63 protein-coding genes and 1 other RNA gene are annotated in these 55532 nt (G+C 46.9%); 47 read left to right on the forward strand and 17 right to left on the reverse strand.

What is annotated here, in order from left to right:
* Positions 1-223 precede the first annotated feature (223 nt).
* Positions 224-970, reverse strand: coding sequence for a hypothetical protein (locus tag BUR09_RS01695; RefSeq protein WP_074215228.1), 747 nt, complete (start codon positions 968-970; stop codon positions 224-226).
* Positions 971-1530: 560 nt separating this feature from the next.
* Complete coding sequence (nadE, locus tag BUR09_RS01700; protein WP_074215229.1) at positions 1531-2493, reverse strand: NAD(+) synthase; 963 nt, start codon at positions 2491-2493, stop codon at positions 1531-1533.
* A gap of 821 nt (positions 2494-3314) precedes the next feature.
* Between nadE and fdhF the strand changes: the two genes are divergently transcribed.
* Genes fdhF through BUR09_RS17110 form a run of 4 tightly spaced genes read left to right on the forward strand, consistent with a single transcriptional unit; the run spans position 3315 to position 7895 of the window.
* On the forward strand, positions 3315-5414 hold the full coding sequence (gene fdhF / locus BUR09_RS01715) for a formate dehydrogenase subunit alpha (RefSeq protein ID WP_084539283.1): 2100 nt from the start codon (positions 3315-3317) through the stop codon (positions 5412-5414).
* On the forward strand, positions 5399-5989 hold the full coding sequence (locus tag BUR09_RS01720; protein ID WP_074215232.1) for a 4Fe-4S dicluster domain-containing protein: 591 nt from the start codon (positions 5399-5401) through the stop codon (positions 5987-5989). Before fdhF ends, BUR09_RS01720 begins: the two co-directional genes overlap by 16 nt.
* Positions 5989-7380, forward strand: coding sequence for a [Fe-Fe] hydrogenase large subunit C-terminal domain-containing protein (locus BUR09_RS01725; RefSeq protein WP_074215233.1), 1392 nt, complete (start codon positions 5989-5991; stop codon positions 7378-7380). Before BUR09_RS01720 ends, BUR09_RS01725 begins: the two co-directional genes overlap by 1 nt.
* A complete protein-coding gene (locus tag BUR09_RS17110) occupies positions 7380-7895 on the forward strand; it encodes a 4Fe-4S dicluster domain-containing protein (protein ID WP_074215234.1) in 516 nt (171 codons plus the stop codon). The genes BUR09_RS01725 and BUR09_RS17110 overlap by 1 nt, the downstream gene beginning before the upstream one ends.
* 417 nt (positions 7896-8312) lie before the next feature.
* On the opposite strand, the gene BUR09_RS01735 is transcribed toward BUR09_RS17110, so the two are convergent.
* Positions 8313-8774, reverse strand: coding sequence for a hypothetical protein (locus tag BUR09_RS01735; RefSeq protein WP_074215235.1), 462 nt, complete (start codon positions 8772-8774; stop codon positions 8313-8315).
* Positions 8775-9003: 229 nt separating this feature from the next.
* On the opposite strand from BUR09_RS01735, the gene BUR09_RS01740 reads away from it, so the two are divergent.
* A complete protein-coding gene (locus tag BUR09_RS01740; protein WP_074215236.1) occupies positions 9004-9615 on the forward strand; it encodes a hypothetical protein in 612 nt (203 codons plus the stop codon).
* A 27-nt stretch (positions 9616-9642) separates the two neighbouring features.
* Here BUR09_RS01740 and BUR09_RS01745 read toward each other — a convergent pair whose 3' ends face one another.
* On the reverse strand, positions 9643-10194 hold the full coding sequence (locus BUR09_RS01745; RefSeq protein WP_074215237.1) for a recombinase family protein: 552 nt from the start codon (positions 10192-10194) through the stop codon (positions 9643-9645).
* Between the two features lie 664 nt (positions 10195-10858).
* Between BUR09_RS01745 and BUR09_RS01755 the strand changes: the two genes are divergently transcribed.
* Positions 10859-11245 (forward strand): hypothetical protein, encoded by a 387-nt coding sequence (locus BUR09_RS01755; RefSeq protein WP_074215239.1) that lies wholly within the window; start codon positions 10859-10861, stop codon positions 11243-11245.
* On the opposite strand, the gene BUR09_RS01760 is transcribed toward BUR09_RS01755, so the two are convergent.
* Both BUR09_RS01760 and BUR09_RS01765 read right to left on the reverse strand, forming a co-directional pair.
* Positions 11229-11657, reverse strand: a complete 429-nt coding sequence (locus BUR09_RS01760) for a DUF6538 domain-containing protein (protein WP_074215240.1) — start codon at positions 11655-11657, stop codon at positions 11229-11231. The genes BUR09_RS01755 and BUR09_RS01760 overlap by 17 nt on opposite strands.
* Before the next feature lie 324 nt (positions 11658-11981).
* Positions 11982-12191 carry a helix-turn-helix transcriptional regulator gene (locus BUR09_RS01765; RefSeq protein WP_034603478.1) on the reverse strand — a complete coding sequence of 70 codons (210 nt, stop codon included), beginning with the start codon at positions 12189-12191 and terminating at the stop codon, positions 11982-11984.
* A 258-nt stretch (positions 12192-12449) separates the two neighbouring features.
* On the opposite strand from BUR09_RS01765, the gene BUR09_RS01770 reads away from it, so the two are divergent.
* Entirely contained in the window at positions 12450-12674 is a 225-nt protein-coding gene (locus tag BUR09_RS01770) for a hypothetical protein (RefSeq protein WP_074215241.1), read from the forward strand.
* A gap of 54 nt (positions 12675-12728) precedes the next feature.
* Here the strand turns inward: BUR09_RS01770 and BUR09_RS01775 are convergent, their stop codons facing one another.
* Positions 12729-12980, reverse strand: coding sequence for a hypothetical protein (locus BUR09_RS01775; RefSeq protein WP_245796688.1), 252 nt, complete (start codon positions 12978-12980; stop codon positions 12729-12731).
* A 177-nt stretch (positions 12981-13157) separates the two neighbouring features.
* On the opposite strand from BUR09_RS01775, the gene BUR09_RS01780 reads away from it, so the two are divergent.
* From BUR09_RS01780 to BUR09_RS01820, 9 genes are all read left to right on the forward strand, one after another.
* The gene (locus BUR09_RS01780) at positions 13158-13358 is read left to right on the forward strand and encodes a hypothetical protein (protein WP_139296717.1); all 201 of its coding nucleotides are present in this window, start codon (positions 13158-13160) and stop codon (positions 13356-13358) included.
* Between the two features lie 70 nt (positions 13359-13428).
* Complete coding sequence (locus BUR09_RS01785; protein ID WP_084539285.1) at positions 13429-13938, forward strand: phage regulatory CII family protein; 510 nt, start codon at positions 13429-13431, stop codon at positions 13936-13938.
* Positions 13938-16640, forward strand: coding sequence for a toprim domain-containing protein (locus tag BUR09_RS01790; protein WP_074215244.1), 2703 nt, complete (start codon positions 13938-13940; stop codon positions 16638-16640). Before BUR09_RS01785 ends, BUR09_RS01790 begins: the two co-directional genes overlap by 1 nt.
* Positions 16641-17296: 656 nt before the next feature.
* On the forward strand, positions 17297-17899 hold the full coding sequence (locus tag BUR09_RS01795) for a hypothetical protein (protein WP_074215245.1): 603 nt from the start codon (positions 17297-17299) through the stop codon (positions 17897-17899).
* On the forward strand, positions 17880-18656 hold the full coding sequence (locus BUR09_RS01800; protein WP_074215246.1) for a DUF3307 domain-containing protein: 777 nt from the start codon (positions 17880-17882) through the stop codon (positions 18654-18656). Before BUR09_RS01795 ends, BUR09_RS01800 begins: the two co-directional genes overlap by 20 nt.
* A 145-nt stretch (positions 18657-18801) precedes the next feature.
* Positions 18802-19143 (forward strand): hypothetical protein, encoded by a 342-nt coding sequence (locus BUR09_RS01805; protein WP_074215247.1) that lies wholly within the window; start codon positions 18802-18804, stop codon positions 19141-19143.
* A 231-nt stretch (positions 19144-19374) separates the two neighbouring features.
* On the forward strand, positions 19375-20685 hold the full coding sequence (locus BUR09_RS01810; protein WP_074215248.1) for a hypothetical protein: 1311 nt from the start codon (positions 19375-19377) through the stop codon (positions 20683-20685).
* A gap of 146 nt (positions 20686-20831) precedes the next feature.
* Positions 20832-22262: a KAP family P-loop NTPase fold protein gene (locus BUR09_RS01815; protein WP_074215249.1), complete on the forward strand. Its 1431-nt coding sequence runs from the start codon at positions 20832-20834 to the stop codon at positions 22260-22262.
* Positions 22263-22671: 409 nt separating this feature from the next.
* Positions 22672-22878, forward strand: coding sequence for a hypothetical protein (locus tag BUR09_RS01820; protein ID WP_074215250.1), 207 nt, complete (start codon positions 22672-22674; stop codon positions 22876-22878).
* 554 nt (positions 22879-23432) lie between these two features.
* Here BUR09_RS01820 and BUR09_RS01830 read toward each other — a convergent pair.
* From BUR09_RS01830 to BUR09_RS01845, 4 genes are all read right to left on the reverse strand, one after another.
* Positions 23433-24548: a hypothetical protein gene (locus BUR09_RS01830; RefSeq protein ID WP_074215252.1), complete on the reverse strand. Its 1116-nt coding sequence runs from the start codon at positions 24546-24548 to the stop codon at positions 23433-23435.
* A 14-nt stretch (positions 24549-24562) separates the two neighbouring features.
* Positions 24563-24811, reverse strand: coding sequence for an ogr/Delta-like zinc finger family protein (locus BUR09_RS01835; protein WP_074215253.1), 249 nt, complete (start codon positions 24809-24811; stop codon positions 24563-24565).
* A 29-nt stretch (positions 24812-24840) separates the two neighbouring features.
* Positions 24841-25839: a phage portal protein gene (locus tag BUR09_RS01840; protein ID WP_074215254.1), complete on the reverse strand. Its 999-nt coding sequence runs from the start codon at positions 25837-25839 to the stop codon at positions 24841-24843.
* Between the two features lie 339 nt (positions 25840-26178).
* Positions 26179-27939, reverse strand: coding sequence for a terminase large subunit domain-containing protein (locus BUR09_RS01845; protein WP_074215255.1), 1761 nt, complete (start codon positions 27937-27939; stop codon positions 26179-26181).
* A gap of 110 nt (positions 27940-28049) precedes the next feature.
* On the opposite strand from BUR09_RS01845, the gene BUR09_RS01850 reads away from it, so the two are divergent.
* The 27 genes from BUR09_RS01850 to BUR09_RS01975 all read left to right on the forward strand — a co-directional run bounded on the left by BUR09_RS01850 (position 28050) and on the right by BUR09_RS01975 (position 46666).
* Entirely contained in the window at positions 28050-28904 is an 855-nt protein-coding gene (locus BUR09_RS01850) for a GPO family capsid scaffolding protein (RefSeq protein ID WP_175565968.1), read from the forward strand.
* 9 nt (positions 28905-28913) lie between these two features.
* Positions 28914-29942 carry a phage major capsid protein, P2 family gene (locus BUR09_RS01855; protein WP_074215257.1) on the forward strand — a complete coding sequence of 343 codons (1029 nt, stop codon included), beginning with the start codon at positions 28914-28916 and terminating at the stop codon, positions 29940-29942.
* A gap of 85 nt (positions 29943-30027) precedes the next feature.
* Positions 30028-30726: a phage terminase small subunit gene (gene gpM / locus BUR09_RS01860; RefSeq protein ID WP_074215258.1), complete on the forward strand. Its 699-nt coding sequence runs from the start codon at positions 30028-30030 to the stop codon at positions 30724-30726.
* Positions 30727-30831: 105 nt separating this feature from the next.
* A complete protein-coding gene (locus BUR09_RS01865) occupies positions 30832-31308 on the forward strand; it encodes a head completion/stabilization protein (protein ID WP_074215259.1) in 477 nt (158 codons plus the stop codon).
* Positions 31308-31769 carry a phage tail protein gene (locus tag BUR09_RS01870; protein WP_074215260.1) on the forward strand — a complete coding sequence of 154 codons (462 nt, stop codon included), beginning with the start codon at positions 31308-31310 and terminating at the stop codon, positions 31767-31769. Before BUR09_RS01865 ends, BUR09_RS01870 begins: the two co-directional genes overlap by 1 nt.
* Positions 31756-32463, forward strand: a complete 708-nt coding sequence (locus tag BUR09_RS01875; RefSeq protein WP_074215261.1) for a phage virion morphogenesis protein — start codon at positions 31756-31758, stop codon at positions 32461-32463. Before BUR09_RS01870 ends, BUR09_RS01875 begins: the two co-directional genes overlap by 14 nt.
* A 9-nt stretch (positions 32464-32472) precedes the next feature.
* Entirely contained in the window at positions 32473-33585 is a 1113-nt protein-coding gene (locus BUR09_RS01880) for a DUF2586 domain-containing protein (protein ID WP_074215262.1), read from the forward strand.
* Between the two features lie 313 nt (positions 33586-33898).
* Positions 33899-34351 carry a phage protein gene (locus BUR09_RS01885; protein WP_074215263.1) on the forward strand — a complete coding sequence of 151 codons (453 nt, stop codon included), beginning with the start codon at positions 33899-33901 and terminating at the stop codon, positions 34349-34351.
* Complete coding sequence (locus BUR09_RS01890; RefSeq protein WP_074215264.1) at positions 34352-34558, forward strand: TraR/DksA C4-type zinc finger protein; 207 nt, start codon at positions 34352-34354, stop codon at positions 34556-34558. It abuts the gene before it with no gap.
* A complete protein-coding gene (locus BUR09_RS01895; protein WP_074215265.1) occupies positions 34551-34955 on the forward strand; it encodes a structural protein in 405 nt (134 codons plus the stop codon). Before BUR09_RS01890 ends, BUR09_RS01895 begins: the two co-directional genes overlap by 8 nt.
* Before the next feature lies 1 nt (position 34956).
* Positions 34957-35370 (forward strand): holin family protein, encoded by a 414-nt coding sequence (locus tag BUR09_RS01900; protein ID WP_074215266.1) that lies wholly within the window; start codon positions 34957-34959, stop codon positions 35368-35370.
* Positions 35371-35607 (forward strand): hypothetical protein, encoded by a 237-nt coding sequence (locus tag BUR09_RS01905; protein ID WP_074215267.1) that lies wholly within the window; start codon positions 35371-35373, stop codon positions 35605-35607.
* A gap of 12 nt (positions 35608-35619) precedes the next feature.
* Positions 35620-35880, forward strand: coding sequence for a putative phage tail assembly chaperone (locus BUR09_RS01910; protein WP_074215268.1), 261 nt, complete (start codon positions 35620-35622; stop codon positions 35878-35880).
* Between the two features lie 41 nt (positions 35881-35921).
* A complete protein-coding gene (locus BUR09_RS17170; protein ID WP_407645265.1) occupies positions 35922-36065 on the forward strand; it encodes a DUF6890 family protein in 144 nt (47 codons plus the stop codon).
* Between the two features lie 9 nt (positions 36066-36074).
* On the forward strand, positions 36075-37907 hold the full coding sequence (locus BUR09_RS01915; RefSeq protein WP_074215269.1) for a phage tail tape measure protein: 1833 nt from the start codon (positions 36075-36077) through the stop codon (positions 37905-37907).
* A complete protein-coding gene (locus tag BUR09_RS01920) occupies positions 37907-38233 on the forward strand; it encodes a DUF2590 family protein (protein ID WP_074215270.1) in 327 nt (108 codons plus the stop codon). Before BUR09_RS01915 ends, BUR09_RS01920 begins: the two co-directional genes overlap by 1 nt.
* Positions 38233-39411 (forward strand): baseplate J/gp47 family protein, encoded by a 1179-nt coding sequence (locus BUR09_RS01925; RefSeq protein WP_322788038.1) that lies wholly within the window; start codon positions 38233-38235, stop codon positions 39409-39411. The genes BUR09_RS01920 and BUR09_RS01925 overlap by 1 nt, the downstream gene beginning before the upstream one ends.
* Positions 39411-39926, forward strand: a complete 516-nt coding sequence (locus BUR09_RS01930) for a phage tail protein (RefSeq protein WP_245796689.1) — start codon at positions 39411-39413, stop codon at positions 39924-39926. Before BUR09_RS01925 ends, BUR09_RS01930 begins: the two co-directional genes overlap by 1 nt.
* Entirely contained in the window at positions 39923-41677 is a 1755-nt protein-coding gene (locus BUR09_RS01935; RefSeq protein WP_074215272.1) for a phage tail-collar fiber domain-containing protein, read from the forward strand. Before BUR09_RS01930 ends, BUR09_RS01935 begins: the two co-directional genes overlap by 4 nt.
* A 4-nt stretch (positions 41678-41681) precedes the next feature.
* A complete protein-coding gene (locus BUR09_RS01940) occupies positions 41682-41987 on the forward strand; it encodes a hypothetical protein (protein WP_074215273.1) in 306 nt (101 codons plus the stop codon).
* A complete protein-coding gene (locus tag BUR09_RS01945; protein WP_074215274.1) occupies positions 41974-42870 on the forward strand; it encodes a hypothetical protein in 897 nt (298 codons plus the stop codon). Before BUR09_RS01940 ends, BUR09_RS01945 begins: the two co-directional genes overlap by 14 nt.
* On the forward strand, positions 42867-43418 hold the full coding sequence (locus tag BUR09_RS01950; RefSeq protein ID WP_074215275.1) for a baseplate complex protein: 552 nt from the start codon (positions 42867-42869) through the stop codon (positions 43416-43418). The genes BUR09_RS01945 and BUR09_RS01950 overlap by 4 nt, the downstream gene beginning before the upstream one ends.
* Complete coding sequence (locus BUR09_RS01955; RefSeq protein WP_074215276.1) at positions 43415-44092, forward strand: hypothetical protein; 678 nt, start codon at positions 43415-43417, stop codon at positions 44090-44092. The genes BUR09_RS01950 and BUR09_RS01955 overlap by 4 nt, the downstream gene beginning before the upstream one ends.
* Positions 44093-44709: 617 nt before the next feature.
* Entirely contained in the window at positions 44710-45828 is a 1119-nt protein-coding gene (locus BUR09_RS01960) for a bacteriophage T4 gp5 trimerisation domain-containing protein (RefSeq protein ID WP_074215277.1), read from the forward strand.
* 39 nt (positions 45829-45867) lie between these two features.
* Positions 45868-46068: a DUF2158 domain-containing protein gene (locus tag BUR09_RS01965; protein WP_074215278.1), complete on the forward strand. Its 201-nt coding sequence runs from the start codon at positions 45868-45870 to the stop codon at positions 46066-46068.
* Between the two features lie 191 nt (positions 46069-46259).
* Complete coding sequence (locus tag BUR09_RS01970; RefSeq protein WP_074215279.1) at positions 46260-46463, forward strand: hypothetical protein; 204 nt, start codon at positions 46260-46262, stop codon at positions 46461-46463.
* A 17-nt stretch (positions 46464-46480) separates the two neighbouring features.
* Positions 46481-46666 (forward strand): hypothetical protein, encoded by a 186-nt coding sequence (locus BUR09_RS01975; RefSeq protein WP_074215280.1) that lies wholly within the window; start codon positions 46481-46483, stop codon positions 46664-46666.
* 34 nt (positions 46667-46700) lie between these two features.
* On the opposite strand, the gene BUR09_RS01980 is transcribed toward BUR09_RS01975, so the two are convergent.
* Positions 46701-47447 (reverse strand): hypothetical protein, encoded by a 747-nt coding sequence (locus tag BUR09_RS01980; RefSeq protein ID WP_074215281.1) that lies wholly within the window; start codon positions 47445-47447, stop codon positions 46701-46703.
* A 114-nt stretch (positions 47448-47561) separates the two neighbouring features.
* Here BUR09_RS01980 and BUR09_RS01985 point away from each other — a divergent pair, with 114 nt between their 5' ends.
* The 4 genes from BUR09_RS01985 to BUR09_RS02000 all read left to right on the forward strand — a co-directional run bounded on the left by BUR09_RS01985 (position 47562) and on the right by BUR09_RS02000 (position 49764).
* Positions 47562-48212 (forward strand): hypothetical protein, encoded by a 651-nt coding sequence (locus BUR09_RS01985; protein ID WP_074215282.1) that lies wholly within the window; start codon positions 47562-47564, stop codon positions 48210-48212.
* Positions 48213-48549: 337 nt separating this feature from the next.
* Positions 48550-48747, forward strand: coding sequence for a hypothetical protein (locus BUR09_RS01990; RefSeq protein ID WP_074215283.1), 198 nt, complete (start codon positions 48550-48552; stop codon positions 48745-48747).
* A complete protein-coding gene (locus BUR09_RS01995; protein WP_074215284.1) occupies positions 48744-48932 on the forward strand; it encodes a hypothetical protein in 189 nt (62 codons plus the stop codon). Before BUR09_RS01990 ends, BUR09_RS01995 begins: the two co-directional genes overlap by 4 nt.
* A 139-nt stretch (positions 48933-49071) precedes the next feature.
* On the forward strand, positions 49072-49764 hold the full coding sequence (locus tag BUR09_RS02000; protein ID WP_074215285.1) for a hypothetical protein: 693 nt from the start codon (positions 49072-49074) through the stop codon (positions 49762-49764).
* A 330-nt stretch (positions 49765-50094) separates the two neighbouring features.
* Here the strand turns inward: BUR09_RS02000 and BUR09_RS02005 are convergent, their stop codons facing one another.
* The 5 genes from BUR09_RS02005 to rfbB form a co-directional block, all read right to left on the reverse strand.
* Positions 50095-51261, reverse strand: a complete 1167-nt coding sequence (locus BUR09_RS02005; RefSeq protein WP_074215286.1) for a tyrosine-type recombinase/integrase — start codon at positions 51259-51261, stop codon at positions 50095-50097.
* A 162-nt stretch (positions 51262-51423) separates the two neighbouring features.
* Positions 51424-51783, reverse strand: a transfer-messenger RNA (tmRNA) gene (gene ssrA, locus BUR09_RS02010).
* Positions 51784-51991: 208 nt separating this feature from the next.
* Positions 51992-53107 carry a lipid-A-disaccharide synthase gene (lpxB, locus tag BUR09_RS02015; protein WP_074215287.1) on the reverse strand — a complete coding sequence of 372 codons (1116 nt, stop codon included), beginning with the start codon at positions 53105-53107 and terminating at the stop codon, positions 51992-51994.
* A 12-nt stretch (positions 53108-53119) separates the two neighbouring features.
* Positions 53120-54067 carry a hypothetical protein gene (locus BUR09_RS02020; protein WP_074215288.1) on the reverse strand — a complete coding sequence of 316 codons (948 nt, stop codon included), beginning with the start codon at positions 54065-54067 and terminating at the stop codon, positions 53120-53122.
* Positions 54068-54443: 376 nt separating this feature from the next.
* A complete protein-coding gene (gene rfbB / locus BUR09_RS02025) occupies positions 54444-55466 on the reverse strand; it encodes a dTDP-glucose 4,6-dehydratase (protein ID WP_074215289.1) in 1023 nt (340 codons plus the stop codon).
* Positions 55467-55532: the final 66 nt, after the last annotated feature.

Consider the following 55532-nt stretch of genomic DNA (forward strand, 5'->3'; position numbering starts at 1 on the left):
GTGTAAATCAACACAGTTAAAAGGATAGAAAAAGCTAAAATGGCAAGTGCAATGTAACGTTCCATAAGGCTTTCTCCTTGTTAGGTGTATACCATGCCTGCTTTTACCATCTTGCCTTGCTGATGAGTATTACTTTTTGGTGATCATAAAAAAAGCTCTTACCGTTTAGCGTGGTGAGAGCTTTTGTGTTGTAGTGACTATAATATTTTAAATGGCTAGGCCATTACGTCTTGTGGTGTGAGTGTGGTAACTGATGATGCTGTAGGAATTCTTTTCCCTCTTCGATCATCGCCGTTATGTTGTCAGGTAGTTTGGTTTTTCTTCCTTCATCGAAACTGAGAATACATTTTTTATATCCAGTTGCGAATGAATAGTCTGCGTTGCATCCTAGATTAAACATCGTGCTGTAGATGGGGTCTGCAAAATTGCAAAACTGTTTGAGCTCATTTGCCCCTTCAGCTTCATAGTGTTTGTGAACAGCGCAGCTGCTGAAAACAAAAGTGTAGCCACCAGTTACTGAATCGACATTAAAGGTATATACAAAGTCTTCAGGGTACAGACGCTCTTGGCTTTTTTTTGCCTGATTGTTGAAATAGTTTTTCATTAGTTGTGAGAATGCTAGTTTCTTAAGAGGATACCAGAGTATTTTCGGCAGTTGTTCGCAATATCGTTTGAAAACTTTTCCGTTGATGTAAGCTGCTGCTTCAGGGATAAATCCATATTTTTTGGTGACATTATAGAAACCTATGAACCAGCCATTAATTTCAATAATTGGTGTATAGGCATTTTCGTTGCCACCTATGTAAGGTAGTCGTTTGATTATGCTATTTGTTTCCTGCGTTACCTCGTCCATAATTATGTTGATTATGTTTTTACCATAATATTGTTGAAGAACTTCGGAAGCCCAACGGTTCATTTGTTGGTATTTCTTCTGAAGTTTCTTTTCTTTTTTTTCATAATATGGATGCATGGCTTACCTTCCTGTTAGTTGGGTAAAGACTTATTACAAAGCTTTATTCTCCCTATAGAGGAATTCTTAGTAAGATCTTGGAGATAAATTTCGTATTACTATTGAGTATACCTCAATATGTTCAGTTTTCAATTGATGATGTAGCTCAAATTTATATATCAGGGCATATTTCCTCTGATAAAAGAAAATTTCATAGGAAAACTCCCCGTGACAAATGACCTGGGGAGTTTTTTATTAGTTGTATTCTGTTTCGGAAGTAGGACTAGCGGGATGCTTATCGGCACATGGGGTGTTCCAATGTGTGCAGAAAATATACCGAACTGTTGGAGTAGATATAAAAAAAGCTCTTACCGTTTACAGTAAGAGCCTTAGCTAGCTCATTGAGGAGGCGACGAGAATCGAATATTTTTACTTTCCTATTGAATCACAAACGATTCTGTCGAGGCTCGACGAGAAGGTACGGAGAGTTGGTGTAAGGTAATCCCGACGGATTCCTATCATGACTATCTAAGGAGCATTGAACCCAAGAAGAGGATGCTGATCTTAATGATTCGGCTTTATCAACCTCGAACGTTCGATCCGTACCTGCCGCTGACCGGAGGCATTTCGTGCGGTGACGTCCTTTTCCATTCCGACAGACGCATTAGGTCACAAATATCGATCACGTCTTTTTTTGGAATACCAAGAGCTACGATTTCCTCCACTGCAAGGCCGCGATCTAGTCCATCGATGACGATATCGATAATACGGTATTCATGTCCGATTCCAAATTCATCCGTCACACCTCGCGCCATATCGGGCGAGGGCAGCTGGTTGCGGACAGGCTCGGGCAGCTCTAATTCTTTGGCCAGTTGACGGACCTGCGTTTTTAATAGCCCTGTGAGAGGTTGCACCTCTAGATCGTCAATTCCATCTTTAACAAACCAGCCTACTTCGCATTCGGATCGGTTAGCCGCCCCAATCAGTGATAAGTTCCGCTCTGTTGCGATGCATTCGAGGATGTCGCGTCGAAAAACATGGCGCTGGGTGAAGCCGGCATCAACGTGATGCATGGTCAAGTTAAACATCAAACGCTTATACCAAGGTTGCAATGTTTCACCGCTGCCGACTCGTAGCGTGGATTTAAACGGTGTCTCGCCGCATATCAGTTTGTAGCTCGCTGCACTGACCCTTGCTACTGCACCGGAAATTCGTAGCATTTTCGTGAAAATCGAAGCGTATACGCCGCGCTTCGCCATGTCCTCTGAAATGTCGGATTCCTCTAGGGACAGCCCCAGACTCTTCGCCATAAGCCGGGCATTCTGGGCGATTATCGGATCGCTGTCTTGGTCAAAAAGATAGACAACGGTTACCGCCTGTGGCCCTAGAGCATGTACGGCTAGTACAGCAAGGACACAAGAATCTAGTCCGCCGCTCAGGCCGAGAATCACGCCGTGCGAGTTGTTACGCTTTACTATCTGTCTCAGATACTTCGAAATTTCTTCGACAGTCTGAGTAGCATCTACGCGTAAATCAAGTGTCACGGGGGCACCTCCAGTTCGGTTGTTCGCTAATCACCAAGTGATAGCCCATTCTATCTTTGCATCTGACGCTAGGTTAGATGAAGTTAAGAGCGATGGGGTTCTGTTTTCGGAGAGTTATCGAACATGTATCACCGTTTTTATGAAAGGAAAAATTATTCTCATAAAGATAACTCAAGATTAAATGAGTTATCATGGCTGGCTAACAAGGCTGGATAGTGGGTAGTGAGTTCAATTTAAGTGAAGTCAATAATTAGATTATAGCACTCGTCTTTGTATTTATTGCAAAGGCGTTTTGCTTAGCATGTAGCGAATTTTACAAGCATTGAGAAATCCATAATCAACTTGAGATCGTCTTGAAAATGTTTCGTAGGTGTTCAATGGTTAGCAGAAAAAAGATAGCAAAGGTCGCGAACTTGTTTATTATGTTGGAAATAGAATTGCTGCATGCTGTTTTTTCACTCATGCACTGTTTTAGTAGAGTAGCTTATCTCTTTGGCGATGGTTGTAATGACTCCTGCTTTCTGCAAGCAAGAGAGAGATTGTTGCAGCTAGTCGTTTGGTAGTCAGTTGTGCTTCATGTTTTCTAAGAGTTGTAAGTGAGTAGCGCAACTTACGTAGACTAATAATAGCGTAATTCCACAGATGGTTATCTCGAGTGCTTTTGTCTTGACATGGTTGCATGCAATTTGCTCTGTTGCAGAACATTTTTGCATGCAATTTTATTTTTTTTGCAAAATGCTTTTGCGCTTTTTCTATATCACATTGTTATGAATGGATAAAAAATCAATTTCAAATGGCATGGTTCATGCCTTAGTTCGAATATGCAACATATTTCTACCACCTGTCCTTACTGCGGCGTCGGCTGTGCCTTGTCTCTTAATGTAGACGGCGATCGCATTATTAGTGTTTCACCAGGACCTGAACCTTTAGTAAACCAAGGTGCCCTTTGTTCGAAGGGACGGTTCGGGTTTGATTTTGTGCACCATGCCGATCGGTTAAAAAAACCTTTGATACGTAAAAACGGGGAATTGGTTCCCGCAACATGGGATGAGGCTCTCGACCTTGTTGCAACGCGATTTGCCGATGTTGTGTCTACCCACGGCCCAGATGCTCTTGGTGGATTCAGCAGTGCTCGTTGTTCCAACGAGGAAAATTACCTTTTTCAGAAACTGTTCCGCGCAGGAATTGGTACAAACAATATAGATCACTGTGCGCGACTTTGACACGCCCCAACTGTAGCCGGTCTGGCTACATCTCTGGGAAGTGGTGCCATGACGAATTCCATTCGGGAATTATGGGATATGGGGCAGGGGGACTGTGTATGTGTCATTGGCTCCAATACTACAGCGTGTCATCCGATAATTGGATTGGGCATGATGGAAGCCAAGCGCAACGGCGCAAAGCTGGTTGTTATCGACCCGCGCGAGATTGATCTTGCTCGCGAGGCTGATGTCTGGCTGCGACTTCGTCCCGGAACGGACACAGCTTTGCTTTCTGCTATTGCAGGCGAAATCATTAATTCCGGTTTGGCTGACGTTGAACGTGTTGCCGCTGTAACCGAGGATTTTGAAAGTTTCTGCAAGAGCCTTGAAAGCTTTGACGTTGAGACTGTATCTGAGATTTCGGAAGTTCCCGCTGATGGCATTCGCAAGGCTGCGCGTTGCATTGCTCAATCTGCCAATACCGCCTTTTATTACACGATGGGGGTTACCCAACACACAACAGGGACAAGTAATGTTTTGGCTGTTTCCAACTTAGCTCTGCTGACCGGTAATATTGGTCGTCCTAAAACTGGCGTGAACCCACTTCGAGGGCAGAACAATGTGCAGGGCGCTTGTGACATGGGAGCTTTGCCCAACGTACTGACCGGTTATCGTCCGGTAACTGATGATGCGGCAAGAGATATCTTTGAAAAGGCTTGGGGAGTTGAGCTTCCTCCAGAAATCGGTCTGACTATCCCTAAAATGCTTACTGCAATCGATGAGGACCGGTTGAAAGGGCTTTTCATTTTCGGGGAAAACCCGATGCGCAGTGATCCTGACATTACCCATGTAGAGCATTGTCTGAAGCAGGTAGACTTCCTTGTTGTTCAGGATATTTTCCTGACTGAAACCGCACAACTCGCTGATGTAGTGCTCCCCGGAGCTAGTTTTGCGGAAAAAGATGGGACGTTTTCCAGTACTGAAAGAAGAGTTCAGCGTATTCGCCGTGCTGTACCACCTGTAGGTGATAGCCGTCCGGATTGGGTGATCCTTGCGGAACTACTGAAAAAGCTTGGCCGACCGGAACGATACGCAACAGCTGAAGATGTATTTAACGAAATGCGAATGCTTACTCCGAGTTATGCCGGAATCACCTATGAACGGCTTGAAAACGGTGGGTTACAGTGGCCATGCCCAAGTGAAGAGCATTCCGGTACCCCGATTCTGCATGTGGGCAGTTGCATGCGTGGAGCAGGAAAGTTTGTTCCCCTTACCCACAGGGAGCCTGCCGAACTTCCGGACAACGAATATCCGCTGACATTGACCACCGGACGCGTTGTAGCCCATTACCATACTGCCACCATGACCAGACGTTGCTTTGGCCTTGTTGGTACATGGCCTGAAGAACTTGTTGAGATTCATCCTCTTGATGCTGCTAAATACGGTATAGAAGATGGCGATCTCATAGAGGTTCGTTCCCGCCGTGGTGCAGCAACGGGTAGGGCGTGGGTTACCCGTAGGGTTCGTCGGGGGCTGGTCTTTATGACATTCCACTTCTCCGAGAGTCCGGCCAATATTCTTACCAGTTCTGCTGCTGATCCTGTGACAGGTACTCCGCAGCTTAAAGTTTGTGCAGTATCTGTACGCAAGCTCACTGGTGATGTTCAAGCAATGAATTTAAAACACATAGAGGAACATTTGTCATGCCAACACGTTTAAACCCCTTTATCTTAGCTTCAGCCTCAAAGTGCATAGGCTGCCGTGCTTGCGAGTTGGCCTGTGCTGCTGCACATGTTGATGGCGGGGTATCCGTTGGAAGCCTTAAAGGTTCCTTATCCCCGAGATTGTACCTTACTTGTGTTGAAGATATCCGTGTCCCTGTTGGCTGTAGACACTGCGAAGATGCTCCGTGCGCTGCTGTTTGTCCTAACTCCGCCATTTACCGAAGCGATAATGGGGTGCAGGTTGATGAAAGTCGTTGTGTAGGCTGTAAAACCTGTCTGGTTAGTTGTCCGTTTGGTGCCATGGAAATGGCGCAGGTTTTGGAAAACGGTAAATCGGTTATGCGTCGTATTGTCGATCCTGATTTTCCTGAGGATGTTAAGATTGAACCGGCTCTTCTGGCCAGCAAATGCGACCTTTGTAAAGGCCGTGAGGCGGGGCCTGCCTGTGTGGAAGCCTGCCCTGAAAACGCATTGGTTTTATTACAGCCTGTTAAAATTAAAAAACGTCGCAATGTTGAAGCAGCGCTGGCACTGAAAGGTTTCGGAGCTAGATCCGGAGACGAATTATAATGACTACTCCATCCCAAATTGTTTCTATTGACCCTTTGTTATGCACCGGTTGCCGTCGTTGTGCCGAAGTTTGTCCGGTGAATGCGATAATCGGAAATCAGAATGAATCTCAGACAATTGATGCTTCCCGCTGTGTAATGTGTGGTCAGTGTGTTTTGAGATGTTCTGCTTTTGCCTCTCCTTTTGATGATGTAGCAGAGCAGCTGCCGCAGATGCGCAAGGAACGTGGTTTGCCTGAAGATGACAACTCCCTTCTGTTTGCCGCCCATTACCGGATTGATCAGAGAAACGTCTCTGAAATGCTGGCTGATTCCACCAAGACTTCCATGGTGCAATGTGCACCGGCAGTACGTTCTTCCATTGCGGAGGAATTTGGACTGGCACCGGGCACACTTACCCCCGGTCAGCTTGCAGCAGCTTTACGCAGACTGGGCTTTGATTTTGTGTATGACACCATATTTGCTGCTGACGTAACCATAATGGAAGAATCTTCAGAGCTTCTGCAGCGTCTTGAATCCGGCGAGAACTTGCCTATGTTTACCTCCTGTTGCCCTGGTTGGGTTCGTTACATGGAAACAGCATGGCCGGACTTACTGTCGCACCTTTCCAGTTGCAAATCTCCTCAGCAGATGGCTGGAGCGCTTTTCAAGACATATGGTGCAGAAATCGCAGGAAAATCCCCTGAACAGATTGCCAGTGTTGCAGTAATGCCTTGTACTGCTAAGAAATATGAGGCTGGCCGTCCTGAAATGCAGGCGAGTGGTACTCCTGATGTCGATGCAGTTTTGACCGTTACCGAACTGGCAGACATGCTTAAGAAAAAAGGTATCCGTCTGGAGAATCTTCCGGAAGAAGATTTTGATGTGCCTCTTGGGCTTTATTCCGGTGCGGGAGTCATCTTCGGAGCTTCTGGCGGTGTTATGGAAGCCGCACTTCGTACCGCAATTGCGGTTACAACAGGAAATGAAGTAAGCGAAAGTGGAGTGAACTTCAGCAAGGCTGCTGAAGGGGTATTCCGTGCTTCTGTGGACGTGGCTGGAAGAACTGTGCGTGCAGTGATCGTTTCAGGTCTCGCACATGCCGCAAAACTTCTTGAGGATGTTAGGGCAGGCAAAGCAGACTTTGATTTCATGGAAGTTATGTGCTGTACCGGAGGTTGTGTTGCAGGAGGAGGACAGCCGAAACTTCTGCCGCACGTGGATGTTGTTGATGCTATTTCTCGTCGTCGTCAGAGCCTGCATAATCTTGATAAACAACTTTCTGTAAGGGTTTCACATAAAAATCCTTCTGTTACAGCGCTTTATGAAAATTATTTGGAAAAACAGCTGGGACACCGTTCTCATAACTTGCTCCATACCAGTTACGGAGATGATGCAGGGAGCCATGAATAATGCATGCCTTTGTTTTGTCAGCCCCTTCCCGCTGTATAGGGTGTCGTGCCTGCGAGATTGCTTGTGTTGATGCTCACATGGATGAGGATATGGGGGAGGCAGGAGAAAAGAAGTTACCTTTTTCTCCAAGATTAAGCATTGTTCACGAGGCGGAAGTCACCGCTCCTGTCCAATGTCGTCAGTGCGAGGATGCCCCATGTGTAGCCGCTTGTCCTGTTGGAGCCATACTCTCTGATGGAAAGGCTGTGCGTGTGAACACAGTGGACTGTGTTGGTTGTAAAGCTTGTCTGGCAGTTTGTCCCATCGGCGCCATGCAAGTGGGGTGCCTCCCTGAATCTTCAACTAGACTGGTCGCCCACAAATGCGACCTTTGTACCGGACGTGAGCTTGGTCCGGCCTGCATAGCTGTTTGTCCGGCTGGAGCACTTACACTGCTGACCCGAAAAGAACTGAAAAACATTTCTAGCTCAAGAAGGTGTCATAGTGCGCTTCAGGCTGCCTATAGGAATAGCTGAGGGAAATGTTTTGATAATGACTTTTGCGGATCCTATTATAGACGTTCGGACAAAAAAGAACGGTAGTTCTACGTCGGAGTAACTCTGGAGCAAGGATGTGTTAGGTGAGATTCTTACCCCCTTGAGTGTAGGAGTATAGCCCCTGAACAGTCTTTTTTCTGATGTAATTGATGCCAAGCAACGGCATGAAATATCGTGAATTTTTCTGATATAGAACACGTGATAAAAAAAGGGTCTCAGCAGATTTTGCAATCTGCTGAGACCCTTTTTTTACCTCTTTGGTGGAGGCGGAGAGGATGTGTAGCTGCCTCTGAGTAGCTCATGACTTCAGGTCGTCCCGAAGCCGTATTCTATGGGTGTGTAGGAAAATGCTGCCGCAAAGTGTGTAGGGTGTCAACAGTGCCTGTGACAGGGTATCTATTTTGATTTTTGACTCTTTTTCACCATGAGGTTGACTTTTTCTTCAACACTTTTTTGGTAGAGAAACATTGCTTTGCTCACACTTGGGTCAGTCATGAGTTCTTGTATGGCAATGGTTCCAAAGTATTGGAAAGATTTTTTGTAGGCTTCAGCTCCTTCATACTTCATAGCTTGCCTTGCTTCGTTTTCGCATATTTGAAAAGTAAGTCTTGTTACAGAGTCAACTGCTGAGTTGGTTGTATCAACTAAGTCACTGTAGGAGGTTCTTACATGTTGGGACACTTTACTATGCTGAGCAAGGAGGACGCCCATCCATGTTGCTAGTGCGACCCTGTCTTCTTTTGTTGCCGATTGAACAAGGCACTTAGTGAGTTCGTCTCCGTATACGCCTGCAAAGGATATTGAGTGTGCTGCTGAGCAAGCGAAAAAGATTAAGAGCGCTGCAAGAAGTTTATTCATTTGTCTCTAACTCCATTATTTTTTATAGGTCTATGAGAATGGATTTGAGGTGTCTATGAGAATAAATCTTAATGGATTATGTGGGTGTTGTGGTGGTTTGTTATGTCGATTCGGTATTGGTTGGCTGTGTAAAAACAGATAGCAGCAGCCACGAGTTCGATTCTTAAACTGGAAATCGAACTGATGAAATAGTTTTTGTTAGTTATTCTTTGTTAATAAAGGAAGAGGGATGAGAGTAGTTTGGTGGGTGTCTTGTGTCATAATTTTTTGGACAGGCCTTTTTTCAGGAGCGTTTATAACATCTAGAGCTCAGTTGTTCATCGATAATATTGCGACTTGGGTTGCTGCTCTTTCTGCTATGATTGCAGGCTACGTAGCTTGGTTGACATATTGTCAGCATGCAGAGGCTAAAAGGCAGAGGCGCTGGGAGCATTTTAAGCCACTACTGGTTGTTGTTTTAAGAAGTAGTCAGCAAATAAGTACTGATGCAAAATCTATGGCTGGGGTGGGGGTAATGGGGGAGCCACAAGAAGAAATTCAATCATGGTTAAAAGGTAAGATAAAAGCTGCTACTGATGAAATGGAACCCGCGCTGGTTGAGCTCAGAGATGTGTGGGGAGATTTTTTACCTAATGAATATTATGAACTGCTTAATGACTACTCAAAAGTTTCTCTCGAGCTTCGTTTAAAGCACACTACTCTTGATGGCAGGTTTCACCATTCGAAATATTACAATGGATTGTCACAGGTGATGGCTGCGCTGTTTTCCAAGACCAAAGAAGTTACTCGTGAGTTTTCAGGCTTGCACGAGAAAAGGAACGAAAGCCAGGCAGGTAGCTAGTTGCTTTTGTATGTGAGTGGGAAGGCGCTATTCTTTCTTTTCCACTCGCTGCACGGTCTTTGTAGAGCAGCTAAGCTCCTTCGCTATGGCTGAATGGCTCATACCCTCAGCAAGCATATCCTTGATTCTACCTTTGTTATGAGCTGTTGGGCGCCCTTTGTACTTCCCTTCCTTCTTAGCCTTCGCAATACCTGCTAACTGACGTTCACGACGTAGGTTGGTCTCGAACTCAGCGAACACTCCGAGTATCTGGAGGAATGCTTTACCACTAGGTGTAGAGGTGTCGATAGCTTGGTCGAGAATCTCAATCGATGCTCCCTTCGTTTCAAGTCGCTCTACGATGGAGCACAGGTCATTCATGTTCCTCGCTAGGCGGTCGAGTTTCCATACAACTAACTTGTCTCCTTTGCTCATTACGTCCAGTAGGATGGACAGCATCTCACGCCCGTTCATGGTCGTTGCGCTTGCCTTCTCCTCCCTCACGATAGCTTCAGGATACTTAGCGAGGATGGCAGTAGACTGCATGATAGGGTCTTGGTCGAGAGTAGATACACGATAGTAAGCGTAGATATGGGAAATGAGGTTTTCCTTATGTACTTATAAGTCTTAGACTCAAGGTCTGAGTAGTGGATTTCTGTGCTTAACCTAACCCAAATGTGCACACCTATGCCTACTGGACGTAAGGTATGCCAAAATGTCCATAGGTAACTACTGCCCTGATTGAAAGAGCGACCTGCAATAATGCAATTCAATCTAGAAAGGGCTGTAGGATGCAAGTTGGATGATGGTTTCAGGGCGCTTACTGTTTCCGTTCTTTGTTTATGGAGTTCAATAGAACATATTCCCCTACCCTCCGTGCATCATGGGGCTATGGGGAAACTGGGTAGAAGTTCGACTCCGAACATAGGGTTGCAGAAATTTTTTTTATTTTCCTTTAATGTAGTTGTCTTAATAAATCCTAGAGCCCTAAAGTCGATTTTTGAGCAATAAAGAGAGAGGTCCTCCTCTCTTTATTCAGGTTTAATCTTCTTGATATACTCAGGACATCTTCAGCACTCATCATAAGCTATACTTCTCAACGAACTACTTCGTACTTATCGTCCCATAATAAAAGCTACTTAGCTTGCATTACCCGTTGGTTTGATTTGGGGGATATAAGCTCATTGTCTGAGGTCATTACCAGCCGTATAATCTGAATAGTATGCAATAAAAAAATTGAGACCTCTTAATCAGGGGAAAGCAAATGAGAGTGTTACTTATTCTGGTTGTTTTAATTTTTTCCGCAAGCAGCGTCTTTGCAGAGATTCCCAAGGCTCAAACGCCCTTATCTCGCAAGGCACAGAAACTCAGAATGGGTATGTCAAAAGCGTCAGTCATTCGCATGTTTGGTAAACCAACTTGGGCTATAATCCCAGGCGATAAGGATGGGGATTATGACATTCTTATGGGAGACATGGTGCTGGAGCTTCAGTGGGATAATGGGAGTTGCGTTCCTGTGGCGGTTAGCTTCGATATCCAGATGGAAGTGATAGGATGGGACGAAGGGCGGCTTTGTCTTGATAAGCCTGTATTTAACCCGCCAGATGAATGGAAGTGTTCCGCCCCAACTAGGGCTAAGTACTGCAAGTAGCATTTGGACGCGAGGCTCTTCCGCTTGGTGATGCATTGCGAATTTCTACGCCTTCTGTGGTAGTGACAAGCTTGCCTTTGGTCAGAGCGTAGTGTTTGAGCATGTCGTTTCTTACGTCTATACTACTTTTAGGTGCTTCTTCTGTATCTGTCTTGATCCAGTTTTTGATATATTTATGCACAACATAGTTCAGTTGTTCCGGTGTTAGTTTACTCATCTCTGTAGTTCTGATTCTATCGAATAAGAAAGGGGTTGCGGAGGCGAGTTTCTTAGATGTTCGCTGTGCTTCACGTTTCTTAAGAGTTCCGAGTGAGTAACGTAACTTTCGGATGCCCAAAACAGGTCGTAGGTCGAGTGGAATAATTCTTCTGAAGCAGTGTGCAGAGGCTGTTTGAAACAGATAATTAGCCATTTGGTGTGCTCCAACGTGTACTAGAAATGTACTAAAAACACACTATAGGGGTATCTATAGGCAATAAAAAAGCCTTAATCGTCTGTAACGATTAAGGCTTTCTTTGCGTTGGTGGAGGCGGCGTCCATCGATTTGCCTATTTAACTGCTTGAAAATTAACAATTAAATTTTTCTTTTTAGTGATGTGCCCCCAAAATGTGCCCCCAGAGAGAGCGGGCTGCAATGAAATGTCTTGGTGGCACGTGATATTTTAGCCCTAAAAAAGCCTGTATGAAATGATCATACAGGCTTTTTCTTTTTGCACAGGTAATGTGTTTCTTGGCGTTACTTTACCAGTTGGCGTACTGCGTCTTCTACTTCTTCTTTTACCCAGAAGGTGCTGCGTCCAAGCTTTCTTGGTTCTGGGAACTTTCCTGCTTTTACGTAGCGCCAGAGGGTTGTTTTGCTGACTGGGAGGATTTCTTGAACTTGGGCGAGTTTTAACAGCTGGATGCTGTATTCGGGTGGTGTTTGTTCGATTGGTTGTGTGTACATAATGGTTCTCGCTATGTGGTTAAGTGTGGATAAGGGTAAGCCCCGCCTATATTCCATTAGCGAGGCTTGAATAGGAGTTTGGCACAGAACAATATGTTTATGTCTTGCTGATGATTAGGATAGGGAGCTAGCTCCTATATGTCAACACGCTTTTAGGGAAAAAATCCCGTTAGCAATATTTCTTGAATGAAAAAGAAATCCCTAGAGGTTTTGACATAATTTGTTGACGTAGGGAAAGTCGCAGAGTATCGGCGTCGAATGACTCAAGAATCAAAAAGACACATATTGGCGGGAGGATGCATTCAAGATTTGGATGCAATCAGTGAAATATATAAAGCTATTTCGGCAGTGCGTTTTTGCGCAACAAATGCACCGCTAGGTTTGGGGGATATTCTGTTCGATCAGTGTGAGCGGCTGGAGATTGCTCTAACAGCAATAGAGCAGCAAGAGGCGGCTTCGCTGGCGAAAGAAAAAGGGCGCTAGTCGCCCTGGTAATAAAATGAAAAAGCTCGATCCAAACGGGTCGAGCTTATTCTTTTACAAGTTAAATTCCTTCTCTACGTGCCATAGCAGGGTCGGTAGATCCGTGCCGAGGACTTCTGCTATGTCGTAAGCTTCGTGGATGGCAATCTTGCGGGGCTTCTTTTTCCCTTCCACACCACGAACGCTTCTCCATAGCCTTCCTCCGTCTGGTGGACCGAAGGCACGCCTTCCAAATTCGTTATGCGAAATGCCAATTTCTTCTATTTTTTCGCATACGATTTCCACAAACTTCTTCTCAAAAGCCATGCTATTCTTCATTCCTCCTTTGTATGGGAATTTTTTCCCTAAGGAAAGTAGAAAAAAACCCCTTGACGCAAGCGGGAAATTTCTCCTAACTTTTGCCGCATGAAAACACTAGCTTACGAAAAAAACATCGAGCGGCTTAAGGCAAAGTACAGAACTTTTTCAAACGTGGCGCGTTACATGCGGATGGATGTACGCCATTTCCGCTACCAGCGCCGCACGCCCAACAAGTTTGGTCTGCACCGTGTTTCGCAGGCCACAAAGATAATGCGTCTTCGCATGCTGCTTAACGTGCTGTGCGAAGAATACGGCATTTCGCGTGACACCATGGCAGAAGCCATGCGCAAAGCGGATGCCCGCATTATGTCCGGCAAGTCCTAACTACGGGGCTTAGTCTAGGTTCTTTCAGATCATCCTCACAGTTCCATGTCTTATACTTAGGAGAATTATTATGAACTCTACTTACCCAGACGGCTCCATGATTGCAGATAACAACTACGCCCTCCATAACCTCAGTCCGGAAGATGCCTTTAAGCTCGCGCTCGAGCGCTCCGGCATGACATGGCAGAAGCTCTCCAAAGAAATGGGCTGGGCAGAATCCCACACCAAGCGCGTATTCAGCTTGGAACGTTACTTCCCGACATACGAAGACCTGCCGAAGTTTTGCAGCACTGTAGGCAACATGGTCATCATCAACTGGCTGCAGGTGCAGGCAATGCAGTACGGCATGGAACACAAACATGCAGACGTAGACTGCCAGAGCCTTGTTTTTAGAATCAGTAAGCTTTTCGGCGAAACAAGCGACGTAGGGCAGGAAGCACATAAAGCAGTAGCCGATGGCGTGTTGGAGCCAAGAGAGCTGCGCCGCATTATCGGTGAGCTGAACGACGTGGTGAACACCTCGCTTGATATGATCGCAGACCTGCGCGAGCTCGAGCGCAAATTGAAAGCGGAGCAATAATGTCTACTGCAATTGCTTCATCAGAATATCGTATAGGGGCGGAAGATATTGTTAAGGCGCTACTTGGCGATGCGCGGTTTAATTTAAAAGAGAGAGGGGGCTACCTTAGGGGTGGCCCTTGCCCCTCTTGCGGAAAGAATGAACTGTTCACCAGTATTGAAAAACCTTGGGTGCTGAAGTGCAGCCGGCTGAACAAATGTGGATGGGAAGAAACAACCCGCGAGCTGCTACCAGAGCTTTTTGAGAACATTGCAGAAAAGTACACGCCTACTCAGCAGGAGCCTAATAAAACTGCGGACGCCTACTTAGGGCTGAATCGTGGTTTCGATATTTCCAAGCTGCGCGGCATGTATGAGCAGGGCATGTTCCAGTACCCAAACAGCCCGCACATTACTCCGACCGTACGTGTGTACATGAACGAACTGCGCACCGTGTGGTGGGAACGGCTGATTAATCCACTCTCCGGAAGACGTAAGGCGAACTTTAAAGGCGACTACAAAGGCACCGCCTGGACACCGGCAAATATGAAGCTGGAGCGCGGCGACCGCTGCTTTTTGGTGGAAGGCTTTTTTCATAACCTCGCGTTGCTTCATGCAGGGCGCAAGGCTGCCACGTGCTGGTCGTGTAATAATTTTCCGGAGAAATTTATTGAGCAGCACAAGGGCAAAAACATTCGGTGGACTGTCGCACTTGATGCAGATCCGGCAGGACGAAAGGCAGCGAAGAAGTTTGCACAGCTGATAGAGAAGATGGGTGAGCGCTGCGAGGTGCTTATTCTGCCTTCCGGCGGAAAGGATTGGGACGACTACCACCGTACCGGCTCCATAACAGGCGCATTCATTAAAAACTGCCTGTACTACGGACGCCTGTTTATGTCTGCCACAGCCAACGAGAAAGCGTACCACCATTATCTGCGGCACGAGCTGCGCTACTACATAATAGATTTTGATAACTGCATGTACCGCGTTGAATGCGGGGAAAAGTTTCAGGAAGCGTTGGAAACAGCCGCAGCGGTACGCAGGAACAAGGAAGAGCAGGAAGGCTCCGAAGAATCGGAAGAGAAGCAGAACGAAGAAATGGACTGGCGCAGAGTAGTGCTGGAATCCCCCAAAGGGTGGGACATTTTTCTGCAACATGCGGATGTAAGCAACATAAGCAACGTTTTCCCCGAAATGCTGTACCACGAGGCAGACGAGCTTTTGGAGAAGGAACAGTACTACGTAATGCGTATTAACTTTCCGCGTAAGGCTCCCGTAATTATTCAGTTGGAAGGCTCGTATCTTTCCAGTGCGCAGAACTTTGCAGCAGCATTGCTGAGCAAGACAGCAGGTGGCGACTTCTCCGGAACAAACGGAGATTTTCTGCATCTGCGAAAACGCTGGCTCAACATTGCCCAGGACAAAAGCAACACCACCGTAAAATACTTGGGCTATGTGCCTTCCGTAAACGCGTATTTGTTCGATGATGCCGCGTTCTACAAGGGAAAGCAGATTAAGCTGAACAACGAAGGCTACTACCAGATTGGGGACAGAGGCATACGCCCGATACTGAAAGGGCTGAACATAACAACGGATGGCGTTTTTGACCCGAGCTGGCTGGAAAACTACGTAAAGGCATTCCACTGGCAGGGGCTTTCTCTATTAGCATTCTGGCTCGGCTCACTCTTTGCGCAGCAGATCCGCGAGGAGCAGAAGTCGTTTCCGTTCTTCGAACTCACTGGTGAACCGGGTGCGGGTAAATCTACTATTCTTGAATTCTTGTGGAAGTGCGTAGGTCGTAACGGCTACGAAGGTTTTGATATTTTAAAAGCCACAGCAGCAGGACAGCGCAGGGCGTTTAGTCAGCTTTCCAACCTGCCTATCGTTCTTATTGAGTCCGACCGCGACAACGGCAGCAAGGACGGCAGGGTAAAGATGTTTGATATGGACCACTGCAAGCCGTTCTACAACGGACGCGGCACAGGCACCCGAGGCGTGAACAACGGCGGTAACGAAGTGTACGACACTATCTTTCAAGGTACGCTCGTAATCTCCCAGAACGCAGAGGTGGGCGGCTCCGAGGCACTGCTGGAGCGAATAGTGCACTGCCATGCAAGCAAAGATCACCACAGTCTGGGAACACGGGATTTAGCCAGATGGTTTGAGAGACAGACTGCCGAAAACGTCGGCGGCTTTTTGCGTTGTGCGCTGCGGGCAGAAAAGAAGATTTTAGAGACCTATTTTGCCGCCTTTAAGCACTACGAGGAAAAGTTTGGAAACGAGCTGGAGAACCTGCGTATATTAAAGAACCATGCGCAAATTGCCGCCTGTGGTGCAGCGCTTGGCGTGCTGTTCCCGCAAATGACACGGCAACGGGTGGATACGTTGGCCAACTACCTGCTGGAACGAGCCAAGATACGCGAAGGCCGCATAGGGCAGGATCATCCAATAGTGAAAGAGTTCTGGGACGTGTATTACTACTTAAACGAGGAAGCAGAGACAAAGAAAGAAGGCTTCCTTAATCATTCAACAGATGTGGCAGTAATAGCCATTTCCATACCACAGTTTATTTCAGTTGCCCGTGATGAAGGTTTCTTCTTCCAACGCAACCTGCTTATTGAGCATCTGCCAACGTCTCAACGGCACGTATTGTTAAGTAAAAGTGTGTCCAGAAAGAGTAGATGGACAGGAAAGACTATACGTAGGTGGGAGTTTGTAGCCTAACTATTTAGTATAATAGATAAAGCGCACTGTTTAGTGCGTTTTATTTTGTCTTTTGGCTGAGGGGGTCGATTATTCTAGACGACCCCCTAAAAGAAGTGTGACTTGTGTGACCTACGTGAACTTGACTGATTTAATTGAATATTTTTAGCTAAAAAAGTGTGACCAAAGTGTGACAGGTCACACTAGCAAAACCACAGTTTGTCACACTACTACTGTGACCTTTGTGTTTTATTTAAGTGCTTGAATATATTGTAGTATTTCTGTTTATGTTTGTTTCGGGTCACACTAGTAGTGTGACCCATTTTTGTTAGTTAATTTAATAGGTTAATTTTTAAAAATAACGCGGGTCACACAAGTCACACTATATAGATGGGCGTCTAGAGAATATCCATTCTTAGTGTTTTCGTTTTGCTTATAGAGAGTTGATTGGTGATGAAAAAACTCCCTTCCCCGACGATTATTTGGGGAGCTTTTTTCTCATTGTTTGAAATTATTGCTTTTTGCGTTGACCGAATACGTAATTGGAGTAGAATTGCTCCCTAGAAAGCAATTAGCATTAAATTGCGCTTTAAAGAGCAATTTGCCCTAAATTGCGTATTAGAGAGCAACTTTTGTGTTCGGTTGAAGTAGGGAACAATGCTAGCGTGGAGGAAGCAATGGATACAGTGTGCGTGCTGACAGGAGACTTGATTGATTCCCAAGGGGGGCAGACAGCGCTTTACCTTGAGGCGATAAACAGCATTTTAGAAGAGCTGAAAAACAAGCAAAAAATATTGCGCTCTGATTTATATAGAGGGGATGAATTTCAGATTACGACCTTGCCAGAAGAAGGGCTGCTTTGTGCCTTGTATATACGTGCTTCGTTAAGAGCTCAAAATGCCAAGTGGGATGCAAAAATTTCTATTGCGTTTGGTGAAGAGAAAGAAAGCGATGGAGCGTATGGCGCTGCCTATCTGCATTCCGGAAGAAATCTAGACTCGTTATCTGCTAACACCCGCATGCAGATAATGGTTGAAGAGCAAAAGTTTTCTGTGCTGGCGCAAACGATGGATTACATAATTAGCGGTTGGAGCCAGACAACAGCAAGAGCCGTTAGGGCAAGGCTGTATGCAAAAACTGCAAAGGAAGCAGCAGAGCAACTGCAAATTTCTCCTGCCAATGTTTCGCGTGCACTTAAACGTGGCGGCTATGAGGTTCTTTTAGGTTTGGCAAAGTTTATATACGAGGCAGGAGGGTTAGATGAGCATTCCCAATCTTAACTGGCTGTTGCTGCTTTTAATTGGGCATTTTTTAGCAGATTTTCTTTTTCAAAAAGATGCATGGGTTGCGGAAAAGAATGAAAAACATTTTGCCGCACCTTCCTTATATATTCATGTACTGTTGCATGCCGTTTTTTCCGGCCTGATTGTTTTTGCTTTTTATGCAGCGCAAGATGCAAAAGCGTTTCTTCCAAGCTTAGGCGCAGCTGCGGTTATTTGTATAAGTCACCTTGGAATTGATCTGGCGAAAACTTATGCACAAAAAAATACGCTATCATTTCTTTTAGACCAGCTACTCCATCTTGTGGTTATTGTAGGCTTATGGATGTGGATCACAGCACAAGGTGGTGTGGTAGTAGAGCTTGTAAAAAATGCTAACTACACCAAGTGGTCTCTTTTGTTTCTTGCATATTTTGTGTTGTATATGCCTACAGGCATCCTAATAGGAATGCTGCTGCAAAAATGGGCACCTCAAAATGGACAGGTAGGGCAGACCAGAGATGATGCTGTAACGGCTGACTCTCTTAAGCAAGCCGGAAAATGGATAGGCTACTTAGAGCGCACGCTTATTCTAACTTTTGTTATTACCAATCACATATCAGCAGTAGGTTTTTTATTTGCCGCAAAATCTATTTTCCGTTTCGGTGAATTGAGCAATGCGGAACATGTAATAAAAACAGAATATGTACTGCTAGGTACGCTATATTCATATACGTGTAGCTTGCTGGTTGGTTTTGCTGTTCAACGATTGCTGTAATAGAACAGGAAAAATCTCCCCCGATCTCTTGATGAGTTCGGGGGAGTTTTTTGTACTAGATGAAATAGAAGTAAGCACATGTTTACAAAGTGTGAGATCTTATGTAACCCTCAGAAACAAAGAGAAATTTTAAATTGGGGGAACCATGACGAAGTATCAACGTGCGCTCCAGATTTGGAGCATTCTTATTTGTGCTGCTAGGGAACGGAAAAGCTACACCTATGGCGAGATTGCAAGAATTTTGGGTGTAGGCAGAGCTGACTTCATAGGTACCTACTTGGGACCGATAATGTATCACTGTGATGAAGTCGGATATCCAGCATTGACTGTTCTTGTGGTACGAAAAGATACAGGGTGTCCGGGAGAGGGGTTGATTACTGTCTCAGAGGACGAGTTAGATATTGAACGCGAAAGAGTATTTAAATTCAATTGGTTTGCTCTTGAACCACCGCAGATTGAAGATTTTGAAGAAACAGATCAGGCTTAGAGTGTCTGGTTAGACAACTTACTCCCCCAATCTCTTGATGAGGTCGGGGGAGTTTTTTTGTACTTAACGAAATAGAAGTAAGCACATATTTACAAAGTGTGAAATCTTATGTAACGCCCAGAAACAAAGAGAAATTTTCAAATAAACTTATTTCTATTTAGAGATTGGCTGTATCTTCCGGGGTTGGAAAGATCCTAGAGTTAGCATTAGAATGGATATTGGGAGGGCGGTGTGGCTGAAGATAAAAAAAGTAAATATCAAGAGCTGGTTGATAGGGCTGTAAGAGCTAGTCGTGCAGAGGGGTTTGATAAGGCCGCTTATGAGACGGATGCTATTCCTTACGTTCATGGGGCTGCGCAAGGTGGATTAATGAGTGGAAGTTCATCTGAACGGAAACGAATTCGTGTTCTTGAGGATGAGATTGCAGACTTGAAATCTTCACTCCAAAGTCAGCAACAAATAATAGAGAGCTTAAAGAAATCAACCACTCAATTTCAAGATAAGATCGAAACTCAATATAAGAAGTTAAGAGATGATCAAGCTTCCTTTGTTGAAGATACGTTTGGAAATTTAGATCAACGGCTTGAAAGCTGGTATGGGAAGATGGCTTATCTCAGTGACGCTTTCGATGGATTGCAAAAGAAAGAGAAAAAGCTTTTTGATTTCTATAATAAATTTATGGGTACGTCTGATGTGAATCAAAAAGAGATTTCATTAGAAGAATATCAAAAACTCTCTCCAGAAGAGCAGGCAACATGTTTCATTGATGAAGAGGATAGGGTTTACTGTTTAGAGGGAGAACGAACGATTGGGCGTTTTGAAGAAATAGAGAGTGTGATGTCAGAGATAGAGCTTGAACGGTTTAAGTATCAGGAACGGTATGAAAAACTTTATCAAGAGATTGCTGAGCTAAGAGGTGGGGCAACTAATGAGGGGCTCGGTAAGGCATATGCAGAAGCAGAGAAAAAACACTTTTACTCGAATATCGTTTGGAACATCCTGTTATTATTTTCTGTTGCCTCATTAGCGGCAGTTCCGCTTGCATGGGATCATTATTTTAGTTTTCCAGCATGGGTTCAGCAATACGCTCCATATGGGCGAATTATGTTTTTTGCATCATTTGAGTTACCAATGATGTTTGTTGTGTTTATTGCAAGTAAGAACTCTAATTTATATAGGCGACTTGCAGAAGAATATAGATACAAAAAGACATTGGCATTTACCTACAACGGTCTTCAATCAGAAATTGGCAAAATTAAAAATCCTGAAAAGGCAAGCGCACTAGCTGAGAAGTTATTAGAGCAATCCTTGGCAGCTTCAGGAGCTAATCCTAGCGCTTTGGTGAATGAAGCAAAGTCTGATTTGCCTATGATGAAGTTATTGGAATTGGCAGAGAAATACGGTGAAGGTGTCGTTGAGATAACAAAAGGTCTGAGAGGATCGAAGGTGTCTATTCAGCCACGTGATGTGAAAAGTTCTCAGAATGATAAGGCTGTCGAAGAAGACAAAAAAGAAGCAGTGGATAATAAAGTTGCTGCCTAAAAAATTTCCATCCCCCAACCTTTACTAGCTTGGGGGAATTTTTTTGTCTTTTTTTCGGGTTGCACATCTCATTTCTGTACAAATTATCTATGTTCTGGAATGGTTAGCGCCTATTTGAAATCTAATGGAACTATTTGGAGATATATATGCGTCTTTTTCCACCAGAGCCGGTTATTGGTCCAAGAGATGGTTTTAATGGGCACGATATTTTTGGGTATGCAAAATTTGGTGAGCAGCTGAAAGATTTTTATGCGAAGTTTGATGACCCACTTGTTGGTGTGCTCGATGCTCCATGGGGGAGTGGTAAGAGTACCTTCATTAAAATGTGGTGCGGGCACATGCGCAATGCTGGGTATCCGGTAATTGAGTTTGATGCGTTTAAGAATGATTATACAAATGATGCTTTTATGGCACTGGTAGGAGAAGTTTTTGCCAAGGCAGAAGAGTATTGTAACGCAGTGAAAGAAAGCGAAGAGTCAGTTCTTCCTGAAGAGCTTAAAAGCCGTCTCGTTGAGAAGGGAAATAAGTTTTATCAAGCTGCCCGCAAACGTGGAGTTAATTTTTTAAAGATTACGGGTAATGGTATTGCCAAAAAACTTGCTGGGAAGGTGATTGGTGATGAAGAATTCGCCCAGTTGAAAGAAGAGTTTGGTGAGTTCTCAGCAGAATTGATTAAAGATGGTGTCGAAAACGGCGGCAAAGAAATTGGAACGGCGATATCAGATTTGATTGACTCAAAATTTGCCATAAGGAGTGAAGAGAAAAGAGCGTTTGAAGATTTTTCAGAACAACTGTCTGAAATCGCAAAACAACTATCCATGGCTGCCTTACGGCTCGGTTCAGTTAGTGTCGACAGTTTAGACCCCAATGATACAAAACGCCCACTTATTTTTGTTATTGATGAACTAGATCGCTGTAAGCCTACTTTTGCATTAGAGTTACTTGAAAAGATTAAACACTTCTTTTCTGTACCTAATGTTCATTTTTTACTTGTAACCAACCTTGACCAACTAAGTAAGGTTGTAAAATGTGAGTATGGTTCAGAGATTGACGGGGCAACTTACCTTCAAAAGTTTTATGATGTTGTATTTAGTCTTCCGAATGGAAATCAAGCTTACCAAAAAGAGTTTTATGAAACTTTTTGTAACTATGTGATTGATACATGTGACAGCACAGTTCCAGGAAATTGGTTTACTCCAGTGGTGCTATCTAAGCAGCTCTCCTTGAGAAGTATCATAAAGGCACATGCGTATTCAGCTGGTTTTATAGGGAGAGGGCATGGAGTAGCTCTTAGTAGTAAGCTTGTTTATATTGGTTTGGGGTTTATGAAGGTTATATCTCCTGAAGTTTTTGCCAAAGCTCTTGAAGGAAGCTTGGAACTTGTTGATATTCATTCTTTCTTTGACTCTGAGGAACGAAGTATTGACAGAATGAAGAGTATTTTTACCTACTTAATTGGAGAACTTCCTGTTGAGCATGAGCTTCGCCAAGCATTGGATAATGACTTTTTCTATTATGACTGTCCATCTGTTGAGATGTTTGCTCAGAATATGAATCAATTAAGGATTACAGCATGAGCAGGATGATAGTAATAACTTGGGGCAGCTTTTTAAAATGCTGCTCCCCCGCCCCATTTGACACCCACCCAAAAAAACGACATATTTCTCCCTAGGTGCTTCAACACGCCTAAGTTTTTAAGTTTTCCGACTAGCGGCTTTCCGCTCCCGTAAGAAGTGGTTTTTTTGCGCCCAGCGTTTGGGTTTACGTGTCCTTAGGATACGTGTATCCGGCGAATACAGAGCAGCAAAATTACATTTACCAAGCTAATTTTTGGTCGGGAGTACGAGGGCTATACAATACCCGCAAGGGGAAATCCCTCTGGTCGTATCTAGTTGGGCGACTGTTGAAGCTCCCGATCTTTTTTTATTTGCGTGAACTCAACATAGCGCGAATAAATTCAACAAATAACCAACTAGGAGCTGCCTCATGGCACAGAACGACACTTCCCTTACTGTAGATCCGATTACTCAGTTGTACGATGTAGCAAGCACCTTACGTATGTTGCACGAAAAGCTCGGCGAAGATTACCCAGAGCTTAAGCACACATGGTACTCGCTAGAACGCTCCCTCAACGACTGCCTCTGCGTGCTAGATTCTGACGCAGTAGATGCAGCTCTGAAAAAGCCCGAGTAAAACAAAAGTAGAAGAGATAAAGAAAAAGCCCCGCTAACCAGCGGGGCTTTTTTATATTATTTGAATTAAGCTTTGGACTATTGCGGTGAGTGCTAATATCGCAGGGAAGCTGATGTCCATGAATGTTCTAAGGTAAGTTATGCTTTTTGTTGAATAACTAGTGAATATTGCTTTGATTAATTTGATGGGTAATACGACGAGACAGAGGAAGAGTAGTTTAATAGGATTATTTCCAAAGTCATGCTTGTAATGTATGCGCATTTCTGAGGATGCAGTGACAAGAAACATTATCGCCATATAAACAAGAATCCAGAACAGTAGTGAATCTAATGTTGCTTGATTGTTGGGTAGTTCTATGTATGGCAGATCCTTAATTTGAATATTCCAACAATATCGTGAGATAATAATTGTTGAAATGACTAGTAAGTTTCTTCTGTGCTTAAAGAGCTGTTCTGAGTAATTTGGATAAGTTTCGTTTTCAAAGTCAAAGAGTGAGCGTAGTTTCTGCATTCTTATTCTTTCTTTTCTCCACGATCTGTGGAGGAATCAGGTTCTCATTTTTTTTTGCCATTGTTAACAACGTTGCAGACCTGCCCAAGAAAATCCAAAGGGTGTGGTGTTGGGTTAAGTTTTGAAGCTAATGGGCTGAATATATGTTTAGTAAAGTTGTCTAGTCTAGTGTCGTCAGCATCGGCAAAAGCGGTATATGTTGGGGCAAACTTACAAAGTGCCTCTCGTATTTCGAGTTGAAGTAGCTCGTCGCGAGCAGCGTAGAAGTTGTTCAATGAAATTCTAAAAAAATAGATAATTAATGCTTCAATTGCTATGAAGTATAGTGTGTTACTACTAAAGAGTGCGTTGAATGTTTCTTCGGCTCCCTTTGCCGCTTCAAGGGTGGAAATTAACCCAGTGGCAGGGTGAAGAATGATGGCAGCAATAGCAATAAGCACGGCAAGCCATCCAAATTTTTTTGTGGCTTTAAGCCATTTGTCCATTTCTATTTTTTTCTTTTCGGAAAAGTTTGCAAAAGATGAAGAAAGCTTATCTAGTGCGGCATTTGAGATGTTGTTGTATTTAGCAATAATTTTTTCAGCTGTATTTTTTTCGTCTTCTAGTTGTTTTGCTAACGTGTCTTTTGTTGATGTAATTTCAGTTGTGACCGTTTCAAGTTTGTTAGCTAGTTCCTCTGCTGTTGCTGTAGCTAATTTGTTTAATGATTTGTCAAGTTCTTCAGTGTGTTGTGAAAAGAGCAGGCTGTTGTCGTAGAGTTGTTTATATTTAAAATCGGTTACTTTTTTTGTTGTTAGCAGGTGTTCTGTTAGACGGTTTGTAGCAGGTAAATTATCCTCTAAGTAGTTAATGAAATACAAAATTTTCATACTTTCATTTGAAACTATAAAAACGTAAATAGCTATTCGAGAGAGGTTAATTGCAAGGTTGTTTAAATTAGCGCTTGTAATATCCTGTTGTAGAGTAAAAATTGGAGTAAGTTCATTTTTAAAATCGTTTAAAAAATATTGTAAAATTTCACTTCTAGCTCCTTGAGCACCATTCATGGTGTCCCAAAAACGTCTTAACAGGTTTACATGTTCATTTTGATCGTTTTGATAATTAAGCTTAAGGAATTCCTCTAAGCACTGAAAGAATTCAGTTTTTATATCTTGAGTCACTAGTTAGTCCCCCCTTATGCAAATAAATTCTGTTGCTGCGCTGGCGGCACAGTCTTAACTTTCTCACGTAATTCTTCCGGTAACTTCAGCGCTGAAGGGCTTAAGGTGTGGGAGAATTCCAAGTTCATTACCCATGTGTGACCGCAGGTTGGGTCTTTGCAGCCGCAGTAGAGCAGTTTGAGCTTGTCGGAAATAATTTTACTGGATTCTATGCGTGCTTCATGCCCGCATACACAGCAGCGCTGAACAACAGATCTACTCATAATGTGTCTTCCTTATTGAATAATCATCATTATAAAGTGGGCGCATCTACAGTGTCAAAGCTTACTTGCGCAAGTTTTGGTAAATACTGATTTATCTCCAGAAGGTCTTCCCTGATTGGGGCAATCTCGTTGCGCTGGTAGACTGCGTCTATCTTTTCTATGTCGCCAAAGCTGCCTGTTTGGTTTTCTGGAATAATGGCAGCCAAAGCAGGGGGCATGCGGTGCGCGGCTATTATGTCGTCGCGGGAGATGTTTTTAATTTTTTCCAGATCGTCCTTGGTGCTGAAGTCGCCCACGGGCTTGATCTGGATGGCGTCTTTGTCTGCTCCGCCAATGTGAAGGAACATGTTTTTAAAGTTGCCAATACCTTTTGACTGCTCAATTGCCTTTTTAATACGTGCGCGTGTCTCTTCCTCCAGCCCTGCAGCGGTCGAGTAAAAAATGTACCCCACATGCGCGCCGTTCTTGTAATATCTACGGCGGAACAGCGTAGCATCCTCATTCAGCAGCATAGACTGAATCGCGCCCAAGTATCCCGGTTGACCATAGATCTTCTGGCTCACATCATAGTTCAAAATATGCACCACCTCGTCCGCTTTGAACTCCACAAGCTCGCCAGTGGTGGTAAGCATTCCAAACCGTCCCGCCTCCTTAAGCCGCCGCATGTTCACAGCCTGCAAGTGCCTTACGCCGATAATCTCACCATAAAAGTTACGCACCAGCTGAAAGTAGCAGTTAGCAAACACGTTGTAGTCCATAACTGCGCATTTCATCTCCCTTCTAGTCAGCAAGCTATTCCCGTTAAAGCCGCGCATGACCATGTTCGTCTTAAACTCCAGAATAGGTCCGTGGTACGCATTCGCCCTCAAGAGTTTCGCCAGACCCAGTAGTGACACCGGCGTGCTGTAGTAGCGTCCGTTGTCCATCAGCCAGATGCCCAAGCTGTCCATCATAGAATGCCCGTCCAGAACTGGTTCCGGATCACCGAAGCTGAACGCTTCCACGTCTACTTTCGTCTCTTCTTTCATACGATTCCTTTTATGTCTCCGACGGCGCTTGCCAGCGGGGCTTCAAGAACCTTTTGCAAAAGGTTCTTAAAAATCTCCAAAAACTTTTAGGGGCGAAGGGCGCCCGTTGTTTATGTTGTTGGTAGCCGCGAGGGGACTACCTTTCGGTAATGTTCTGGTAGTAATCTTCAAGCTCTCCAGCGTGTTTTATGACGGGCTTACCTCGCCTAATAAAAGTTTTAGGAAGGGGGTCTGGGGGAGAACCCTTTTCCAAAGCGGTAGCCGTTCTCAAGGAACGAGAGATTACGGATAGCGACAGTGCAACAGGGTTTCCCCCAGCCGCCGGAGGCAAACAAAAAACTATGCACTCATGGCGAAATCACTGCCACCGCTCGGCAGCTGTGCAAGCGGCTCATTATGCAACGCATGCATTATCGCCCATGCCACGTCTGCGTGTCCGGTGTCGGTTGTTCTGTTTGCGGCGTAGGTTATGTGCCCGTTTGGTGTTGCGGTTTGCTTTACTGTTAGGAAGGCTCCGGCGATGTCGGTGAGGGACGCGTCCCAGTGGATGCGGTTTGTGTTGATTACGTCTTGGGTCTTTAGGACTAGGTGCGTCTTTGTTTGTAGTCCGTAATGGATTGGCGTTACTTGCGGGTAGAAGGCCTGCACCATTTCGAGGACACCGAGACCGGGTCCGGTTGTGTCCATGCCTATGTAGGTGAAGTTGTAACGCTGGGTGAGTTGTTTGATCTGCTCGGCTTGCCAGCGCAGGGACTGTCCTATCCACTTGTAGCGGGCGAGAACGCGGAAAGTGCCTTGCGGCTCCAGTGGCGGCGCTATGATGACGAAGGATGCATCGTCGCGACTGCGGGACGGGTCGTACCCTCCCCAGACGGGGATGTTGCCGAACGGGCGGTTGGCGTTGGGCGCGTAGTCTTGCCAGTCGCTGCTGTCTGCGTAGCATTGTTCCAGTGCGGAGAGTTTGAATACACCGAGGCTGCCGTCTATGAACTGGCAGGCAAAGAGGTTGGCGAAATCTTCGGGGCTGTATTCCAGCTTGAGCTGTTTGATGTCGAACAGGTCGCAGCCGCCGGACATTGCGTCTTGAATGGTGATGATCTTGCGCCAGATTTTGTCTACGCATTCTACACCTTGTTGCAGCTCCTCGAAGGATGGGAACTGCACGCGCTTTGTTTTGAAACGCTTGTTGTACAGCTCGCCGGACCAGAGGGGGTATGCCTCGTGACTGACGCATGACGGGGTGGAGAATATGGTGCGCCGCCACTTTTTGTGCGTTGCCATGCCGGTGGCGACTTTGTACAGCTCGCTGAACTTGTTAATCCAGAAGCATTCGTCAATGTATACGTGCCCGTGGTAGGACTGCGCGCTTTTTGAGTTGTTGGAAAGGAAGTAGAGCGTGGCTGTGCCGTGGGCTGTGTGCAGCTCCAGCTTGTCTTTGCCTGTTAGCTCTATGTCGAACTTTTGCTTGGCAATGGCGATTATGTAACAGCGGAAAACGTCTGCCTGCGCGCGGGTGGCGGAAAGAAAAATCTGGTTGTCACCTGTCAGGCATGCGTCTTCAAACGCTTCCTGCGCAAAGTACCATGTGGCGCCTATCTGACGGGATTTCAGGATAAAGCGGTTGCGGTAACGCTTTGCTGCGCGCAGCTCGTGCTGATAGACGAAATAGTCGCCGTGGAGCTTTTCTGCAAAGTCTTCCGCGGTTAGGTGCGATACGTCGTTTTTAATCTTCTTTTTGGGCTTGTTGTTGCCTTTTGTGCTTTTGGTGCGCGGGGCTGCTTCCTGCGGATCTGCTTCTTCCTGTACTTTGCGTTTGCGCTCATCCAGCTTTTGCAGACGCTCCAGAATGGTGACGAGCGTGTTAAGCTCTGCAAGGTCGGTCTTTGTTTTTTCTTCCTTGCCGGTGAGCAGCACAAGGCGGCGTTTGGTAGCGCTTATGGTGCTCTCGTGCTGTAGCAGGTTGTCCCAACCGTCTTTATCACGCCAATGGTAGAGCGTGCGTTTAGACAAGTTGAGTATTTTGTGTATTTCTGCAATGGTGTGTTTACGCAAAAATAAGTCACGCGCTGCTATTTTTACTTCTTCTGGATACTGCGGCATACTGCTACAGTACATATCCTTTCTTTATATCTCCCCTTTGTACAGTCCTATACTAGTCTTATAGGATTCTATTACGTTGTAACATGCATGCATGTGTGTATTGTTTACGCATGTTATACACAGAATTTATCAAAGTTGCACAGTCCGGTGCCACAATTGATGGCCGCGAAATTGCGCCGCAGGATTTGCGCGATATTGCGGAATCCTACAGCCCAAGCACGTACGAAGCCGTAATCTGGCCGGAGCACGAGCGCTTTTTCGGCAACCACGGAACCGTAGCCGCAGTGGAAGCACGCGAAAACGGCGAACTGGTTGAGCTGTACGCCAAGTTTAAACCGGGCTGGCGTTTTCTGGAAAAGAACAAGGAAGGGCAGAAGCTCTATTCCTCCATAGAAATCTGGGACAACTTTGGTAACTCCGGTAAGGCGTACCTTGCAGGTATTGCCATTACCGATACTCCTGCCTCGCTCGGGACTGAGCAGATTCGCCTGTTCACCGCACAGCGTACCAAGCACAGCCAGCAGACCGGAGAGTTTTACTCCGGCGTTGAGCTGCCATCCTTTTTTGCTGCCGCAGCGCAGCCGGACGAACAAAAGCCAGAAGCCTATTCTTTATTCCAGCGTCTAGGAGCTGCGCTGTTCGGCAGCAATCACAACGAACCAGAAACAGAAGAGGAAAGCATGACCGAAGAACAGTTTAATCAGCTGCTCAGTGCGTTAACCGATACCAAGGCAGCAGTTGATGGCTTGGCAGGCAACTTTAACAGCCAGCAGGCACAGCCGGAACCGGAACCAGCCAAGGCAGAGCCGGAGAACAATTTTTCTGCGCAGCTGGAGCCGCTTGTGGGAAGCATGAACAAGCTTGCCGAGCAGTTCGGGGCAATGGCGCAACGCATGGAAGGCGCAGCCTACAGCACAAGTGTTCCGGAAAATGCAAACCCAGCAAGCGGCAACGCATTAATCTAGGGGGCGCGCTTGAACACCTTAACAAGACAAGCCTTCAACGCCCTGTGCAAAGCCTACTGCGAAGGCTACGGCGTACCTTCCGTACAGGAGCAGTTCTCCCTTTCCCCGTCTGTTCAGCAAAAGTTGCAGGATAAAATTGTAGAGCAGTCTACCTTCCTGCCAAAGATCAACGTTATCCCTGTGCTCGAGCTGCAGGGGCAGAATATTTTAGGCTGCGTTACCGGCCCAGTGTCCGGCAGAACCGACACAAGCGTTGACGGTAAAGAACGCATGCCGCGTGATGTGCTTGGTCTGGAACCATACGAGTACCAGCTGCACCAAGTGAACAGCGATGTGTACATGACCTACCGCACAATGGACGTATGGGCGAAGTTTCCGGACTTCCACGATCGCTACACCCGCAACGTACAGGCGCAGATCGCCAACGACCGCGAAATTGTAGGCTGGTACGGCACGCACGCCGCAAAAGATACCAATCTTACCAAATACCCGCTCATGCAGGATGTGCTTCCGGGTTGGCTCCAGTACATGCGTGACCGCAAGCCGGAGAACATCATAAAACAAGGCGCAACCGTTAACGAGCTTCGAATCGGTGAAGGCGGCGACTACGCCAACCTTGATCTTGCCGTTAACGACATGTTGCAAGGCATCCCAAAATGGAAGCGTAAAGGCTTAGTCGTAATGGTAGGTGACGAGCTCATAGCACGCGAGCGTGCTGCGTTGCTCCTTGCCGTCAAAGGTACTCCAACAGAAAAGAACGCCATGAACACAGCCATGGCGACCATCGGCGGTCTAGCGTGGGAGACTCCATCAAACTTCCCTGGGCGTGGTCTGGTAATCACCAACCACAAGAACCTTTCTATCTACTTCCAAGACGGCAAGTGGCGTCGTCATATCAAAGACAAGCCGGAAAAAGATCGCGTTGAGGACTTCAACAGTCGCAACGAGGGTTACGTCGTCGAGGATGTAGAGCAGTTGGTTGCAGTGGAGTTTGACAACGTCAAACTGCCGAACGCTGCGGGCGACGGCTGGGTTTAGTTTGCCTCCGGCGGCTGGGGGAAACCCTTTTGGAAAAGGGTTCTCCCCCAGACCCCCTTCCTAAAACTTTTATTAGGGGATCGTTATGAGTTTGATGCTTTCACACCAGCAACAAGTACGTGAACAAAAGAAACGTGCAGAAGCGGGGCAGCCGGAGCGGGAGAAGCCGGACATGTTGAAAACCGCGCCGACTGGTTTGGTGGGTACCCAGCAGTTACTAGCCCTGTTGGATAAAGCCTTAGAGCAGGATTTGAAATCGCTGAAGGGCATTAGCTCTCGTGAACGCAAAGCAGATGTAAAGCGGGAGTTGGTAACTAAGTACTCTGCGTATGTTGAGCGCTTAAAGGCTATTGCAGCGCCGCATGATCTGCTTGGCTGGTATCTGGTTTGGCTGTTCGACATTGGCGAGCTGGATACCGCTGTTGAGTATGGTCTGTGGTGTGTGCGCGAAGGCGTGGCTCTGCCGGAACGCTTTAACCGCGATGTAAAAACGTTTGTTGCGGATGCGATTCTGGAATGGGCAGATGCGCAGTTTGATGCAGGGCATAGCGTGCAGCCGTATTTTGCAGTTGTGTTTAACCATGCAGACGGTATGTGTTGCCAGCCGTGGGATTTGCCGGACGAAGTAACAGCGAAGTTTTATCGCCAGCAGGGGCTTGTTCTTGCCCGTGCAGAAAAATTTACAGCAGCAGTGGATGTGCTGGAAGAGGCGTTGAGCCTTGGTGCGAAGGTTAAGACAGCGTTGGCTGACTGTCGCAAACGAGCCACACGGGACGTAAGCTAAATACTCCTTGACCCCCGAGAAGACTGGCTTTTCAAAAACTGGATGCCACTGTGTACGCCGAGTTTTTGAAAAAGCCAGTCTCTCTAAAATGTTAATGGAAACAACATGACAGCATTCTCCGGACACACTTCTACAGCTTCTACCGCCGTTGTGCAGAACGACGGATTCTGGCCGGAAATTTCCGTTGCCGAGTTTCAAGAAATTTACCGACTTCCTCGCGATTATGCAGAGCCGCTGTTGGTGAATCACTTGAAGCTAGGCGTTGTGTGGACGAATCGTCAGTTGGTTGAGTGGAAGCGTGAAGCGATAATGCGTGGACATGGCTCCCTTGCCTCCATGCCGGAGGATGAGCAGGGCGGCGCCTTGGGAGACGAAACAACAGCGTTGCTGCATTACAAGCGGGCTGTTTTTTCTTACGCCAAGGCGCTGCTTTTGCCTCAGTTTGCCACCATCAATCGCAGGGAAGCAGCCAGAAACGAAGCACGGGAAAGCGAAGAAACACGGGACAACTTTCTTGCCTATGCAGAGCAGGCTATTGCCGACTTTTTAGGCAGCGGGCGTGTGGATGTGGAGCTTATCTAGTGCGTAAGCTCACAGCCTTAACTACCTATTTGCTGCAAACAGCAGGCATAACCAAAGAGCAAGTGCTGAGCGTGGCAGACAGGGGCGAAACAATCCCCACAGGGCGCGACTTAGGACACGGCGTGGAACTGGGCGTGTTCAAGTATGACGCGCTTATTCAGGTGGAAGGTTTTAACGGCAACAGTAGCGAATTGCTGTTGTTGGTTATGGGCTGGCTGCACGACAACGACAAAGACCGTGACTATGCCGGACTCGCGGATCCGGAAGTAGACGCAAGCCTGAATGATGACTTTACCGCTGACGTTGATCTGGCAATTGAGTTTGAAGAACCGTTGCAGATAGTGCCGGATGAACAAGGCAGCATTCTGTTTAACGGTAGACGATGGCGCGTGGCAGATGTGCCTATTGATGTAGCGGAAGAGTTGGCAGGTATGGACGGTACAGCCAATGCCGACAGCTAGCCCGCTTGAATTTTCTGTAGATAGAAAGTCCCGCCTCAAGCTTAAAGAGCAGCTGCAAATTCTGGCTATGGAGCCGCGTGAGCAGCGCAAGCTAGTTATGACCATGGCGCGTGCTGTACGTAAGCAGGCAGCCACAAATATTCGGCAGCAGCGCACAGTAGAAGGGCGTGCAATGGCTCCGCGTAAGGAAGCCAGAGTAAAGCGCCGTATGCTGACCAAGCTGGCAAGACCGAACAAACGCCGCGGACTGCAAGTCTACGGCAGAGGCAACGATGCAGCGGAGCTTGCTTACGGAAACAAGCTTACAGGGCAAATTGCCTACAGGCATCAGCACGGCATCCCAGAACCGTGGACCAGTGCAAGAGCAAGTAAGGTCTACGGTACGCCGGACTACAGCGCTCCAGCCACCAGAACGCAAGCCAAAGCGCTAAACGCAGCCGGTTATCGTGTCTCTGTAAAAAGAAAACGGGGTAAAGGCTCCCGCCTAAAACGAGTCTCTATTAAATGGATTTGCGAAAATCTCACCCAAGGGCAGGCAGGGCGCATTCTAAAAGTTTTGAATGGCGGCAAGCAGGGCAAAACCTGTTGGGAAACAAAGCCCGCAGCGCGTCCATTCCTTGGAGCCACGCCGGAACACGCACAGCAAATGTTGCACGACCTAGCCCGCCGAACCATAGAACAACTCAAGAAATAAGAGGTGCAAATGGCAACTCCTATAGTGCAAGTTAACCGCCTTAACCGGAACCAAGGTCCTTTTAAAGAAGTGGAACGCCTTTTCTGCTTCATAGGGCAGGGAGAAACCGGACGCGGCAGCTTGCATATGGTGAATACAGACACCGACCTCGATGCCGTATTGGGCAAAGGTGAAAGTGTGCTGAAAACACAGGTGGAAGCGGCAAAGGTGAACGCCGGACAAAACTGGAATGCCTGTGTGTTTGTGCTCGATGGCGTGCTCACATGGAAAGAAGCAGTAGACTACGTAATGGAGCAGCAAAGCGTAGAAGGCTTTGTGATTGTAGATCCTGTTACAAAATCTACCGACATTGAAGCCATGCAGACCAAGCAGGCAGCGGTAATGGCAGAGTACATGCGTCCAACGCTGTTTCTTGCTGCTTTCCGCAAGCTCGACCCAGCAGCAGACACGTGGGCTATCTACACAGAAGCCGCAATTGCGCTGCTTACAGGCTTACGAGCCGATACAGTCTCCGTTGTTCCATACCTATGGGGGCACGAACTCGGCACCTACGCAGGGCGCTTGGCAAGCCATGCCGTAACCGTGGCGGATTCTCCAATGCGTGTAGCAACAGGTAATCTTCTCGGCGAGTGGTCCAAGAAGCCACAGGACAAGCTTGGCAGACCTGTAGACCGCTCTATCCTCAAAGCCCTTGCAGACGCCCGTTATTCCGTGCCGTGGTGGTATCCAGACTACGAGGGCATGTACTGGACAGACGGGCATCTCCTTGATGTTTCCGGCGGCGATTACCAAGTAATCGAAAACCTGCGTGTGGTGCAAAAAGCCATGCGTCGTGTCTATCCATTAACAGTGTCCCGTATTGCCGATCGTCGATTAAACTCTACCCCTGCCTCCGTTGCCTCCAACGAATCCTATTTTATGCGTCCGCTCTTCGAGATGGCAAAAGCTGTCGAGATTCTCGGCGAGGTGTTCCCCGGAGAGATCGAGCCGCCCAAAGATGGCGACATTGTCATAAGCTGGCCGACCAAAAACAAGGTTGAAGTCTACATGGCAGTACGACCGTACAACAGCCCTAAGAGCATTACCTGCAACCTGTTGTTGGATCTTAAAAATTACGCGTAGGCGTTTGTTTATGCCTCCGGCGGCCAAAGAACCTTGTTGGAACAAGGTTCTCTGGACTCTCCAAAAACTTTTAGGGGCGAAGAACGCCCGTAAATAAAGGCGTTGGTAGCCGCGAGGGGATTACCTTTCTGTCATTGGGCAGGGTAGTTTCCGTAAAGCTGACCAGTGTTTTTTAAGACGGGTTTATCTCGCCTAATAAAAGTCTTTGGAAAGGGGTCTGGGGAAGAACCTTTCTACAGAAAGGTTTTCCCCAGCCGTCGGAGACATCCCGCTGATAAGCGCCGCCGGAGGCAGAAAAAAAGAAGGATCTCAGATGCAAAGACTAAGCGGAAAAAATATTGATGTGACTGTTGGCGATATGCGCGTGCGCGTTGCCAAGGCCACACTGGACATTACGGACAACACGGCTGTTGCTTCTGACGGCGGCGTCCCTAATGGGCATGTGGACGGTGATGTTTCTGCCAGCGGCGAGCTGGAGCTGGACATTGCTAACTTTAAGCTGATTAAGGAGGCGGCAAAGTCTGCTGGCTCGTATCGGGGCTTAAAGCCGTTCGACTTGCTGTTTTACGGCAAGACTGCGGATGGCGAAGAAGACAAGGTTGAGGCGTTTGGATGTAAGCTAAAGCTTAGTTCTATCCTTGATGTGGACTCCAAGGGCGGTGAAAAGCTGCTGCGCAAGGTTAGTTACGACGTAACTTCGCCTAACTTTGTGCGCATTGGCGGTGTTCCGTATCTGCGTAAGGACGAGACTGAGGGGCTGCTGTAGGTGGACCAGTTCGACAGAGCGTCTGAGGTGGAACAGCGGTTTATTCAATCTGCCATTGCTAGGGCGCAGGCTGGGCGTAAGAGCGGGGAAAGCTGCACGCATTGTGAGGAATGCGGGGAGGCTATTCCGGAAGCTAGGCGCAAGGCTATTGCCGGATGCAGGTTGTGCATTGTTTGCCAAACAGAACAGGAGACAGCGAATGGATAGGATGCCACGTGGAATTCGTAACAACAACCCGGGCAATATTCGTCACGGTGAGGATTGGAAAGGCTTGGCGGAAGACCAGCCGGATGATGCATTTTGTACGTTTGTAGATCCGCAGTATGGCATCCGCGCTATGGGCAGAGTGCTGCTTAATTACCAGCGTCGGCACGGCATTAATACGGTTGAAGGCATTGTTAACCGTTGGGCACCTCCGGTGGAGAACGATACGGGCGCGTATGTTGCGCATGTTGCGCAGCGCCTTGGCGTTAACGCTGAGGAGCCGATTGTTGTTACTGAGCATTTGGAAGATTTGGTTACAGCGCTGATTGTGCATGAAAATGGCGTTAATCCATATGATGTTGAAGTGATTATGGAAGGCTGCCAGATGGCGCGGGTGTAGTATGCTTGGGGATTTAATTAACCTTGGCGATACGCTGATTAAGCGCATTTTTCCTGACCCTGAGCAGCAGGCAAAAGCACAGAGCGAACTGCGCCAGATGGAGCAGAATGGCGAACTTGCACAGCTTAACGCGCGGTATTCTGCCATTGTTGCCGAGGCACAGAGCAAGGATAAGTGGACTAGCAGGGCGCGCCCTATGTTTTTGTACGTAATGTACGCGGTCATTTTGCTTGTGATGCTGGGCAGCGTTGTAGGCGTGTGGTGGCCTGTGCAGATGAAGCAGGTAGCAGATAACCTTAAGCTGATGTTCGGCGCTATTCCGGAACCGTTGTGGGTGCTGTTTGGTACTGGCTACCTTGGGTACTCTGCCTCCCGATCTTACGACAAAAAGCAGCAGACAAAAGCAGGGCTGTAGATGGACGCAGCAGAAATTTTTGAGTGGATTGCGCGCTATGTGTGGCCGTTTGTGCTTATGTGGAATGTTTACTTGTTCCAGTATGCACAGACGAGCCGCAACCAGCTGCAGGAGTTTAAGCTGTATGTGGCGCGCAATTACACATCCAAGCAGGATTTAGAAAAAATGCTGGCAGGGTTTGAGGATCGTTTTGAGAAACGGTTTGAACAACTTTTTCAGCTTATTAATGCCAAATAGGTGGAGCAACCCGTGGAAAAAACAATCTCTCTTACAGTTAACGGAATTGACCTTGCGTTTGATGTGACCTTGGAAGCGTTTAATACCTACGCCAACGAGATGCAGCCAACGGACAAGGTTAACCCTTGCCACAACTTTCTTATGCGTACCGTAAAGGCAGAGTACAAGGATGCCTTGCGGGAACTGCTTAATCAGCCTGGTGTTGCCATTGAGTTGGCTGCGGCTGTTGTAAATAACTACAAGCCCAAGGTTACTATTACGCTGGGAAAGTAGAAGCCATTGCAGGCGCAATAGAGCATAGCGCTCTGGAACAGATGCTTGCCCTTACGCACAAGTGGTTTCCCCAGCGGGAGATAACAGAACGCAGTATGGGCGAGGCTATGTTTTTGGAAAAAGACTACTGGCACAAAATGGAAATAGCTGTGTGTAACGGCATTGCAAAGGCATTTGGTGGTTAGCACGTGTGGATGGAAAAGCTGTTTTTTAAGCTTGGGCTTAAAGATGATGTTACCGGTCCTGTAGGAAAAATCCAGAAAGAACTGGATGGGCTTGCAGGGTCCGCACAAAAGTCTTTTACGCAGGTTGGTGTTGGCGTTGCCGGTATGTGGGGCGCAGCGCAGGGGATTGATGCAATGCTTTCTCCAGCGCGGGAAATGAACAAGGCGCTTGCAGAAGTGGGTAGCCTTGATGTGAATGGCGCGGCGCTGGGTAAGTTGAACAGCGCTGCGCTTGAATTTTCCATAGACTACGGCGTGGCTGCCGATGCTGTTGCAGCTTCTGCGTACGATATTCAGTCTTCCATTGCCGGATTAACAGGGGATGAACTGGCAAGCTTTACCAGAGCTTCCAACGTACTCGCCAAGGCAACCAAGGCGGATGCTGCTACTGTTACCGACTATACCGGTACTATGTTCGGTATTTTTAAAGCGCAAGCCACGGAGATGGGTAAGGCAGCGTGGGTAGAGCAGCTTGCAGGTAAAACAGCAACTGCTGTGCAGATGTTTAAGACTACCGGTTCGCAAATGTCTGCTGCGTTTACGTCCATTGGTGCCAACGCTACTGCCGCCGGAATTGATATGGCGGAGCAGATGGCGGTTATGGGTACGCTGCAGGCGACTATGTCCGGCAGTGAGGCTGGTACTAAGTACAAGGCGTTTCTCTCCGGCATTGGTGGCGCGCAGGAGCAGTTAGGGATTAGCCTTACAGACGCCAATGGCAACATGCTTGGCATGATGGATATTCTTACCAAGCTCAAGGGCAAGTTTGGCGACACGCTGGACGTTGCAGAAAGCGATGCGCTTAAAAAGGCGTTTGGCTCGGACGAGGCTGTCTCGCTTATTAAGCTGCTTATGGCGGATACGGAAGGGCTTGGTGAATCCATTGCCAAGCTTGGCAACGTGGACGGTATGAGCAAGGCAGAGCAGATGGCAGCGGGCATGGTAGATCCGTTCGACAGACTTTCTGCTGGTGGGCGTGTTCTTACCACTGTGCTTGGCCAAGCACTTTTGCCAGCAATTAACCCGCTGATTGATGCTTTTGCGGATGGATCTGCAACGTTGCTTGGTTGGTCGCAGGAATTCCCTAACATTACGCGCTGGGTTGGGTACGGTGCATTAGTGCTCTTAGGCTTTACTGGCGTGCTTGGCGCTGCCGCTGCAGCATCTGGTTTTATGCGTATTGCTACGCTGGGGTTGAATACGGTGTTCGGTCCACTGCATAAGGCTGTGGTGTGGGGTAAGGGCGTGTGGACTGCGTATTCCGGTTCCCAGTGGCTTGCTAATGCTGCGTTATGGGGATTTCCTGCCACGTGGATTATTGCCGCAATTGTGGGTGTGGTAGCCGCTGTTGCTGCGCTTATTTACTGGTGGGATGATCTTGCAGCAGCCTTTGCCGACTCCGGCTGGAGCGATGCACTGTATGCCGCCTTTGACTTTATAAAGCTATTTACGCCTATTGGTCTGCTGTTCACCTTCTTCGATGAAGGTTTTGATGGCGTATTCAAGGCTATTCTTGGCTGGTTCGATACGCTTGGCGGTGCCGTGCATTGGGTGCTGGAAAAAATAAACCTGCTCCCTGGTGTTGATATTTCCATGGGCGATGACGCTATCCCTTCAACCTCTCCCTCCTTAGAAGCTCCTCGCATGGCAGCAGTTCCTGCAGGCGGTGTGCAGCAAAAAATTATTAACGCGCAATCCAACAGTCAGAGCCGTACACAGTCTATCGGCAAGGTGGTGATTACCACGGAGGGCAAACAGGATGCGCAGTCCATACGTGAACAACTGCTAATGGCTGGTGCCTGATGCCTAAGTACACCGATCTGCTTGTAACGGATGATGACTTTACCCTTGATGCCGGACGTAACCCTGTGCTGGTGCATGATGTGGACTGCATCGCGCAGGACCTTGTGCATATGATTCGCGAAACAGGTCTGCTTGTGGAACTGGTAGCAAACAAGGATGCACGCAGACGGGCAGCGAACCTTATTAAGCTGGAGATTGCCATTGAGGAAGATGAGCGGATTAAGCCCGGTACTGTATACATAGAAGAACCGGAGCTTGGCGTGTTTTATGTGCTGGCAGAGACCCTTGAGTTTGGTGAGCTTTCCTTGCAGATGGAGGCAAAATAGTGGCTGAGCCTGAAAAGATATTTACTGCCATGCTTCAGGATGCGGGTGTGCCCGTAACGGAAGAGGCAATGCAGCAGCGCTGGAACGAAATTAACAGCGAGCAGGGCGGGCTTATTCAAAACAACAGCAAGTGGAGCCCGTTCTGGAGGCTTATTACTGCCATTGTTACCGAGCCATGCAAGCAACTGGTGAAGCTGCTTATTGAACATGCATTGCCCAATGTATTTTTGCGCTACGCAAGTAGCACATGGCTTGATTTGTACGCATGGGGCGTGGATGTAGAGCGCAAAGCCGGAGTAAAGGCGCAAGGGCAGCTTGTTGTTACCCGCACTGTAAGTACGGGGGAATTGTTTATTCCGGCTGGTACGGTTGTAGAGAGCCCGCCTATTAACGGATATGTGTACCGGCTTGTAAGCAGCGCGGATGTAACCATTGCAGACGGGCAGCTGACAGGCTTGTTACCTGTAACAGCAGAGCAGATTGGCAAGGCGTACAATCTGGGACCTGCGTACTATTCCATTTTGCCGGTAGCCATTACCGGTGTTGCATCCGTTACCAACAATGCAGACTGGCTGCTTGTTGCAGGTGCAGACACGGAAGAGGACGAACCGCTGCGCCTGCGCTGCCGCAATCAGTTTTCTGCTGTTGGTCAGTATCACCACGATGCAGCGTACACAGCGGAGATTTCCAGTTTTGCGGGTATTCGTCCCGACTATCTTTTTTTTGAGCACGATGCCCCGCGTGGCGCTGGTACTGCCAATTGTTATGTGATGATTGAAACAGGCGTACCTACGCAGGAGTTTGTGGACACCATCAACACGCATATTCGCGATACCGGCAACCACGGACACGGGGATGATCTGCGTTGTTTTCCTATACAGACAACCGCTGTGTCGCTGACCGTTACAGTGCATCCTGTGGCGCATCTTTCAGAAGAAAAAAGGAAAGCGCTGCGAGCAGGTGTTGAGAACATGGTGCGTTGTGCCTTCAGGGAAAACACCAACTACACCGTTTCCAAAACATGGGCGCTTGGTCGCTTTTCTTTTTCCCGCCTTTCCGACGAGTTGCATGGTCAGTTTTTAGATCTGCGTTCTGTCGAGTTTTCTCAGGATGACATTGTGAGCGAGCTTACTCTGCCTGTGCTTTCCACCTTTACCGTTGTGTTGGGGGCAGAATAGTGCAGTTACCATTTTGGTTTTCTAAAGAGCAGATCAGCGCGCTGGCGACTGCGGCTTCTCAGTGGTTTGCAAAGCTTCAAGAGTGGGCATTGTGGCCAGCCATGCAGAGTAATCCGGAAACATGTGCGGAAGCTGTGTTGCACCTCATAGCATGGCAGCGGGACATAGACCGCTTTAAGGGTGAGCCGTTGAGCCTGTTCCGTAAACGAGTGAAGTACGCTTACATCAACGCCAAAGACGCAGGGAGCGTAGCCGGTTTTAAGCGCATATTTATGCGGCTTGGCATTGGCTATGTGGAAATTGAGGAACGCATGGACGGTGTGGACTGGGACGTGGTGGATATTCAGCTATCCGACTCCCAGCTTGCGGAGAATCAACAGCTGCTCACAGTGCTTATTCAGCACTACGGGCGCACCTGCAGGAGGTACAGGTGGACTGTAATAACTCCAATGAAACTACAGATAACAGCACACGAGTTTAACAACGACTATCAGGTGGTAACAGCAAAGTTATGAGCACAGTAATTACAAAAGCAGGGGAGCAGCTTATTGCGCAAAAGATAGGCGCAGGGGCTGTCCTTTCTATTGATACCATCATCCTTGCCCATATTCCCGATCTTGATGTGAGCCTGCCGGTTGATCGTGATCAGGGAAAGCCACAACAGGATCATGTGGTGCATGAGTACGCTATTCCCGAAGAGTTTAAGGGGTACGTTAACCCGAATCAGGTTGTGTATTCCATGCTTCTTGGAAGTGAAATTGGAAACTTCCAGTTCAACTGGCTTGGCTTGTATTCCTCTGCAGGTGATGTGCTTGTGGCGGTGACGCATTTGCCCGTTACGGAAAAATGGCAAACGGATAAGGCAAGTAATACGCTTGGGAATAATCTTACCCGTAATTTTTTGCTCCAGTTCTCCGGAGCAAAGACCGTTACCAACATTACTGTTGAGGCTAAAACATGGCAGGTGGATTTTACTGCTCGACTGCGTTCCATTGATGAGCGGGAGCGGTTGAATAATCGCGACCTCTACGGGCGTAGCTGTTTTTTCAACGACGGCTTTTCTGTAGTAAAAGAGAGTGGTAGCTATGTGCTTAAATCTGGTGCTGGCTATGTAGAAGGCATTCGTTGTGTCCTAAATGCAGATAGGCAGCTTACAGTTTCTGCACTGCCTAAAAACGTATTTCTGGATGTAGCCTTACAGCAGCAGGGTAGTAACGTGGTGCCGGTGGTCACCCCACTGCTTGGGAGTAGTCGGGTAGATTATATGGACGGATATAACGCCAGACACTACTGTATTAAGGTGGCAGAAATTAGCGCTGCAGGTGAGGTTAAAGATGTTCGCAGGACTGAGGCTGTTACCAGTGATTTGGTGGAGTATCTAAAACGCAGAACAGACAATCATGCGAACCGCAAAGATGATCCACATAATACGCTGGCAAAAGTAAAGGCGTTGTTAAGCAGTTCTATTACAAATGCCAGCGCAGTTATGATTGCAACTCCACTTGCCGTTAAGACTGTTTATGACCTTCTGCTTACTCATAAAAATGCAAATGACCCGCATGGAGTAGTTGCGAAGGTCAAAGCGTTGCTTACTAGCTCTGTTATAAGCACGAGTACGACCATGTTTGCAACGCCAAAGGCTGTGAAGGTTGCATATGATAAGGGCGTTTCAGCGTATGACCTTGCGAATACAAAAATAAATAAGGTTAATCTGGTAGTTTTTAACAGTTCAGGAATTTACCAAAAGTCGCCAAATCTTATTGCGGCAGAAGTTATCGTCACTGGTGGCGGTGCTTCTGGTGGTAAATTGTATTACAACGGTGCAGGCGGTGGCGGCGGTGCGGGGACTTCAATAAAAATCTATAGTGCTGCCGAAATTCCTTCCTCTGTTTCAGTTGTTATTGGTGCTGGTGGGATAGGTAATGCTGGTAATGGGTATAACGGCGGTGACTCAAAATTCTTGAGTCAAATCGGGGGAGGCGGAAAGCAATCCCATTTGTATCATAGTGGTGGAGCGGGTGGAGTAGCCTCCGGTGGAGACATAAACCTACGTGGTTCTGGTGGAGATGTCGGAGATCATGATGGCGCTGGTGGTGCTGGTGGTGCGTCTTATTGGGGGGGCGGTGGTCTTGGTTCAATGGATGAATCTATAAATTATCTGCATGGATTTAATGGCTCTGGTGGTGGTGGCCGTGATGAAGTGGCAGCTCGGTCTGGTAACGGCGGTAACGGGGTGGTTGTAATTAAAGAATTTTTGAAGGGGTAGCAGTATGCCAACATTTGTAAGTCCTGATGGAAATTTTGAAGCATGGGAAGCTAAGCCAACAGGCTATTTTGAGGTTGAAGAATGGGAACGGGATCATTCGACTCCACAACCCACCCAAGACGAACTCACCCAGCAACGCATCAAAGAAATCCAATCCCTCCTAACCGCTAACGATCTTGCTTCCGTACGTCCATTACGTGCAAAGCTGGCAGGTACAGCTACGGAAGCAGACGATGCCCGCCTTGCGGAGTTGGAAGAACAGGCGCAGAAGCTGCGGGCAGAACTGGTTACGCTGAATGCTCTGGTCTAATCTTTCCTTTGCTCCGGTAGGGGCGAATATCCATCAATCCTTGTCTCCTGTGCTGTCCGGAGCTGCTGGCGAGCTGGCTGGCAGCAAAGGGCGGCTTTCTTCTATTGCCGGAGTTGTTCCGGTGGCGCGTAATCCGCTTTCTACAGGTGCGGCAACGGTTGCGACTTTGCGTAGCGCGTTGATCGATCTTACGGCGCAGTCTGGGCAGTGCGTGTGCGTGCATCCGTATGTGCATACGGTGGGACACAGGCGCGGCGAGTACAGTTATCTCACTCCAAACGATGCCCTTAAGGCGCTCGGCAACAAGCTGATTGATGCGGAAGAAACGCTGCTCAGCGGCAAGCTTGGGGCGGTGTTTGTTCTGCTGTACGGTGCAACGCATGCGGATTTTGTGAAGCAGCTCGGCGCGTTTTTGCAGGTGTTTCCGGTAACGGAGTTGCAGCTGGTTATGCGTAGGGCAAATGCGCTGAATACGCATGAGCAGGATAAATTTACTACCCCTGCAGGACGCATGTGGCCGGAGTTCCGGCAACGGGATCTGCGACAGCACGGAGCGGTTCGTTCTGTAGATTCCTGCCTCGGCCAGCTTGTGGCAGTGGGCGAAGGATACAACGAAGCAACCACGCCGGAGGCACAGCTGGCGGCGCTCATGGATAAAAAAGCAGCGCATATTCAGCAGGCGGAAAACGCATGGCAGCAGCTTGTAGCAACCATGCATGGCGGCGCAGGCAAGGCAATGTATTGTGAGGGCAGCCCCGCGGGCTTGCGTGCGGAGCTGTTTAAAAGCGGCACCCCTTCCAGTGTGTACAAGCTGTGCACCGCCATGTGCTGGTTAGGTGCTCCGCAGCAGCTTACGGTGTTAAAGGAGGTGTTCGGGCTATGACGGAGTATTTGCAGCTCAACGGCTACAACGTACCTGGCTACAATTTGACCGTCTCCGGAGAGTTGGAAATCCGCACGGAAGATCTTTCAGGAGAAACAAGCGGCACGGCGCGCGTGGATAAAGGCGTGAAGCCCAAAAAACTGAACGTGTCGACCAACATTAGATGCGAGGACGCAAAGCAGCTGCGCGAGCTTATCCGCGTCATAGAAGCACGCAGTGAGCACGGCGAGGGCAAGGTGTACAACATCACAAACCGCGAGGCGAACGCAGCCGGCATAAAGCAGGTGCGCGTCTCTGACCGCTTCAGCTGGAAGCCTATAGCGGGGCTGCAAGCGTGGGCTGTGACATTCACTTTACGTGAATATTTGAGCGTTCCGGAGAAGGCGGAAAAGCGAGAGAAGACACCGGAGCCGGTAGCGCAAAAGAGCGAGGGCGCAGCCATTGAGCCTAAGAAAGAAGCAACCCCAGTGCAGACAGCAGAAGCCACTCAGGAGCCGCTCACCCTGCTTGAGAGTATCCTGCATAAAATAGATAAGGTGCTGGCATGAAGCTGCGAAAATCGCTCGTTATCGGCGGGAAGCAATACAACCTTGTGGAAGATGATGTGAGGCTGGAGCTCAACACGTCCGGTCGTGCGTTGTTTCGGGTTCAGTCGCCGCGTGTGCTTTGCGGCATAGTGCAGTTTCGGCTCGGCTATTCCAGTCAGAACAAGGACCAGCTCTTTTTTACCGGCTACATTGAAAGCAGCCATACGGTAGATGCTGCAACACAGAAGATTTTTTGTAGAGAAATGGCGGCGGCATTAAGCTTCAAGCTGCCCATAAGCCTGCGACACCTCACCTTGCGCGATGTTCTGCGCGCCTACACAGACAAAACAGACCTTGCCTTTATCGTTCCGGAGCAGCCCTATGCAGACCGTAGAATTCCGCATTTTCATACGTTGGGCAGCGGCTACCACGGCATGGATCAGCTCGGCGCGGTGTTCGGCATTGAGGACTATTTCTGGCAGCCGCAACCGGATGGCTCTGTCTTTGTTGGTTCGTGGAACCACAGCCGTTGGGCAACGCGACCAGTAGATATAGAGGAAAAGTTTTTTACGGGCGTAACAGGCACAGGAGCAAAGGTGCTTCCGGCAATTCCTGCGCTTCGTGCGGGTGTGCTGCTTAACGGGCAGCGGGTGAATAGCTTGCAGCTATGCGGGCATGAGATGGTGGTGGGGTAAGAGATCGGGAGGAAAGCAGGAATTAATCCCAAGCTCCCTCCCGGTGTATAGTGTGTGCTTTAGTAAGTCACAAGAGAGTTAAGTTGCTAGTGGGGACGTTATTATGGCGTATGTCCCCTCCTTAAACTTGGAGTGCGATGATGAACATATCTAGATAAAAATAGTCAATTGTTTTTTAAAAAACTAATGACGTATTACAATGATTACTAGTGGAGGCTGGTCTTTATTGGAACAGTGATCGCTGCAATGTGTGGAGCTATGCGGGCATGAGATGGTGGTGGGGTAATTGAGAGGGGGAGAGCTGGCGGTATACATGGGTGTATTAGGGGATGCTAGATCTCTCCCCCCGATTCTTTTGAACCGTGCGAGGTTTTCAAAAGAAGGGAGTAATGCCTTTAAGGTGCTAAGGGTTAAGAGTTGGTTAAGATGTGGAGAATTAAGCTGATTTTGCTGTGATTTTGCTTGTAGCTAAGCGGATATGAGGTGGTGGGGTAAAAAAAGGGCTTAAAGAATTCAGTGGAGAATCTTTAAGCCCTCTTTCACAACGGAGATTGTTAAACGAAGTGTGCGAGGAATATATCAAATACTTCAAAGCATTACTACAAACGGAATAACTATTGAGAGAACTTATAAAGAGAATAATCCTCCGGACCTTTCCGGAGCTGACAGCGGGGCTGCATCTTGATCGGTATGCGCGGGTGGTAAAGGTGTGCGATGCGCCGGAGAATGGCGGCACAAGCGAGCGATTCAGACCGCGGTATGCTGTAGATGTGGAGATTCTTACGCCGGAAGGGGAGCGGGACGAAGCATTCCCTATTTACGAGGCAGTTCCCCTGCCTGTTCCGGTAGGTGCGGGCATGGAGTCCGGCATGTTTGCGTATCCGCAGGCGGGCGCGCTGGTGGTTCTGGGCTTTGCCTATGGCAGAGCCGATCATCCGGTGATTCGGCAAATCTACCCGATGGGGCTTTCTCTACCACAGTTAACTAATGGCGAACTACGTTGGCAGCAGTCCGCCACAGTCTACCAGAGTGCAGATACGCAAGGGAACTGGCTGCGAACCAGTGAGGCAACCATTACGGATGACAGCCTGCGCCACATGCGCCGCTGCGTAGAGGCAGTGGATGAGCTTTCGCGCGAGCTGCGTGACATTGCAGAAAACAGCACGGAAGTAATCGGCGGCGTAAAAACAATAGAAGCCCTTGGCGCCATGAATCTCACCTCCGGCGGGTGTGCAAACATAGCAGCCGTGGATAGTCTAAACCTGACCACCGCGCGTGATCTGCGCTGTGTAGTGGCAGACAACAAGCGCGAAGCTGTGGGCAAAGATCATCAAACAGAAGTGAAGGGCAGCCGTACAACCAACATTAAAGGTTCACACAAGAACACAGTCGGCGGCAATACCACACAGCAGATTAACGGTAACGCAACACAGACCGTAGAAGGCACGCTAACCGTAGCCTCAAAATCCACCACAACCCACACTGCAGGCGACGTGTTCACCATCTCCGCACCAAAGATAAAAATAGGCTCAGCCTCTGGCAGCGGCGGTGTATCTCTTTTGGATGAAATGGATAAGGTGTGGAAGGAATTGCACGACCTCGCAATGGTGTTGGCAAACCACACCCATCCAGTCTCCGGATCTGCCACAAACGCACCGCATCAAAGCGGAGTGATTGCAGGGCACGGGGAAGAGGTTGGGGAATGCAGAGGGCGTGTTGATGGGATTAGGGGGTAAGTGTGATGTTTGAACGACTTTTTTACTTTAGGAGCAGGGATGAAAAAACTTAAACATGGTGACGTGGTTATGCTTAACTCTGGGGGCGTACCGATGACTGTCTCCAGTATTATTAATGAGGGAAAGTTTGTTTATTGCAAATGGTTTTGGGATGGAGAATGTCATGAAGATAGATTCTACGCTCCAATGGTAAGCAAAGTTGGTTTGTTGAATAAGTTAAAACGAGTAGTCAGGGCGTAATTGTTAGTAATTAAACTATATGAGTTTTGATCAAAAAAGCCCCGCAAAGAGTTGTTGCTCTTTGTGGGGCTTTTGTTTTGTGGAATGACTAGTAGTTTGAGTTTTGTAATAGATTAAAGTTATAGAATAATCTAATGGCTAGCGTTAGGTCGATGTCATAGAAATCTAATTACAAATTTCTGGAGGTTTCTATGAGTTTCAAAGAGGGCGATAAAGTGTGTCTCATTACACATCCAGATGTAGATATGGTCATTGAGGGCTATGACGCTGATACGGACATGTGGGAATGCGTTTGGCTTGATAATGATTTGAAGCAGCAGCGTGGGCTTTTTAAGGCTTCAGTGCTGCATCCAACTGAGGGAACATCATCTGATGTTGATGTGGAATTGATTTAAATGAAAGAGGAGCGAGTATGTCTGATGATGCAAGATATGTAACTATTGTTTCAAATTCTGATGTTGAAGATGAAGTATTGATGTTTACAGTTAATGGTCAGCAAATAGGAATAAAAAGTAATATTCCTCATTGGCTTAGCGAAGCTGAGATCGAAGTGATTGAGAATGCGGGCTGGACTGTGAAGGAAACCGAAGACGAATAAAAAAAGCCCCTTCTGTTATAGAGAAGGGGCTTTTTTAAAATGTATTTTTGCTTACGATACGATTAATTCGTTCTTCTAATGTGGAAAGCATAATGCCCATTTCTGATTCTTCATCATGGTAAAGCTTTTTGCTTATAGCTCGTTGTTCGTCTTGCAAACTAAGCACAAGTTTTTGGGGAGTGGTATGTCTTACGTTAGGTTCAGGTGTAGCACAAAGAACCCTAATTCCTTTTTCGATTTCATGTATGTTTTTGGCAATAGCGTAATGCTTACGGCATTGCTGTTCAATATCGAAAAGAAGGAGCTTGATGTCTTTAATTATATTATCCGCTTCTTGCCCAAGAGTAATTTGGGAACGATTACGGATTGCAAACAATTTATTGAATGTGGAGTGGCAAGAGTTTATTTTATGAATAATGCCTGCACTAAATGGATCAATCGAGTTTTCAGAGTCTTCTGACGTATCTTGTGGTAATGTTAGAATACTAGTGATATGTTTAAATGAATCAATTGCATTTAGTGCATGTTCTGCAAATTCTATTGCAACTTCAGCCTTTTTTTTGTTTTTGTATTCTTTTTTCCAGCTATTAATTCCATAGAGGGCAACAATAGAAACTGTAAGTGATGCAAGAGTGTTTGCCATACTCATCCAATCTTTCGCATCATAAGTAGAAAAAGTTACATTCCAGTAGGCAGAAAGCTTAGCATCCCAAATCCAGTAGGCACAGAATCCTCCAACTGAGAGAAATTCAGCGTATTTTTTAACGAATCGTAAGAGCATTCGTTTATTCTCCTTTGTATTTCAGGAGACTACAGGGTAATGCTCAAGGTTTCAAGATTGCCTCCAAGCCTCTTCTATCATAAGAAGAGGCTTATTTTTTAGGAGGATAGAGAGATGGCAGATGCAGCTACTTTTTCATGGAGCGCACTTGCAGTGCCAGTTGTTTCTGGCGCTTTTACTGTGCTTGCAACGGCTGTGATCGTTTTTGGTGCTAATTGGCTTACCCGAAGGTCCATTGAAGCAAGTAACGCAAAGGCGTTAGCGGATATGAAGGGGCTATTGGAGCAAAATAAGGAGATTGAAGATAAAAAAATTTCCGCTAGTGCTCATCAAGAATGGCTGAAAGAATTAACGGATACTCTGGTTATGTTTTGTGTGTATTGTGAAAAGTTAAGTGCACTCGCGATTCATAAGAAGTCTCAGTTACAAGACCCCGATGGGTTTTATAAAGTTTTAGATGATGCTATGTGCCCAATTTTGAGCGATTTATCATCATGTGTGCATAAGCTAAATTGTTTACTAAATATGAGTGATCCAGAACAGAAAGCCTTGTATAAAAAACTTCGTGAAATACAGAGTAACGCGATGGACGTTGTGAGTGATACCGTGGCAAAAAAGAAAATAGACAAGGTGCCGAATGTGGATAAAGAGGCGCATGAGATGATTAATAAGTTGATAACTGGGTTGCGAAGAAAGTTGTTTGTTCTTCCAGAACCAATTGGGTTGAAGGAGCCAGTTGAGGAAAGAACTGATAACGCTGCTTAGGCTTTTCTTTCCCAGTATTGACAACCCACCAAACTAATAATACATTTTTCCCCTAGGCGCTCTCAACGTCTTAATTACTCAGCGGCCAGTCCGCTCCCGTTAGAAGTGGTTTTTTTGCGTCCAATGACCAAGATCCTTTGTCCCTAGGATAGGTGCATCTTGCGCTTGGAAGCTAGTTCACTTACATATGCCAAATATTTTGGTCGGGAGTACGAAGGTTATACAATACCCGAAAGGGGAAAACCTTCTGCCGTTCTGAGTACGGTTGAGAGCTCCCGACCTTTTTTATTGGTTAGGATCAACTCTTAATAATCTCAAAATACTCAGGAGTTGCCTCATGGCACAATCACAATCAGTTCCAACCGCAATGCTTCCAAGCATGGACGAGCTGCGCGATGCAGCTGCAACGCTCCAACAGATCCGCAAAGACACTTCCACAACAGAAAGCAGCATTGCTCTGGACTACATTGCAGACAAGCTCATTCAACTAGCCGACCGCATAGATAGTGGGGTTGAACGGAGGGTAGCAGCATGAGTCAGCCTGTAGAACATGCAGATCACGTAATGAATCTCTACAACATTGCCCGCTCTCTTAACCTCATGCATGAAGAATTCGGCGAAAAGTACCCGGAACTGGTTTTCATCCTACAAAGTATGGAAAAAGCCGTAGACGATGCCGCCGCCCACTTCGACGGAATGGAAGAACGGATTACGGAATAGAAAGATAATTTGAATGGAAATATGAAGCCCCCTGCCTTGGTAGGGGGCTTCTTTGTTGTGTGTAACTATTCTTACGTTGTATTTCAGGATGTTGCAGGTGATTACGGGGTAGAGTAGAAAAAACAAAAGTGAGGAACAAATGGAAATTCAATATTCTTCGATAATTGCCGTGGTAGTAGGTTGGGGGTTAGCTCAGTTTTCATCGATAAGTAAGGCAAGAGCGGAAAAACGAAGACGTTTAAACCAGACATTGCTGCATTTAGACTTACTGTTGTCTGATTTAAATGAATACAGCAAAGCTTCTGATCAAGTAGTTTTGCCAGAAGATAAAGAGTTTGCGACAGAGAGAGCGGGTTTGCATGGTTTTTTACATGGCCGTGAGCTTGCTGACGATATTGATAAATATTCAGAGTACCTATGCTATGTTAGTTCGGGTTTAGCTAAAGAATATACTGTGCTAATAAGGGATGCGTATTGGGTCTTGCGTAGAACTCTCAAGAATTCAGCTGCTTGTCTTAAAATATATGATGAGTTGAGTTGTATACGTTTGTGTGGTTTGCGCCTTATGATTTGGCAAGTGGAGCGACTGATGGTTAAGGTGTCAATACGTTGTGGTCCAGTTACTTGCTTCCGACTGGTTAAAAGATTTGGTTTAAAGAAAAGTTACAAGCTTTTTTGTAATCAGTTTGAATCTGATTTTTTGTATGAAATTCGGGAAGTCTTTGTCCAACTAAATGAATCTAAAGCAGAAGCAAGCAAAGACTTGAAGCAGTATATAGAAGACTCTCTGCATGATCATTTAAAGAAGGAGAAAAAACTTGAGGAGTGTTAAGTTCAAAAAAACTCCACCCCAGAATAAAAATCACTCCTCCGCTCCCGCCTTCGAGCTTTTTTTTGTCGTTTTTTTGCAATTGGCAGAGGGTGCAAAACAGGGTGCTAGAGCGCGCCAGTACTGGGTTTTATGGTGAGTTCGCCAATTGCACTTTTTGCAACGTTTTGCCAAGTTGTGCAAAGGAGAAGGCCGATTAATACAAAAGAAAAAGCTCATAACTTACCGAAAGTTATGAGCTTGTCTTGTTTTTTTATTTGAAGCTTCAAGGCGGGGACAGAAAATTACTGTGCAAGCGCGTTTTCTCTCTGCGCCCGCAATGCCGCATGCTGCCTAGCTTTTCTGCGATTCAAAGGCGTCAAGCATGTCTGCCCAGTCTTGCATTAATTTGTACCGCTCCGGAAGATACTGAGCACGGTTGTAAGCTGCCCTAATTTTGTTGCCAGGAACATGCGCCAGCTGCATTTCTATCACGTCCGGATTGTAGCCCGCCTCATTCAAAATCGACGACGCCATGGCTCTGAATCCGTGCGCTGTCATCTCTTCTTTTGTGAATCCCATGCGGCGTAGGGCACCGTTACAGGCGTTTTCACTTATGGGCTTTTCGTCTGTACGTAATGACGGGAACAGATACTTTCCACGCCCGCTTACTTTGCGCAACTCGAGCAGCAGCTCCATAGCCTGATCTGAAAGCGGCACCATGTGCTCCCGCTTCATTTTCATTTTATGAGCAGGGACAATCCACAGACGTTCACTCAAGTCTATTTCTGTCCATTCTGCGTGACGTAGCTCGCCCTGACGGGTAAATGTGTAGGCGGTCATAAGTAGGGCACACTTGGTAACAAAGAACCCGTTGTAGCCTTTCATGACACGCATAAGCGCTCCGGCTTCTTCTTTGGTGGTGAAGGCTGCAAAGTGGTTGCGCTTGGGAGGAGTAAGAGCGCCCTTAAGATCACGCGTAGGGTCGCTTGGAATAATGCAGGAAGCGACAGCGTAGCGGCAGATTTGCCCGCAGATACCTTTAACCTTGTGTGCGGTAACGTGCGCGCCTCTGGCTTCTATGTGGCGTAACGCCTGTAGGAAGTCGATAGGCTGCAATTCTTCAATAGGGCGGTCGCCCAGAAGGTCGTAGATGTCGTTATTCAGTCGACCCACGACTGTGCGCCGGTGGTTCTGCTTCCACTGGTGTTGCTTGGCTAGCCATTCTTCTGCAACTTGGCGAAAAGTTATTGGGGATTGTTTTTGCTTAAGAGTGGCTGGATCTGTTCCTTTACGAAGTAGGTCAGCAGCCTTTCTTTGAAGTAACCTAGCTTCCTTTAGGGAAACATTCGGATAGACCCCTAACGCAAGGCGTTTTTCTCTTCCTTCAAAACGATATTTCCAGCGCCAGTATTTAGAACCTGCTTTTGTGACTTCTAGATAAAGTCCGTTGCCATCGAAGTATTTTTTAGCCTGTGCATTCGGCTGTAATGCACGGATAGCAAGGTCTGTCAGCTTCATTGGGGGCATCTCCTGAGTTGAAATGAAATGTGCCCCCAATTATGCCCCCAGAATGGCTTTGCTGCAAATAACTCGCAAGAAACTGCATGAGGTTCCAACCCCGCATAAAAAAAGGGTTTCAGCCGATTTTACAATCTGCTGAAACCCTCATTTTGTACCTCATGGTGGAGGCGGCGAGAATCGAACTCGCGTCCGAGAATGGTCCACTCGAAGCATCTACAGGTTTAGTTCTGGATTAAGTAATCTCACTCTATGCTTTGCCCCAAAACAGGCGACATAAAGCCAGTTCACTGTATAAGTTTCGCTCCAGCTGCAGTAAACACCTACTGAAACTAGTCAGATGGGGTTTTGTCATTCTCTAAGCATATCTGACGTCAACAAAGAGAACGTGGCGGTCAATTAAGCTGCCATTGCGTATTCGTAATCGTTTGCAATTACTTTAGTGCCGCTTTTTACGAGGCCAGCGGCGCCTCGACCTGCAACTTCGGCTTCTTCTATCCCCGTCGAAACCAGTGCGCCCCCAAATTGGAGTATCTGTGTCAGCAAAAAATGGGAACTGACATCAGATGGTTTATTGTGCTTTGTAGTGATGGATTCTGTAAGCAGTTTCCATATACGCAGGCGACGTGTTTACGCTTTTTTATTGTCACCTGCAACAAGAAAATATGGGCTTTCTTCCCATCCAGTAAAATATAATGCACATTTTACGATTGTCTAGGTGACAAGGCGTTTATTTTGACAAATCTTCGATAATAAGTTTCGCCGCACGGTTTGCAGCACCGGGAGCACCAACTTTAGAGCGAAGTGCTTCTAAATCTTTTCGGATAGCATCAAGTTTTCCCGGGGTGTTAATCCATGCAAGTGCCCGTTGGGCGACAACGTCACCGTTAGCATCTTCTTGTAACAGCTCTGGGAATACCTCACGTCCCATAATGAGGTTTGGCAACCCCACATAAGGAACTTTGATGAATTTTGTCCCCAGATAGAATGTCAGCTTGGAAAGCTGATAGGTGATTAATGTTGGTGTGCCAACAAGTGCTGATTCCAATGTGACTGTGCCGGAAGCTGCAATAAGCATGGTACAGCCACGCATAAATTCGTATCTGTTTTCAGGGCCGTGGATAGTCAGCGGTACAGACGAGGTCCACAATGCCCGTAATTTTTCCTGAGAAATTCCCGGAGCTTGAATGCAGTGGAATTCAAGTTCTGGATTCTTTTTTGCCATGATGGAAGCAGCAAACGCAAATTGAGGCATGAGTGCTTCAATTTCTTTCTTGCGGCTTCCAGGAAGAATGCCAATGCGGTTCGTTGCTGGCTTAATGTGGTCGATTGAAGGCCAGTCAATTACATCAACAAGCGGGTTGCCGATGTAGTCAATCTCCATGTTGAACTGTTTATAGAATTCAACCTCAAACGGAAGAATGGAAAAAAGACGGGTTACGTGTTTTGCAATAAACTTGGCTCTGCCTGTACGCCATGCCCAGAGTTTTGGGGAGATGTAGTAGTAAACAGGAATGCCGAGAGCATATGCATATTTCGCAACACGGAAGTTGAACTCTGGAGCGTCGATAAGAATGACAGCATCTGGACGACGCACTGCTAGCTCGTTTTTTATCTGCTTTAACATTTTGAAGATGTCGAACAGCTTACCCAGAACTTCCGTAAAGCCCATGACGGAAAGATCCTCAACTCGCAGAATGGCGTCGAGACCTTTGGAGCGCATTTCCGGTCCGCCCATTCCATAGAATGTGGTGTCGGGCGCAATGGAGGAAATGGCTTCCATAAGTTTTCCACCATGCAGATCTCCGGAGGTCTCTCCGGCGTTGATCCATATATTTTTACCCATCAAAAATCCTTGTTAGTCCATGGTTGCAACTGCTTTGGCTGGCTCTGTAGAGTAAAAGCGCATCATGATTGCGACGAAAATAATGGCAAAAATAAGACGTGTCCAGAGGATGCCACTAATATGCGCACCAAGAAGCATCATGAGTAATGTGTCCTCAATCAGTGCGTGGGCGAGTCCCATAAGTGTTAATGATGCAAAAACATCACGCTTGGATAATGAGCCTGATTTTACTTCATGAATGATCAAGCCACCGCCATATGTAATGCCCAGAGATAAGCCAAGCACTGTAAGAGTCGCAGCGCCTTTTCCGATGCCGATGGCTTGAAGAATCGGTTTAAGCAGAGCGTTAAGTTTTTCTGTTATGCCATAATATGTGAGTAAACGCATCAAAGCAAACAGGGCAAGGATGATGAAGAATAGGTATAGAAGGTTGTTAGCTTCATTCAGTGCCCAAGGGATGAGACCCGGTTCAGGGAGCTGTGGTTCCCAGAGGATTTTGCTAGGTTCTGAATAGATTCCGGTTTTGGAAAACACAAGGTTCATGATGATACCGAGTATGAACGCAGAAATCATGCGGATAATAAACTGACCTGTCATGGAAATACCGCACTTTTGAGCAACCTTACATTCTACAGGCAGAGAGTGGGCAATCAACATCATGGTTGTAAGTGTTGTAATCTGAGCCACACTCAGCGGATCCATTGTTGGTACCATCGAAATGTACACGATCAGCCCGCTGTAGAGGTTAACGATGATAGATGTTGCCCATACCAAACCCATTTCTGCAGGAAGCCCGGCAAGACTCATAAAAGGTTTTAGCGGTACTGCGAGATATTGTATGAGGTCGAGTTCCTGAAGTAATTTTACAATGATAATGACAGGGATCATTACCTTGTACAGGTCTAGGCTGGCAGCAGCAGCGTCTTTTAAAAGGGTCTTAGATGCTTTAATGAGATTCACAGCAGTATCCTTTCAACTGTTCTATAAAAGAGGTGAGTTATATATTCATGGGGAAAGAGAAGAGTCTTGAAGGAGGATGATTGCCGCAACAGAACTTTTGAGGCAATTCACACGACTTCAGAAGGTATTCTCTGTTGATTACTGACTGAATTACTATTGTGTGACTTATCTAAGGGATTATTTCACTCACTGAGTGAGTAAATACTCCTATGCTGATGCGTCAAGACCGAATCACACAAAAAGGATAGTGAAAGATACGGTAGATTGGATTTGGTGACTTGTAGAAAAGTTGCGAAGAGAGCGCAGGTTGAAAAAAAAGCCACTGGAATTGTACTTACTCCCAGTGGCGATTGTGTTCGATGAAATAGGGAGGGAGTTACTTGTCTCCGTACCACTTTTTCATAAATTCAAGGTAGGCGCCAGACTGAACGTCATTCAACCAGTCAGTGTTGTTTCTGTACCAGTCGAGGGTTTCTTTAATTCCACGTTCAAAAGTGTATTCTGGCTCGTACCCAAGCTCTTTTTGAGCGAGCGAGTAATTCATTGCGTATCTGCGGTCATGTCCCGGACGGTCTTTTACAAAGGTGATCAAGTCCTCTGGTTTTCCAAGGTCACGCAAGATTGTTCGAACGACATCAATGTTTGTGCGTTCGGCATTGCCGCCAAAGTTGTACGCTTTGCCGGCTTCACCTTTCATAAGGGTAAGGTGCACACCTTTACAGTGGTCGGATACATGAATCCAGTCGCGAATATTCATTCCGGTTCCATATACAGGTAAAGGCTTGTCAGAAGACGCAAGGCTGAACATCAACGGGATAAGTTTTTCAGGGAATTGATATGGGCCGTAGTTGTTTGAACAGCGGGTGATGGATACATTGTAGCCGTAAGTACGGTAGAAAGCGTACGCAAGCATATCAGCAGACGCTTTTGATGCGGAGTACGGGCTGCTTGGGTGAAGCGGAGTTTGTTCAGTGAACGCCGGATCATCAAGGGATAAATCGCCATATACTTCGTCTGTAGAAATGTGAACAAAACGTTCTACTTTTGCGTCACGTGCTGCGGAGAGCAGAACCTGCGTACCCATAACGTTTGTTGTAATAAACGGGGTCGGATCGTCAATAGAGCGGTCAACATGTGACTCCGCAGCAAAGTTTACGACGGCATCAATATTATATTTTTCAAAGATGGTACGCATTGCTTCGGCATCAGCAATATCTTCGTGTTCGAAGAAGTAGCGCTTTCCACCATATTCTTTTTCAATAGATTGTAGGTTTAGAAGGTTACCCGCATAGGTGAGTTTATCCACGTTGATGACGGTAATGTCATTGAATGTGCTGAAGATGTAATGGATGTAGTTGGAGCCGATGAAGCCACAACCGCCTGTGACGAGTAAATTCATAAAGAAACCTCTTAAAGAAAGAATAAAATTTGTGCTGTTGTAACGAGAGATAAAAGTAAGGTCAAA

This window comes from Halodesulfovibrio marinisediminis DSM 17456 (assembly GCF_900129975.1).
GTDB lineage: Bacteria > Desulfobacterota > Desulfovibrionia > Desulfovibrionales > Desulfovibrionaceae > Halodesulfovibrio > Halodesulfovibrio marinisediminis.

Excerpts from the sequence above, each read along its gene's own strand:
- BUR09_RS01695 (WP_074215228.1), bottom strand. The coding sequence starts at position 970 with ATGCATCCATATTATGAAAAAAAAGAAAAGAAACTTCAGAAGAAATAC.
- BUR09_RS01720 (WP_074215232.1), top strand. The coding sequence starts at position 5,399 with ATGCCAACACGTTTAAACCCCTTTATCTTAGCTTCAGCCTCAAAGTGC.
- BUR09_RS01725 (WP_074215233.1), top strand. The coding sequence starts at position 5,989 with ATGACTACTCCATCCCAAATTGTTTCTATTGACCCTTTGTTATGCACC.
- BUR09_RS17110 (WP_074215234.1), top strand. The coding sequence starts at position 7,380 with ATGCATGCCTTTGTTTTGTCAGCCCCTTCCCGCTGTATAGGGTGTCGT.
- BUR09_RS01735 (WP_074215235.1), bottom strand. The coding sequence starts at position 8,774 with ATGAATAAACTTCTTGCAGCGCTCTTAATCTTTTTCGCTTGCTCAGCA.
- BUR09_RS01740 (WP_074215236.1), top strand. The coding sequence starts at position 9,004 with ATGAGAGTAGTTTGGTGGGTGTCTTGTGTCATAATTTTTTGGACAGGC.
- BUR09_RS01755 (WP_074215239.1), top strand. The coding sequence starts at position 10,859 with ATGAGAGTGTTACTTATTCTGGTTGTTTTAATTTTTTCCGCAAGCAGC.
- BUR09_RS01760 (WP_074215240.1), bottom strand. The coding sequence starts at position 11,657 with ATGGCTAATTATCTGTTTCAAACAGCCTCTGCACACTGCTTCAGAAGA.
- BUR09_RS01765 (WP_034603478.1), bottom strand. The coding sequence starts at position 12,191 with ATGTACACACAACCAATCGAACAAACACCACCCGAATACAGCATCCAG.
- BUR09_RS01770 (WP_074215241.1), top strand. The coding sequence starts at position 12,450 with ATGACTCAAGAATCAAAAAGACACATATTGGCGGGAGGATGCATTCAA.
- BUR09_RS01775 (WP_245796688.1), bottom strand. The coding sequence starts at position 12,980 with ATGGCTTTTGAGAAGAAGTTTGTGGAAATCGTATGCGAAAAAATAGAA.
- BUR09_RS01780 (WP_139296717.1), top strand. The coding sequence starts at position 13,158 with ATGCGGATGGATGTACGCCATTTCCGCTACCAGCGCCGCACGCCCAAC.
- BUR09_RS01785 (WP_084539285.1), top strand. The coding sequence starts at position 13,429 with ATGAACTCTACTTACCCAGACGGCTCCATGATTGCAGATAACAACTAC.
- BUR09_RS01790 (WP_074215244.1), top strand. The coding sequence starts at position 13,938 with ATGTCTACTGCAATTGCTTCATCAGAATATCGTATAGGGGCGGAAGAT.
- BUR09_RS01795 (WP_074215245.1), top strand. The coding sequence starts at position 17,297 with ATGGATACAGTGTGCGTGCTGACAGGAGACTTGATTGATTCCCAAGGG.
- BUR09_RS01800 (WP_074215246.1), top strand. The coding sequence starts at position 17,880 with ATGAGCATTCCCAATCTTAACTGGCTGTTGCTGCTTTTAATTGGGCAT.
- BUR09_RS01805 (WP_074215247.1), top strand. The coding sequence starts at position 18,802 with ATGACGAAGTATCAACGTGCGCTCCAGATTTGGAGCATTCTTATTTGT.
- BUR09_RS01815 (WP_074215249.1), top strand. The coding sequence starts at position 20,832 with ATGCGTCTTTTTCCACCAGAGCCGGTTATTGGTCCAAGAGATGGTTTT.
- BUR09_RS01820 (WP_074215250.1), top strand. The coding sequence starts at position 22,672 with ATGGCACAGAACGACACTTCCCTTACTGTAGATCCGATTACTCAGTTG.
- BUR09_RS01835 (WP_074215253.1), bottom strand. The coding sequence starts at position 24,811 with ATGAGTAGATCTGTTGTTCAGCGCTGCTGTGTATGCGGGCATGAAGCA.
- BUR09_RS01840 (WP_074215254.1), bottom strand. The coding sequence starts at position 25,839 with ATGAAAGAAGAGACGAAAGTAGACGTGGAAGCGTTCAGCTTCGGTGAT.
- BUR09_RS01845 (WP_074215255.1), bottom strand. The coding sequence starts at position 27,939 with ATGCCGCAGTATCCAGAAGAAGTAAAAATAGCAGCGCGTGACTTATTT.
- BUR09_RS01850 (WP_175565968.1), top strand. The coding sequence starts at position 28,050 with ATGTTATACACAGAATTTATCAAAGTTGCACAGTCCGGTGCCACAATT.
- gpM (WP_074215258.1), top strand. The coding sequence starts at position 30,028 with ATGAGTTTGATGCTTTCACACCAGCAACAAGTACGTGAACAAAAGAAA.
- BUR09_RS01865 (WP_074215259.1), top strand. The coding sequence starts at position 30,832 with ATGACAGCATTCTCCGGACACACTTCTACAGCTTCTACCGCCGTTGTG.
- BUR09_RS01875 (WP_074215261.1), top strand. The coding sequence starts at position 31,756 with ATGCCGACAGCTAGCCCGCTTGAATTTTCTGTAGATAGAAAGTCCCGC.
- BUR09_RS01880 (WP_074215262.1), top strand. The coding sequence starts at position 32,473 with ATGGCAACTCCTATAGTGCAAGTTAACCGCCTTAACCGGAACCAAGGT.
- BUR09_RS01885 (WP_074215263.1), top strand. The coding sequence starts at position 33,899 with ATGCAAAGACTAAGCGGAAAAAATATTGATGTGACTGTTGGCGATATG.
- BUR09_RS01895 (WP_074215265.1), top strand. The coding sequence starts at position 34,551 with ATGGATAGGATGCCACGTGGAATTCGTAACAACAACCCGGGCAATATT.
- BUR09_RS01900 (WP_074215266.1), top strand. The coding sequence starts at position 34,957 with ATGCTTGGGGATTTAATTAACCTTGGCGATACGCTGATTAAGCGCATT.
- BUR09_RS01905 (WP_074215267.1), top strand. The coding sequence starts at position 35,371 with ATGGACGCAGCAGAAATTTTTGAGTGGATTGCGCGCTATGTGTGGCCG.
- BUR09_RS17170 (WP_407645265.1), top strand. The coding sequence starts at position 35,922 with ATGCTTGCCCTTACGCACAAGTGGTTTCCCCAGCGGGAGATAACAGAA.
- BUR09_RS01915 (WP_074215269.1), top strand. The coding sequence starts at position 36,075 with ATGGAAAAGCTGTTTTTTAAGCTTGGGCTTAAAGATGATGTTACCGGT.
- BUR09_RS01920 (WP_074215270.1), top strand. The coding sequence starts at position 37,907 with ATGCCTAAGTACACCGATCTGCTTGTAACGGATGATGACTTTACCCTT.
- BUR09_RS01935 (WP_074215272.1), top strand. The coding sequence starts at position 39,923 with ATGAGCACAGTAATTACAAAAGCAGGGGAGCAGCTTATTGCGCAAAAG.
- BUR09_RS01940 (WP_074215273.1), top strand. The coding sequence starts at position 41,682 with ATGCCAACATTTGTAAGTCCTGATGGAAATTTTGAAGCATGGGAAGCT.
- BUR09_RS01945 (WP_074215274.1), top strand. The coding sequence starts at position 41,974 with ATGCTCTGGTCTAATCTTTCCTTTGCTCCGGTAGGGGCGAATATCCAT.
- BUR09_RS01950 (WP_074215275.1), top strand. The coding sequence starts at position 42,867 with ATGACGGAGTATTTGCAGCTCAACGGCTACAACGTACCTGGCTACAAT.
- BUR09_RS01955 (WP_074215276.1), top strand. The coding sequence starts at position 43,415 with ATGAAGCTGCGAAAATCGCTCGTTATCGGCGGGAAGCAATACAACCTT.
- BUR09_RS01965 (WP_074215278.1), top strand. The coding sequence starts at position 45,868 with ATGAAAAAACTTAAACATGGTGACGTGGTTATGCTTAACTCTGGGGGC.
- BUR09_RS01970 (WP_074215279.1), top strand. The coding sequence starts at position 46,260 with ATGAGTTTCAAAGAGGGCGATAAAGTGTGTCTCATTACACATCCAGAT.
- BUR09_RS01975 (WP_074215280.1), top strand. The coding sequence starts at position 46,481 with ATGTCTGATGATGCAAGATATGTAACTATTGTTTCAAATTCTGATGTT.
- BUR09_RS01980 (WP_074215281.1), bottom strand. The coding sequence starts at position 47,447 with ATGCTCTTACGATTCGTTAAAAAATACGCTGAATTTCTCTCAGTTGGA.
- BUR09_RS01985 (WP_074215282.1), top strand. The coding sequence starts at position 47,562 with ATGGCAGATGCAGCTACTTTTTCATGGAGCGCACTTGCAGTGCCAGTT.
- BUR09_RS01990 (WP_074215283.1), top strand. The coding sequence starts at position 48,550 with ATGGCACAATCACAATCAGTTCCAACCGCAATGCTTCCAAGCATGGAC.
- BUR09_RS01995 (WP_074215284.1), top strand. The coding sequence starts at position 48,744 with ATGAGTCAGCCTGTAGAACATGCAGATCACGTAATGAATCTCTACAAC.
- BUR09_RS02000 (WP_074215285.1), top strand. The coding sequence starts at position 49,072 with ATGGAAATTCAATATTCTTCGATAATTGCCGTGGTAGTAGGTTGGGGG.
- BUR09_RS02005 (WP_074215286.1), bottom strand. The coding sequence starts at position 51,261 with ATGAAGCTGACAGACCTTGCTATCCGTGCATTACAGCCGAATGCACAG.
- lpxB (WP_074215287.1), bottom strand. The coding sequence starts at position 53,107 with ATGGGTAAAAATATATGGATCAACGCCGGAGAGACCTCCGGAGATCTG.
- rfbB (WP_074215289.1), bottom strand. The coding sequence starts at position 55,466 with ATGAATTTACTCGTCACAGGCGGTTGTGGCTTCATCGGCTCCAACTAC.